The sequence below is a fragment of the Roseovarius sp. BRH_c41 genome (genome assembly GCF_000961715.1).
In the GTDB taxonomy this organism is placed as follows: domain Bacteria; phylum Pseudomonadota; class Alphaproteobacteria; order Rhodobacterales; family Rhodobacteraceae; genus Roseovarius.
Window position 1 is genome coordinate 1 of sequence record NZ_LADY01000006.1, and the last position, 41,342, is coordinate 41,342.

43 protein-coding genes are annotated in these 41,342 nt (G+C 61.0%); 16 read left to right on the forward strand and 27 right to left on the reverse strand.

Features of this window, described 5'->3' with window-relative positions; genetic code table 11:
- The 4 genes from VR71_RS01730 to rpsL all read right to left on the reverse strand — a co-directional run.
- On the reverse strand, positions 1-596 hold a 596-nt coding region (locus VR71_RS01730), incomplete at its 3' end, for a GTP-binding protein (RefSeq protein WP_045680669.1).
- Between the two features lie 85 nt (positions 597-681).
- Positions 682-2,805, reverse strand: coding sequence for an elongation factor G (gene fusA, locus VR71_RS01735; RefSeq protein ID WP_009817499.1), 2,124 nt, complete (start codon positions 2,803-2,805; stop codon positions 682-684).
- A 20-nt stretch (positions 2,806-2,825) separates the two neighbouring features.
- Entirely contained in the window at positions 2,826-3,296 is a 471-nt protein-coding gene (gene rpsG, locus VR71_RS01740) for a 30S ribosomal protein S7 (protein ID WP_009817498.1), read from the reverse strand.
- 12 nt (positions 3,297-3,308) lie between these two features.
- Positions 3,309-3,680 (reverse strand): 30S ribosomal protein S12, encoded by a 372-nt coding sequence (rpsL, locus tag VR71_RS01745; protein WP_008281863.1) that lies wholly within the window; start codon positions 3,678-3,680, stop codon positions 3,309-3,311.
- A 352-nt stretch (positions 3,681-4,032) separates the two neighbouring features.
- Between rpsL and VR71_RS01750 the strand changes: the two genes are divergently transcribed.
- The gene (locus VR71_RS01750) at positions 4,033-4,851 is read left to right on the forward strand and encodes a glycosyltransferase (RefSeq protein ID WP_040650493.1); all 819 of its coding nucleotides are present in this window, start codon (positions 4,033-4,035) and stop codon (positions 4,849-4,851) included.
- Here the strand turns inward: VR71_RS01750 and VR71_RS01755 are convergent.
- From VR71_RS01755 to VR71_RS01770, 4 genes are all read right to left on the reverse strand, one after another.
- Positions 4,790-5,710 carry a DMT family transporter gene (locus tag VR71_RS01755; RefSeq protein WP_009817495.1) on the reverse strand — a complete coding sequence of 307 codons (921 nt, stop codon included), beginning with the start codon at positions 5,708-5,710 and terminating at the stop codon, positions 4,790-4,792. The genes VR71_RS01750 and VR71_RS01755 overlap by 62 nt on opposite strands.
- Positions 5,711-5,778: 68 nt before the next feature.
- Positions 5,779-6,558, reverse strand: coding sequence for a 3'(2'),5'-bisphosphate nucleotidase CysQ (locus tag VR71_RS01760; RefSeq protein WP_009817494.1), 780 nt, complete (start codon positions 6,556-6,558; stop codon positions 5,779-5,781).
- Positions 6,545-7,891 (reverse strand): TldD/PmbA family protein, encoded by a 1,347-nt coding sequence (locus VR71_RS01765; RefSeq protein WP_045680714.1) that lies wholly within the window; start codon positions 7,889-7,891, stop codon positions 6,545-6,547. Before VR71_RS01765 ends, VR71_RS01760 begins: the two co-directional genes overlap by 14 nt.
- Positions 7,892-8,007: 116 nt before the next feature.
- Positions 8,008-9,528 carry a DUF2125 domain-containing protein gene (locus tag VR71_RS01770; protein ID WP_045680671.1) on the reverse strand — a complete coding sequence of 507 codons (1,521 nt, stop codon included), beginning with the start codon at positions 9,526-9,528 and terminating at the stop codon, positions 8,008-8,010.
- 130 nt (positions 9,529-9,658) lie between these two features.
- Here VR71_RS01770 and VR71_RS01775 point away from each other — a divergent pair, with 130 nt between their 5' ends.
- Positions 9,659-10,408, forward strand: a complete 750-nt coding sequence (locus VR71_RS01775) for an SDR family oxidoreductase (protein ID WP_009817491.1) — start codon at positions 9,659-9,661, stop codon at positions 10,406-10,408.
- Entirely contained in the window at positions 10,405-11,037 is a 633-nt protein-coding gene (locus VR71_RS01780) for an enoyl-CoA hydratase/isomerase family protein (RefSeq protein ID WP_009817490.1), read from the forward strand. The genes VR71_RS01775 and VR71_RS01780 overlap by 4 nt, the downstream gene beginning before the upstream one ends.
- A 68-nt stretch (positions 11,038-11,105) precedes the next feature.
- Here the strand turns inward: VR71_RS01780 and VR71_RS01785 are convergent, their stop codons facing one another.
- The 4 genes from VR71_RS01785 to rbfA are packed head-to-tail and all read right to left on the reverse strand — an operon-like array spanning position 11,106 to position 13,754.
- Positions 11,106-11,675: a DUF1643 domain-containing protein gene (locus VR71_RS01785; RefSeq protein WP_045680674.1), complete on the reverse strand. Its 570-nt coding sequence runs from the start codon at positions 11,673-11,675 to the stop codon at positions 11,106-11,108.
- A complete protein-coding gene (truB, locus tag VR71_RS01790; RefSeq protein ID WP_009817487.1) occupies positions 11,672-12,577 on the reverse strand; it encodes a tRNA pseudouridine(55) synthase TruB in 906 nt (301 codons plus the stop codon). The genes VR71_RS01785 and truB overlap by 4 nt, the downstream gene beginning before the upstream one ends.
- A 36-nt stretch (positions 12,578-12,613) precedes the next feature.
- Positions 12,614-13,372, reverse strand: coding sequence for a phosphodiester glycosidase family protein (locus tag VR71_RS01795; protein ID WP_045680676.1), 759 nt, complete (start codon positions 13,370-13,372; stop codon positions 12,614-12,616).
- Complete coding sequence (rbfA, locus tag VR71_RS01800; RefSeq protein ID WP_009817485.1) at positions 13,359-13,754, reverse strand: 30S ribosome-binding factor RbfA; 396 nt, start codon at positions 13,752-13,754, stop codon at positions 13,359-13,361. The genes VR71_RS01795 and rbfA overlap by 14 nt, the downstream gene beginning before the upstream one ends.
- 163 nt (positions 13,755-13,917) lie before the next feature.
- Here rbfA and dapB point away from each other — a divergent pair, with 163 nt between their 5' ends.
- On the forward strand, positions 13,918-14,736 hold the full coding sequence (dapB, locus tag VR71_RS01805; RefSeq protein ID WP_045680678.1) for a 4-hydroxy-tetrahydrodipicolinate reductase: 819 nt from the start codon (positions 13,918-13,920) through the stop codon (positions 14,734-14,736).
- Between the two features lie 59 nt (positions 14,737-14,795).
- On the forward strand, positions 14,796-15,149 hold the full coding sequence (locus VR71_RS01810; RefSeq protein ID WP_045680680.1) for a hypothetical protein: 354 nt from the start codon (positions 14,796-14,798) through the stop codon (positions 15,147-15,149).
- Between the two features lie 19 nt (positions 15,150-15,168).
- On the opposite strand, the gene VR71_RS01815 is transcribed toward VR71_RS01810, so the two are convergent.
- A complete protein-coding gene (locus VR71_RS01815) occupies positions 15,169-15,360 on the reverse strand; it encodes a DUF1674 domain-containing protein (RefSeq protein ID WP_009817482.1) in 192 nt (63 codons plus the stop codon).
- A gap of 68 nt (positions 15,361-15,428) precedes the next feature.
- Here VR71_RS01815 and VR71_RS01820 point away from each other — a divergent pair, with 68 nt between their 5' ends.
- The 7 genes from VR71_RS01820 (at position 15,429) to VR71_RS01850 (ending at position 23,935) form a co-directional block, all read left to right on the forward strand.
- On the forward strand, positions 15,429-16,697 hold the full coding sequence (locus tag VR71_RS01820; RefSeq protein ID WP_045680682.1) for an RsmB/NOP family class I SAM-dependent RNA methyltransferase: 1,269 nt from the start codon (positions 15,429-15,431) through the stop codon (positions 16,695-16,697).
- A 97-nt stretch (positions 16,698-16,794) separates the two neighbouring features.
- Positions 16,795-18,549, forward strand: a complete 1,755-nt coding sequence (locus VR71_RS01825) for a heparinase II/III family protein (RefSeq protein WP_009817480.1) — start codon at positions 16,795-16,797, stop codon at positions 18,547-18,549.
- Between the two features lie 24 nt (positions 18,550-18,573).
- A complete protein-coding gene (gene purH, locus VR71_RS01830) occupies positions 18,574-20,163 on the forward strand; it encodes a bifunctional phosphoribosylaminoimidazolecarboxamide formyltransferase/IMP cyclohydrolase (protein ID WP_045680684.1) in 1,590 nt (529 codons plus the stop codon).
- A 7-nt stretch (positions 20,164-20,170) separates the two neighbouring features.
- On the forward strand, positions 20,171-20,641 hold the full coding sequence (lspA, locus tag VR71_RS01835; RefSeq protein WP_045680687.1) for a signal peptidase II: 471 nt from the start codon (positions 20,171-20,173) through the stop codon (positions 20,639-20,641).
- A 51-nt stretch (positions 20,642-20,692) separates the two neighbouring features.
- A complete protein-coding gene (locus VR71_RS01840; RefSeq protein WP_009817477.1) occupies positions 20,693-21,205 on the forward strand; it encodes a DUF3035 domain-containing protein in 513 nt (170 codons plus the stop codon).
- A gap of 76 nt (positions 21,206-21,281) precedes the next feature.
- A complete protein-coding gene (locus tag VR71_RS01845; protein WP_296429688.1) occupies positions 21,282-22,625 on the forward strand; it encodes a pitrilysin family protein in 1,344 nt (447 codons plus the stop codon).
- Positions 22,622-23,935 carry a pitrilysin family protein gene (locus VR71_RS01850; RefSeq protein WP_045680689.1) on the forward strand — a complete coding sequence of 438 codons (1,314 nt, stop codon included), beginning with the start codon at positions 22,622-22,624 and terminating at the stop codon, positions 23,933-23,935. Before VR71_RS01845 ends, VR71_RS01850 begins: the two co-directional genes overlap by 4 nt.
- 22 nt (positions 23,936-23,957) lie before the next feature.
- Here VR71_RS01850 and lpxK read toward each other — a convergent pair whose 3' ends face one another.
- From lpxK to VR71_RS01875, 4 genes are all read right to left on the reverse strand, one after another.
- Positions 23,958-24,977, reverse strand: a complete 1,020-nt coding sequence (gene lpxK / locus VR71_RS01855) for a tetraacyldisaccharide 4'-kinase (protein WP_045680691.1) — start codon at positions 24,975-24,977, stop codon at positions 23,958-23,960.
- Entirely contained in the window at positions 24,974-26,194 is a 1,221-nt protein-coding gene (locus tag VR71_RS01860) for a glycosyltransferase N-terminal domain-containing protein (protein WP_045680693.1), read from the reverse strand. Before VR71_RS01860 ends, lpxK begins: the two co-directional genes overlap by 4 nt.
- Positions 26,195-26,468: 274 nt before the next feature.
- Positions 26,469-27,209 (reverse strand): 2-dehydro-3-deoxygalactonokinase, encoded by a 741-nt coding sequence (locus tag VR71_RS01870; RefSeq protein ID WP_009817472.1) that lies wholly within the window; start codon positions 27,207-27,209, stop codon positions 26,469-26,471.
- Entirely contained in the window at positions 27,206-27,625 is a 420-nt protein-coding gene (locus VR71_RS01875) for a TIGR01244 family sulfur transferase (RefSeq protein ID WP_009817471.1), read from the reverse strand. Before VR71_RS01875 ends, VR71_RS01870 begins: the two co-directional genes overlap by 4 nt.
- A 276-nt stretch (positions 27,626-27,901) precedes the next feature.
- Here VR71_RS01875 and VR71_RS01880 point away from each other — a divergent pair, with 276 nt between their 5' ends.
- The gene (locus VR71_RS01880) at positions 27,902-28,336 is read left to right on the forward strand and encodes a universal stress protein (RefSeq protein ID WP_009817470.1); all 435 of its coding nucleotides are present in this window, start codon (positions 27,902-27,904) and stop codon (positions 28,334-28,336) included.
- Positions 28,337-28,363: 27 nt separating this feature from the next.
- The gene (locus tag VR71_RS01885; RefSeq protein WP_045680696.1) at positions 28,364-29,905 is read left to right on the forward strand and encodes a sodium:alanine symporter family protein; all 1,542 of its coding nucleotides are present in this window, start codon (positions 28,364-28,366) and stop codon (positions 29,903-29,905) included.
- Between the two features lie 82 nt (positions 29,906-29,987).
- Here the strand turns inward: VR71_RS01885 and VR71_RS01890 are convergent, their stop codons facing one another.
- The 3 genes from VR71_RS01890 to VR71_RS01900 form a co-directional block, all read right to left on the reverse strand.
- Positions 29,988-31,337 (reverse strand): aminotransferase class III-fold pyridoxal phosphate-dependent enzyme, encoded by a 1,350-nt coding sequence (locus tag VR71_RS01890; protein WP_045680698.1) that lies wholly within the window; start codon positions 31,335-31,337, stop codon positions 29,988-29,990.
- A 112-nt stretch (positions 31,338-31,449) separates the two neighbouring features.
- Positions 31,450-32,058: a DsbA family protein gene (locus VR71_RS01895; RefSeq protein ID WP_045680700.1), complete on the reverse strand. Its 609-nt coding sequence runs from the start codon at positions 32,056-32,058 to the stop codon at positions 31,450-31,452.
- 28 nt (positions 32,059-32,086) lie between these two features.
- Positions 32,087-32,596: a DUF721 domain-containing protein gene (locus tag VR71_RS01900; RefSeq protein ID WP_009817466.1), complete on the reverse strand. Its 510-nt coding sequence runs from the start codon at positions 32,594-32,596 to the stop codon at positions 32,087-32,089.
- Between the two features lie 82 nt (positions 32,597-32,678).
- Here VR71_RS01900 and mutY point away from each other — a divergent pair, with 82 nt between their 5' ends.
- Both mutY and VR71_RS01910 read left to right on the forward strand, forming a co-directional pair.
- Complete coding sequence (gene mutY, locus VR71_RS01905) at positions 32,679-33,740, forward strand: A/G-specific adenine glycosylase (protein WP_045680703.1); 1,062 nt, start codon at positions 32,679-32,681, stop codon at positions 33,738-33,740.
- Between the two features lie 30 nt (positions 33,741-33,770).
- Positions 33,771-34,910, forward strand: coding sequence for an alkane 1-monooxygenase (locus VR71_RS01910; protein WP_045680705.1), 1,140 nt, complete (start codon positions 33,771-33,773; stop codon positions 34,908-34,910).
- A 63-nt stretch (positions 34,911-34,973) separates the two neighbouring features.
- Here the strand turns inward: VR71_RS01910 and VR71_RS01915 are convergent, their stop codons facing one another.
- The 7 genes from VR71_RS01915 to VR71_RS01945 form a co-directional block, all read right to left on the reverse strand.
- The gene (locus tag VR71_RS01915; RefSeq protein ID WP_045680707.1) at positions 34,974-35,642 is read right to left on the reverse strand and encodes a cupin domain-containing protein; all 669 of its coding nucleotides are present in this window, start codon (positions 35,640-35,642) and stop codon (positions 34,974-34,976) included.
- A gap of 139 nt (positions 35,643-35,781) precedes the next feature.
- Positions 35,782-36,633 (reverse strand): cytochrome c1, encoded by an 852-nt coding sequence (locus VR71_RS01920; RefSeq protein WP_009817462.1) that lies wholly within the window; start codon positions 36,631-36,633, stop codon positions 35,782-35,784.
- 10 nt (positions 36,634-36,643) lie between these two features.
- Positions 36,644-37,966, reverse strand: a complete 1,323-nt coding sequence (petB, locus tag VR71_RS01925) for a cytochrome b (protein ID WP_009817461.1) — start codon at positions 37,964-37,966, stop codon at positions 36,644-36,646.
- Positions 37,967-37,978: 12 nt separating this feature from the next.
- Positions 37,979-38,539, reverse strand: a complete 561-nt coding sequence (gene petA, locus VR71_RS01930; RefSeq protein WP_045680709.1) for a ubiquinol-cytochrome c reductase iron-sulfur subunit — start codon at positions 38,537-38,539, stop codon at positions 37,979-37,981.
- Positions 38,540-38,867: 328 nt separating this feature from the next.
- Complete coding sequence (locus VR71_RS01935; protein ID WP_009817459.1) at positions 38,868-39,470, reverse strand: glutathione S-transferase; 603 nt, start codon at positions 39,468-39,470, stop codon at positions 38,868-38,870.
- Positions 39,471-39,531: 61 nt separating this feature from the next.
- Positions 39,532-40,155, reverse strand: a complete 624-nt coding sequence (locus VR71_RS01940) for an FMN-binding negative transcriptional regulator (RefSeq protein ID WP_045680711.1) — start codon at positions 40,153-40,155, stop codon at positions 39,532-39,534.
- Between the two features lie 4 nt (positions 40,156-40,159).
- A partial coding sequence (locus tag VR71_RS01945) for an amidase (RefSeq protein WP_045680712.1) occupies positions 40,160-41,342 on the reverse strand: 1,183 nt, incomplete at its 5' end.

A 41,342-nucleotide genomic window follows, 5' to 3' on the forward strand; every position in this document is an offset into this window, starting at 1 on the left:
GTCGGGATATACTCATCCACAGCCGCCATCAGCGCGCGGATCGAATTCTCGCCGATTTCCGGCTGGGTGCCGTTCATCGCATGCAGCGCCGAGCCGCGCACGATCGGAATATCGTCGCCCGGATAGTCGTAAGAGGTCAGAAGCTCGCGGATCTCCATTTCCACCAGTTCCAGCAGCTCTTCGTCATCGACCTGATCGACCTTGTTCATGTAGACGACCATGAAGGGGATGCCGACCTGACGACCGAGCAGGATGTGCTCGCGGGTCTGCGGCATCGGGCCGTCAGCGGCGTTCACAACCAGGATCGCGCCGTCCATCTGCGCGGCACCGGTGATCATGTTCTTCACATAGTCGGCGTGGCCGGGGCAGTCGACATGGGCGTAGTGACGCGCCTCGGTCTCGTATTCCACATGCGCGGTCGAGATCGTGATCCCGCGCGCCTTTTCTTCAGGCGCACCGTCAATCTGGTCATAGGCCCGGAATTCGCCAAAATACTTGGTGATCGCCGCCGTCAACGTCGTCTTGCCGTGGTCAACGTGACCAATCGTGCCGATGTTCACATGCGGCTTGTTACGTGCAAACTTTTCCTTTGCCATGATACTGGCTCCTTCTTTTGTTCATGTGCGGTGCGCGTCGGCGCACCCTACGGGGATGGTAGGGTGGGCAGATTGCCCACCGCCGTTATGCGTATTTCTTCTGGATTTCTTCAGAGATGTTGTGCGGCACCGGCTCGTAATGCGAGAATTGCATCGTGAACTGGGCGCGTCCCGAAGACATCGAGCGCAGCGTGTTGATATAGCCGAACATATTGGCCAGCGGGACGTTTGCGTTGATCGCAATCGCATTGCCGCGCTGTTCCTGACCCGACACCTGACCGCGCCGCGACGTAAGATCGCCGATGACGTTGCCGGTATATTCCTCGGGCGTGACCACCTCGACCTTCATGATCGGCTCGAGCAGCTTGGCACCGGCCTTCTTGAGACCTTCGCGCATGCCCATACGACCGGCGATTTCAAACGCCATGACCGAAGAGTCCACATCGTGATACTTGCCGTCGATCAGCGAGACCTTGAAGTCGATCACAGGGAAGCCCGCGAGCGGACCGCTGTCCATGACAGAGCGGATACCTTTTTCGACGCCCGGAATATATTCCTTGGGCACGGCACCACCAACGATCTTGCTCTCAAAGCTGAAGCCTTCGCCCGGCTCTGTCGGCGTGATGACCAGCTTGATCTCGGCGAACTGACCCGAACCACCCGACTGTTTCTTGTGGGTGTAGGTGTGCTCGACCATGTGGCTGATGGTCTCACGATACGCCACCTGCGGCGCACCGATATTGGCCTCAACCTTGAACTCGCGACGCAGACGGTCGACCAGGATGTCGAGATGCAATTCGCCCATTCCCTTCATGATGGTCTGACCGGATTCAAGATCGGTCTCGACGCGGAAGGACGGGTCCTCTGCTGCCAGACGGGCCAGACCCGCCGACATTTTCTCTTGGTCGCCCTTGGTCTTGGGCTCTACCGCGATCTCGATCACCGGATCGGGAAAGGTCATGGTTTCCAGAACAACCGGCTTGGCCGGATCACAGAGCGTATCCCCGGTGGTGGTCTCTTTCAGACCGGCCAGCGCGATGATGTCGCCTGCAAAGGCCTCTTCGATCTCTTCGCGGTTTATGGCGTGCATCATCATCATCCGGCCGACGCGCTCTTTTTTGCCTTTGGTGGCATTGAGCATCGCATCGCCCTTCTTCATCACGCCGGAATAGATGCGTGTAAAGGTCAGCGAACCGACGAACGGGTCGTTCATGATCTTGAAGGCCAGCGCCGAGAACGGCTCGGAATCATCGGCATGACGCGCGATGTTACGGGTCTCGGTCTCGTCATCCGGGCTAAAGCCCATGTAGGGCGGCACGTCGAGCGGCGACGGCAGAAAGTCGATGACCGCGTTCAACAGAGGCTGCACGCCCTTGTTCTTGAACGCAGACCCGACGAGGATCGGCACAAAGCTCAGCGACAGCGTGCCCTTGCGGATCAGCGCGCGCAGGGTATCTTCGTCGGGCTCTTTGCCCTCGAGATAGCCTTCCATCGCATCGTCATCCATCTCAACGGCGACTTCGATCAGGTTGGCACGCCATTCGTCAGCGAGATCCTTGAGATCATCACGGATCGGCTGACGGACCCAGGACGCGCCCAGATCTTCACCCTTCCAGACCCATTCTTCCATCTTGATGAGGTCGATGATGCCTTCGAGTTGATCCTCGGCACCGATCGGCAGAGCCACAGGCGCGGGGATAGCCCCGGTGCGGTCCTTGATCATCTTGACGCAGTTAAAGAAATCGGCACCGATCTTGTCCATCTTGTTGACGAACACCAGACGCGGCACCTTGTAACGATCAGCCTGACGCCACACGGTTTCGGTCTGCGGCTCGACACCGGCGTTTCCGTCCAACAGACAGATCGCGCCATCGAGAACCGCCAGCGAACGCTCGACTTCAATGGTAAAGTCGACGTGGCCGGGGGTGTCGATGATGTTGAAACGGTACTTGGTATCCGAAACGCTCTCGAGGCTCGGATCTTCCTGACGCTGCCAAAAGGTCGTGGTCGCAGCCGAGGTGATGGTGATACCGCGTTCCTGCTCCTGCTCCATCCAATCCATCGTCGCGGCGCCGTCATGGACTTCGCCGATCTTGTGGGACTTGCCGGTGTAGAACAGGATGCGCTCGGTCGTCGTGGTCTTGCCCGCATCGATATGGGCCATGATCCCGAAGTTCCGGTAACGCTGGAGGGGATAGTCGCGTGCCATGATTCAAATGCCTCTGAGGTTTACCAGCGGTAGTGGCTGAACGCTTTGTTCGCGTCTGCCATCTTGTGGGTGTCTTCGCGCTTCTTCACGGCCGAGCCGCGGCTCTGAACGGCATCGACCAGCTCACCGGCCAGACGCTCTTCCATGGTGTTCTCGTTGCGCGAACGCGACGCATTGATCAGCCAACGGATTGCCAGAGCCTCACGACGCTCGGGACGCACTTCGACGGGCACCTGATAGGTGGCACCACCGACGCGACGCGACCGCACTTCGACGGAGGGTTTGATATTGTCCAGCGCTTCGTGGAACACTTCGACGGGCGCGCGTTTGATCTTGGCCTCGACGCGCTCCAGCGCATTGTAGACGATCGTTTCGGCGACGGACTTTTTGCCGTCGATCATCAGGTTGTTCATGAACTTGGTCAGAACCCGATCACCATACTTGGCATCAGGCAGGACTTCGCGTTTTTCTGCGGCGTGACGACGAGACATCTATAATTCCTCTTACTTCGGACGCTTCGCGCCGTATTTCGAACGGCGCTGCTTACGGTCTTTGACGCCTTGCGTATCGAGCACGCCGCGCAGGATGTGGTAACGCACACCGGGAAGGTCTTTCACACGGCCGCCACGGATCAGAACCACAGAGTGCTCCTGAAGATTGTGGCTCTCACCGGGAATATAGCTGATGACCTCAAAGCCATTCGTCAGGCGCACTTTGGCGACCTTCCGCATGGCCGAGTTCGGCTTCTTCGGCGTCGTGGTATAGACGCGCGTGCAAACGCCACGCTTCTGAGGGCAACCCTGCAGGTGCTGTGACTTGGTGGTTCTGACTTTCGGCTGCCGCGGCTTGCGGATCAGCTGTTGGATCGTTGGCATTCCGGTTATTTCCCCGTCTCTCAACACATGTGTCTGCACAAGGACCAGCCCCATGCGGTTAATCAAAAGCGAATCGCGCGTCCGCAATACGCAAAGACCGCAATCGCACCCTGTATTTCGGGTCCGACGCGGTGGGTTTCCAGAGGATCGGGGCGCGCTCGCCCGGATCTTGACCACTACAGTTCTGATACAGGCGACGGGGCGACCCCCTCAGCCATGGATGGGGCGCGTATAGGGGGAGTCGCGGGGGTTGTCAACAGCCCTGCCCGCCCTTGCACAGATGCCCGACGGGTGCGATGTATCAGGGACAAAAGCGGGCGTAAACCCGCGCGCCAACAGAGGGTTCAGAGCCATGCGCGTGATCGGGATTTGCCGATTCTCCTACCCGGCTGTCGGCGGCTTCAAGCGGATGCACGACACCGTGGCGGACCGCGAAGCCTATCTCTATGCCCCGGCCCGGATGGACCTGCGCTTTCGCCATTTTGAATGCCTCACCCTGCCCTCCATCGCCGCGCAACAGCATCCCGACTTCACCTTTCTGGTGATGATCGGTGACAGCCTGCCCAAACGCTACCGCGACCGCCTGCACGACCTGACCGCCCATGTGCCGCAGATCAAGATCATCGAGAGCGAACCGATGAAACACCGCCTCGCGATGCAGATCGCTATCAAGACGGAACTCGGAGAGGACACGGTGCCCTCCATGCAATTCCGCCTTGATGACGACGATGCCGTCGCCCTCAGCTTCGTCCGCAGCCTGCGCTGGTTCGAAAAGCATACCCGCACCATGCGCAAGAACTGGCCTCACATGGCCATCGACTATAATCGCGGCTACTCGGTCACGCTGTCGGATGAGGGGATCAAGGCCGAAGAAGTGCAGCCGCCCTTTTGGGCCTGCGGTCTGGCCGTGCTCTTTCGTCCCGGCGATGACCTGACCGTGATGAATTTCAGCCATCACAAGCTGCATTACGACATGCCGACCCTTATTCAGCCCGGCCCGCATATGTATCTGCGCGCCAAACATGACGACAATGATTCCGCCGCAAAATACGTCTGCGGCCCGATGCACCCGCTGGACAGCCGCGAGGCGGCCTTCTTCAAGTCTCAGTTCAACGTGGACGAGGACCAAGTGAAAGCTGTCTTTTCAGATCCGCCTTCGCCCGTCGACTGATCTGCGCCTCGCGGTAGAGCGTGAAAAGACCGCTCGCCACCACAATCGCCGCCCCGATCAGGGTCAGGGTCTGCGGCCAGTCGCCAAACACCAGCCAGCCCAGCAACAGCGCCCAAATCAGGCTGGTATAGCGAAAGGGCGCCACGAAACTGATCTCGCCCACCCGCATCACCATGATGGAAAAGAGATAACCGCCGATGATCATCACCGCCGCACCACAGATGATCAGGGCGGCCCGTGCATCTATCGGCTCCCACTCCCCGGTCAGGCTTCCCAGACCGAAAAACGCCATGATGAAAAACGAATTGAACAGCGTCACCAGCATCGAGGGCACATCCCGCGACAGTTTGCGCGTCGCCAGATCGCGCAGCGTGACAAAGGCCACCGCTGCCAATCCGTAGACCGAATAGACGTTGAACCCTTCGGTGCCCGGCCGCACGATCAGCATCACGCCGATGAACCCGGCCAGAATGGCCGACATCCGCTTCCACCCCACCGGCTCGCGGAAAAACAGCGCAGCGGCCAGCGTCAGGGTCAACGGCAAGGCCTGCATGATCGCGCTGATATTGGCCAAAGGCATATTATAGAGCGCGGAGACAAAGAAATACGCGGACCCGATCTCGCCCACCATGCGCCAGAACACCGGCCCCCAATCCTCGCGCGGCAAATGCCGCTTCAGCGCCCCCATCTTCCACGCAATCAGCGCCACGAGGATCGTCGTCACCAGCCCGCGCAGGAACATCACCTGAAACAGCGGCACCTGTCCCGCCAGCGCCTTGATCATGGCATCGTTCAGCGTGAACGCGGCCATCGACCCCATCATCAAGAGAGCGCCGGTCAGATTGTCAGAGCGGGGCATGATGTGCCTGTTTTTTGATCCTGTTGCCTCGGCATTAGACAGGGATCAACGACAGGTGCAACCCGATATCACCCCGCCAACGCCGCGTGCAGCGCGCTGTGCAGCACCGGGTTGGCCGCCAACACCCCGTTGACCATCGGCACCGGATTGTTGAACCTGAGCGGCCCCGCGTGGCGGTCCGACGTCACCGCCCCCGCCTCGCGCAGAATGAGATCCCCCGCCGCGATGTCCCATTCCCAGGATGGGCGCAGGGTCATCATCGCGTCATAGCGCCCCTCTGCGACAAGACCGAGGCGATAGGCAAGGGACGGTCGAAACGCCCGCGTCACATCGGGCACGCGCCCCCCCAGCCAATGCTCCGGCGCATAATTGGGCTTGGAGGCCAATATCGACGCGCCCACCAGATCGGCCCGTCCGGTGGCCCGGATCGGCACCCCGTTCAGCGTGGCCCCCTGACCCACAGCGGCAGCATAGAGCTTGTCCCGCATCGGCAGATAAATCGCGGCGGCAATCACCACGCCACCCTCGGACACCGCCAGAGAATGCGCCCAACTGTCATTGCCCTCGATGAAACTGCGGGTGCCGTCGATGGGATCGACAATGAACACCCGATCCGACTGCAACCGCGCTGCTGTGTCTTCGGTCTCTTCCGACAACCAGCCATACTCGGGCCTTGCGCTGCGCAATTGCTCCACCAGCATCGCATTGACCGCCAGATCCGCCGCCGTCACCGGACCAGCCCCCCCGGCCTTGTCCTGCACCTCCAGCGGCCCACCCACATAGGCGGTGGCAATCCGACCCGCCTCATGCGCAGCCTCGATCAAGAGCAGCAGATCACTCCCCGGCAAGCGTCATCCCCTCGATCAAGAGCGACGGCACCACCCGCCCCAGATGCAGCCGCGCGTCATTGGCCGGGATCATCCGGCGCAGCATCTCGGGCAAACTGCCAGCGATGGTGCATTCGTTGACCGGCCATTTGATCTCGCCATTCTCCACCCAGAACCCGGCGGCACCTCGCGAATAATCGCCGGTGTTGGGATTGATCGTCGAGCCGATCATCGACGTCACCAACAGGCCGGTTCCCATGTCGCGGATCAGATCGTCACGGCTCTGCCTGCCCTGCGTAAGCGCGATGTTCCATGTCCCCGGCGAGGGCGGCGCAGAGGTGCCGCGCGTCGCATTCGCCGTGCTCTGCATCCCCAGCTTGCGGGCATTGGCGAGATCGAGCGTCCATCCCATCAGCACGCCATCTTGAACAATCGCACGTTTGGCGGTGGGCAGCCCCTCGGCATCAAACGGCCGCGATCCGCTCACGCGCGGACGGTGCGGGTCTTCCAGCACCGACAGCGCCTCTGGCAGCACCTGCTCTCCCAACCGCTCGCGCAGCCACGACGATCCCCGCGCCACTGACGCGCCACTCGCCGCTGCCAGCAAATGCCCGATCAGCGTGCCCGACACGCGCTCGTCAAACACCACCGGATAGGCCCCGGTGTGCGGGCGACGCGCGCCCAGACGCTCGACAGCACGCTCCCCCGCACGGCGACCAATCTCGGATGCCTCCCGCAGATCGCTGGCAAAGATCCGGCTGTCGCCATCGTGGTCGCGCTCCATCCCGGTGCCCGTCCCGGCAATCGCCACGCACGACAGCCCCGTATCACTGCGCGCATAGCCGCCGGAAAATCCGTTACTGGCGGCAATATGCACCGCGCGCTGACTATACCCCGCCGTCGCCGACTGCACCTGCGTGACACCGGCCACGCCAAGCGCCGCCGCCTCCGCCTCCTGCGCCATCCGCGCCAGGGCATCGGGCGCCGGTTCGGGGCTCGGATCACAGAGCTCCAGCGCCGCCACATCCCAGTCACGCGCCAATTGCCCCGGCTCCGCCAGCCCCGCATAGGGATCGACCGGCGCTTCCCGCGCCATCGCCACCGCCCGCTCGGCCAGCGCGGCAATTGTCGCCTCCCCGGTATCCGAGGCCGACACATTCGCCTGCCGCCCGCCAATCAGCACCCGCAATCCGATGTCCACACCCTCGGCGCGCTCGGCCTGCTCCAGCGTGCCACCGCGCATGTCGATCGTTACCGACTGCCCGCGCAACGCCATTGCATCCGCCGCCTCGGCCCCCCCCTTGAGCGCCGCGTCAATCAGCGCATGGGTCAGTTCATCAAGCGCTTTCGCCATGGCCATCTCCTTGTTGCCGCCCTGAGGTAGACCGACACCCCCCCACGCGCAAGCCCGCGCCCATGCAAAAGGCCACGCGCCTGCGCACGTGGCCCCCTCTGCCGATCATTTCCGCGTTATTTCAGACGCTGCCCATTGGCCAGCACCTGACCCTCCTCGGTCACTTCAATACGCGAGGTCAACTCATCCTCGCCCGACCCCGTGCGCGCGAACATGCCCGCCATCATCCGCACCATCACCGCCTGATCCTCGGCCACAAAGCCCATGCCAATCAGCTTGTCCAAGAGACCGTTGCCCCCCACCAGCCGCAAATCAATCGCGCCCTCGGGCGCAGGCACCCCGTCAAAGCTGGTCAGATCCGTCTGATCAAAGGTAAACGCCCCCGCCCCGGTCAGCTTGGCCCCGGCCAGATCGACCGTCAGATCATTGAGCACAAGGCTCTCCACTTCACCGGGGGCCGCTTCACTCTCTTCCAGCTTGGTCATCTGCTCGGGGTCGAGCAGATCAAAGAACAGCCGCCCCTTGCCCGACAGATCGACGCTGATCGTCGCCGGATCACGCGGCAACTGCTCGCCCGGATCGAACATCGCCCAGATCATGTCCGACATGGTAAAGCCGCCAAAATTCAGCGCCAGCGCATAATCCTGCATCTCGTCGCTCTTGCCCACCGGCATCACAAGGTTGAACCCGGCGCGCTCCATCTCAGCCGTCACCGGAAACGGCAGATCGTCCCCGGTCATCGTGAGGCTCACACCGCGCCCGTCACCGCCATAGCGCAACCCCTCAGGGCTGATCGCCGCCCGCAACGTGCCACTGTCAGAGCTTTGCGTGCCCTCGACGACCTTACCCTCATTGGTGAACTTATAGGCGGTGGTGCCGCCCTCATATTCCACCAGACTGTTGACCCTCAGCCCCTCGCGCAGCGCAGCGGCCATGTCGCTTGCATCAATACCATCGACCAGATCCCCATCGCCGGTCATGCTGATCCGCGCCAACGTGCCCTTGATCTCGGCACGCCCCCCCGCTTCGGGATCGGTGAAATCAATGTCATACCCCACCGGGCCAGCGGTCAACTCCTGCGTGAACCCGCGCGTGTCCCCGGTCTCTTTGCTCTGATACTGCCCCGCCAGATCCGCCATTCGGATCTGCGCCGCGCCAATCTCGGGCGTCTGCTCTCCGGCCACCAGATCGGTCAAGGTCATCGTCATCTCTTGCGCGGTATAGTCATAGCTCATCGCCGCCGGATCGCCGGTGACGCGCATGTCCATGCCCCGCTGCGCGATCTCGATCGTCAGCGCGACCTGCTCGCCCGCCTCATCCTTGAGGTCCATCGCCATCGGAATGGTCTCGGGCAGGATCACCACAACCGATCCGTCGCTCTGCTCCACCAGTTGCATCTGATCCATGCGCAGCTCGACCATGCCGCCCTCTTCTGGCACCTGCATCCGCATCGCCATATCCCGAATCGTCAGCGTATCGCCCGACTGCGCGGTGTCACCCTGCACGTCATAGCCATAGCTTTCGAGATAGCTCTGCCAATCCTCCCAGACCTGCACGGCGGTCAGATCGGCAAATCCGGCCGACGCCGACAGACAGAGCACAGAGGTCGAAGTGGTAAGCGTGCGAATAAAAGACATGAAGAGCACCTTTTCAAAATCGGGGTTGCAAACAGCTTGGGTCGTCGCAGCGAAAGGGTCAAGGGATGATCTGACTGGAACTTGACCCGTCCCGGCGTTAGTACAAGGGCAGCCACTAGAGGGGAATACCATGGATATGCAGGGTAAATGCGTTCTCATCACCGGAGCCAGCAAAGGCATCGGCGCCGCCGCTGCGCGGGTTTTTGCCGCAGCCGGGGCGAATGTCGCCCTTGCCGCGCGCAATGGCGACGCGATTGCGGAACTGGCGGGCGACATCGGCCCCTCGGCCATCGCCATCCCCTGCGATGTCAGCCGCTACTGGGAAATCGAGGCCGCCATCGCCGCCTGCCACACCGCCTTTGGGCAATTGGACGTGCTGATCAACAACGCCGGCGTGATCGAGCCCATCGCCCCGCTGTCCGACGCTGATCCCGAGGCATGGGCGCGCGCCATCGACGTCAACCTCAAGGGCGTGTTCAACGGCATGCGCGCCGCCCTGCCCGGCATGATGGCACGCGGCGCGGGCACCATCCTCACCGTCAGCTCTGGCGCGGCTCACCATGCCCTCGAAGGCTGGAGCGCCTATTGCACCTCCAAGGCCGGGGCCGCGATGCTCACCCGCTGCGCTGCTCTTGAGGCATCGCCTGTAGGCGTCCGGGTGATGGGCCTCTCGCCCGGCACCGTCGCCACCGACATGCAGCGCGAAATCAAGGCCAGCGGCGTCAACCCCGTCAGCCAGTTGGACTGGTCCGATCATATCCCCGCCGATTGGCCCGCCCGCGCCCTGCTGTGGATGTGCGGCCCCGATGCCGCCGACTTCGCCGGACAGGAAATCTCGCTGCGCGACGAGGCCATCCGCCGCCGGGTGGGCCTGATATGACCCCGGCCGCCCTTGTCACGCTGGAGCGTGACGGCGGGCTCTGGATCGCGACCCTCAATCGCCCGGACAAGGCCAATGCCCTGACCGAGCCGATGCTGACCGAACTGGCCGACATCGCCGAGGCCGCTCAAGAGGCGCGCGTGTTCGTGCTGACCGGCGCGGGCAAGGTGTTCTCTGCCGGGGCTGACCTAGAGGCCGCGCGCACCGGTCTGGCCACCAGCCCGGTCTGGGAGCGCCTCTCCGGGGCCATCGCCGCCCTGCCCGGCCTCAGCATCGCCGCCCTCAACGGAACGGTCGCAGGCGGAGCCACCGGCATGGTGCTGGCCTGCGACATCCGCATCGCCGCCGAGGGGGCCGGGGCGTTCTATCCGGTGATGAAACTGGGCTTCCTGCCGCAACCCAGCGACCCCGCCCGCCTTGCCGCCCTGATCGGCCCCGCACGGGCAAAAATGATCCTTCTGGCCGGCGCGCGCCTCAACACCCAAGAGGCGCTCGATTGGGGTCTCTTTGACCGCGTGGTTCCCGGCGCGAGCCTGATGCAGACCACCCACGATCTCGCAGCCAACGCCCTCGCCGCGTCCCCCGACCACGCAACGGCGCTCAAGGCGATGTGCCCTGCTGCGGGCTGAATGGACAAGAGCGCGGATTGGACCGCGCGGCCGTACGGTTTGACCGCACAAACGTACAGTCCCCCTGTTCAGACCGGCATTGGAAACGGCCTGAGCACAGTATCTTTGCGCAGGTAAAGCGGATGCTTGGCCGACCCGTCCTTGTTCAGCCCCAGACACATCAGCGGCTTGCCAGTCGCAGCAATATCACGCAGTGTTTGCCGCACAACCTCTTGATAACGCTGATGAAGTTTTCCGTAGGCTAGCACGACAAACTCGGATTGCTCCGCCATCGCCACCAACGCCGGGATATTCGCCGGGCTGCACGCCTCCGCCGGATCGCGCGGCAGATCCTTCGGCGATGTCGCCCGCCAATCCAGCATATTCCCCTTGAAATAAAAAGAAAAATCCCAATCCTTGGCAAACATCACCTCACGGTGACAGGTCGGATCAGACACTTCAGCACTCGCCACAGAGGGGTTCATCCCTATGAACAGCACCCTGCGCGGCACGACACCCTCAGGCGTCCAATCGCGGCTCAGAACCTGCCGGTAGCGACCACATATAGAATATTCCGCGCCACCAACCACACCATCCGGTAGGCGCAGCCGCACCTTGCCACCCGGATCGTGCAGATGATCGGGGGCTGCTCCGCTCATTGGTTGAACACCCGCGACGGATGCAATTCCCCCGCCTTGTAACGGCCCACGGCAACCGCCTTACCCTCGACCGCAGCCCAACATTCTTCTCCATATTCAATGCCTTGCGCGATCACCATGCCGGGATTTCCGTTCCGCAACCGGGCTGCTCCCTCGGGCGTCGCTGTCACCATAGGGAGGTCCGCCAACCCTTCTTCGAGCGGGCGAATGTGCTCCTCCAACTCCGGGCCATGCGCCATCCGGTCAATCTCTTCGATACTCAGCCCATCCTTGGCCTCGAACGGCCCCGACCACACCCGGCGCAACCACGCCACATGCCCGTAACACCCTAGAATCTCACCCAAATCTCGCGCGACGGACCGAACATAGCCACCCTTGCCGCAGGTCATTTCCAGCACCACATGATCCGCATCCGGGCGGTCCACCAGCAGCAATTCCTCAACCCAAAGCGGCCGCGCTGCGACCTCGAACTCTTCCCCGTCCCGCGCCAGCTTATAGGCGCGCTGCCCGTCGATTTTGACGGCAGAATATTTCGGCGGGACCTGCATCACATCACCGACAAACCCGCCAAGGACATCCTTAATCTCTTGATCTGATGGGCGTTTTTGGCTTTCAGCGATCACCTCGCCCTCGGTGTCGTCGGTGTTGGTTGCCTGTCCCAACCGCACGCAAAACGTATACGCCTTGAGCGCATCGGTGATATAGGGAACCGTCTTGGTCGCTTCTCCCAGCGCAACGGCCAGCACACCCGTCGCCTCAGGGTCCAGCGTGCCCGCATGCCCCGCCTTCTGCGCCTGAAGCGCCCATTTCACCTTGTTGACAACGCTGGTCGAGGTCATGCCAGCGGGCTTGTCCACCACCAGCCACCCCGAAATCTCGCGCCCCTTGCGTTTGCGTGCCATCCCCGGCCCTTTGCCTGTTGTCTAAGGCAGCAGCGCCTAATCCACCGCAGCCTCCGCGTCAATCACCGCCCCCACCATCGGTCCCAACGGAAATCCGATATCAGAGCGATTCACCCCCGGCGCATGCAAACGCGAGACCTTGCCATCGAAATAGAGCGCCTGCGCCACCTTCAGATGATCGCGAAAGAAGCGGCCAAAGGTGTGAAAATTCAATGCGTTGTCAGAAATTACAAACCAAGCCTTTCGCCCATTCGCGGACGTGCCCACGCCATTGCGAACGTAGTGGCTATCGCTATCCACCAGAAAGCGCGGATGCACTGCGCCATCAATCACTAACATCGGTCCGGATTGAGTGGCATAGCGACATGCGGGACGTTCGCGCGCATATCGCAGGGTCTCGATGACATGGGCGCGACCGTCACCGATACAGAATACCCCGTTGGGCAAAAGCCCGAAATTGCCCGGACCGTCACGCGTGATGAGTCCCTTAACCTCTTGGCCTGCCTCGATATATAGCCCCACAGGGCTGCGATCCGCATGGTACATGCCCGCGTTCATCGCGAATGCAAGTGCCTTACCCTCGGCCTTCAACTTGTTTTCGATAGCGCCAAAACTGCCCAAGGGGGCCCCGCTCTCAGCATCGTTGAGGAAAAGCCGCAGATCGTCGCGCCCGATGTCCACGGCGCAGACAGTATAGCTCTCGTCCTCAAATCGCTCGGTTCGGCACTCAGCAGCCTGAACAGCGCCAGAGCCAAGCACCACAGCAAGCAAAAGCGCGAGCCTAACCTTCCACATCCCGGCGCACCGTGTCTTGGTCAAAGAGACGTCGTGTCTCATCGATCTGATCAAAGGTCTCATCCAGCCGAAACCGCAGGTCGGGGGCGTATTTAAGCCCCACTTTCTTGCCGATCATGCGCCGCAACTCATGTTTGTTGCGCGCCAGAAGGGCGATCAAGTCGTCTTGGCCTTCGCCGCCCAGTGGCATCACATAAGCGGTGGCGATCTTGAGATCCGACGAGGTGCGCACCTCACCCACCGTCACCGAAATGCGGTTGAGGTCAGGGTCATGGATATCACCCCGCATCAGAACTTCGGACAAGGTACGTCGGATCAACTCGCCCACGCGAAGCTGCCGTTGCGAGGGGCCGGGCCCGTCATGAAACTTGTTCTTTGCCATGCCTCGCATCTAATCGCTCGGGCAGGCATTTCCAAGCAGAGAAATCCGCCCGGCTTTTTCTTGGCGTAAATACTCCTGCCCCGTTCGCGCCACGACCCGCGCCCTTGCCGCTTCAAACACAGCACGCTATGCAGGCTCGCAACCACGATTAGGAGTGCCACTAATGACCGACCTGCCGGGCATCGTGATCACCGGGGCCTCGGGCCGTATGGGCCAGATGCTGATCCGCACGCTGGCCGAGAGCCCGCGCGCCCGTCTGATCGGCGCGCTCGAGCGGCCCGGACATGCGTGGATCGGACAGGACGTGGGCCGCGCCATGGGCGGGGCCGAGGTGGGTGTCACGGTGACTGACGACCCGCTCGAGGTGATCGTGCGCGCTCATGCGCTCATCGACTTTACAGCCCCCGCCGCCACGCTGGAATTCGCCGTTCTGGCCGCTCAGGCGCGGGTGGTGCATGTGATCGGCACCACCGGTTTTGAGGCAGATGACCTCAGACACCTCGACGCCGCCGCGCGCCATGCGGTCATCGTGCGTGCAGGGAACATGAGCCTTGGAGTCAACCTCCTCACGCAACTGACCAAGCGCGTGGCCGCAGCCCTCGACGAGGATTTCGACATCGAGATCATTGAAGCGCATCACAATCAAAAGGTCGATGCCCCCTCTGGCACGGCGCTCATGCTGGGCGAAGCGGCGGCAGAGGGGCGCGGGGTCACGCTCGACCACGTCAGCGACCGCGCCCGTGATGGGATTACCGGCAAACGCATGCGCGGGCACATCGGATTTTCCGCCATTCGCGGCGGCGACATCGTGGGCGAGCATGATGTGATTTTTGCAGCCGCAGGCGAGCGGATTGTTCTGCGCCATATCGCGACCGACCGCGGGATCTTTGCACGCGGCGCGCTCAAGGCGGCGCTCTGGGGACTGGGGCGCAAGCCGGGCAGCTATGACATGATTGACGTTCTGGGCCTGTCCGACAACTGATCCAATGGCTGCCCTCGTGCGTACCCCTGTCACATCACTCAATGTGACAGGTGAATATCATGCGTTCGATCTTCGTTGTTTTACTGAGCTTTGGCCTCTCAACGGCTGCAGTGGCAGAGGGATTTGCACCTGTCACCGAGCGGGAACGCTTTGTGTCTTTGATCGAAGGCAGAGACCTGACGCGCTTCGGAATTACGCTCAACGTAACCAAGGACGGTCAGATCAAAGGCCGCGCCTTCGGACGCGACGTGACGGGGGCCTGGAAGTGGAATGGCGACTATTTCTGTCGCGATCTCTACTGGGGCAACATGGACCTCGGTCCCAACTGTCAGGCCGTGCGCGTCCAAGGCAACACGGTCCGCTTCATATCAGACCAAGGCGCTGGACAGTTCGCCGATCTCAGCTTGGAATGATCGCACGCTCTCAGGTCGATCAAAAGTCGATGGCGAGACCCTTCTTCTCCCAATCTCCATAGCGCACTGGCTCCAAGCCTTCTTGGCGCCCCCCAAGTTCTTTGGGCAAGGCCAACGTCTCTGCTAACTTCCGTCGTTCCTCGGCTTCAGCAAGAGCGCGCTGTGCGGCGGGCGGCAAATCGCGGGGCTTAGCGCTGTCATCGCATGTCATGGTCGGGCTTTCCTTGTCATCTCCCCCCTGATATATCGCGCAGCCAACCCTTCGCCAAGGACAAGGCCATGAAAAAGCCCACCCTCACCGCCCGCTCTGCAGCGGTTCATCTGCTCGACCGGGTGTTGGGAGAGGGACGGCTCATGTCCGAATTGATCGCGGGTGGGGCGCTTGATGCGCTCTCACCGCCCGACCGCGCGCGCGCTCAGCGGCTTGCAACAGACACGCTCCGTGGGTTGGACCGCGCCGACCGGCTCTTGTCACGACACCTGCGCAAGGCACCGCCCTTGCCCGTGCAGAACGTCCTGCGTCTGGCGACCGTGGAACTTGCACAGGGCGGCGAGTCGCATGGCGTGGTCAATGAGGCGGTTGAGACAATAGGTCAAAGCCCGCGACACGCGAAACTCAAGGGGTTGGTCAATGCCGTGCTGCGCAAGATGACCGAAGAGGCCCCCCGCAGTTGGAACGACCTGCGCCTGCCAAGCCTTCCGACATGGCTACGCGCGCCACTGGTCGACGCATGGGGCAAGGGCCCGGTCGCCGCGATGGAGCGCGCGCATTTCGCGGGTGTGCCCCTTGATATCACGGTGAAATCTGACCCCGAGGCATGGGCCGAAAGGCTCGGAGCTACGCTGTTGCCGACCGGATCTCTACGGCGCACAGATCCGGGGCAGGTCTCTGCTCTTCCTGGCTATGCCGAAGGGGAGTGGTGGGTGCAGGACGTCGCCGCTGCCCTACCCGTTGCAGTGCTGGCCCCAAAGCCCGGAGAACAGATCCTGGATCTTTGCGCTGCTCCGGGAGGCAAGACGCTGCAAATGGCTGCGGCAGGCGCAAAGGTGACCGCCCTCGACCTGTCAGAGCGTCGGATGGCGCGCGTGACAGAGAACCTCGACCGCACCGGGCTGACCGCCACCTGCATCGTGGGCGACGCCCTCGATCATCACGGCGGGCCCTACGATGCAATCCTGCTTGATGCACCTTGTTCGGCCACTGGCACCATTCGACGTCATCCAGACCTGCCTCACGCCAAGGATGGCTCGGATTTTGGCGCGCTCATCGCGTTGCAGGCGGCGATGTTGGATCATGCCCTGACGCTTTTGAAACCTGAAGGGCGGCTGGTCTTTTGCACCTGTTCACTTTTGCCAGACGAGGGCGAATGCCAAGTGGAAGAAGCGCTTGGTCGCCATCCAGACCTGACTGTTGACCGCACCACTCTCCTCCGCCCCGGAATCGAGCCCGGTTGGGTCACCGAAGAAGGCGGATTGCGACTGCGTCCCGACTACTGGGCCGATCTGGGCGGCATGGACGGCTTCTTCATCGCCTGCTTGCGGCGGTGAAGACCGGCTTTCCGCCGTAAAGAAACGGTGACTTGAGCCATGCCCGTGGCTATAGTGGAGCCATCAACGCCGACAGAAGCGTCCAGAGGCACGGCACATGTCCACATCCGATCTCATTTCAGAGCGCTGGCCAGAGCGCTGGTCGCGCCTGCTGAACCGACTCGCTGCGCGGCGCGCAGCGCTCAGCCGCCCCGCAACGGCATTTCTGTCACAACCCGAACCCCGCAGCATCGGCTATCTCGCCCGAGGGCGACAGCTTTGCGCCGGTAATTTCGTCTTTGCCGGCCATCTCGTCGAGGCTCCGAACACCAGTATCTGGGATATCGACCCGCCGGACGCCGGATTTGCGGCGGAAATGCATGGCTTTGGCTGGCTCGATGATCTGGCCGCCGCTGGAGATGCGGCAGCGCGCAGCCATGCTCAGTCTTGGCTCTGGGCGTGGATTTCCCGCTACGGCAATGGCTCGGGACCGGGATGGACGCCAGACCTGACCGGACGCCGCCTCATCCGCTGGATCAGTCAGGCGCTCTTTGTCCTGAGAGGTCTGCCGTCCGAGGCCTCATCGCCGTTCTATCGCTCGATGGCGCAGCAAACTGCGTTTCTTGCCCGTCGCTGGCCGGCGACACGCCCCGGACTTCCACGGTTCGAGGCGCTGACAGGTCTCATCTATGCAGGCTTGTCTCTGGAGGGGATGCAGTCCCAGTTGGAGCCGGCACTGGCGGCACTTGCGCGCGAATGTGAGTGCCAGATCGACTCTATGGGCGGATTGCCCACACGCAATCCCGAAGAGTTGCTGGAGGTGTTTACTCTGCTCACTTGGGTCGCAATGGCCCTTAGCGAATCTGGCAGAACCGCAGGTGAGGCGCACTGGCGCGCCATTGAGAGGATCGCCCCAACGCTGCGCAGCTTGCGTCACGCTGATGGCGGTCTGGCGCGGTTTCATGGTGGCGGGCGGGGGTTGGAGGGGCGGCTCGACAGTGCATTGGCCACCAGTGGCGTAAAAACCCGACTTGCCGACAAATTGGCGATGGGATTTGCCCGACTGAGCTCTGGCCGAACCAGCGTCATCATCGACGCGGCCCCGCCCCCGATCGGTGCGGCCTCTGCGGGCGCGCATGCGTCGACGTTAGCGTTCGAGCTGACTTCGGGGCGTCGACCGCTGATCGTGAACTGCGGCTCGGGACATAGCTTTGGTCCCGAATGGCGACGCGCCGGTCGCGCCACTCCATCCCATTCCGCCCTCGTGCTGGCCGCAGGGTCGAGCGCGCGATTGAGCAATGACAAACGGCACCCTGATTGGCTGAGCGAGGCGCCACGTTCTGTTCAGGTGAATCAGTCCAAGGCTCCGGACGGCGTTCGGTTTGAGGGGGCGCATGACGGCTATGTCCGCGGGCACGGCCTGACGCATGTCCGTCAACTGGACCTGACCGCCGACGGGCGCGGGTTGGCTGGCGAAGATATGCTGTTGGCCATCGAAGAACCGGAAAAGCGGCAATTTGACCGTGCCCTCGATGAAACGCGCATGCATGGGATTCCATATGACGTTCGGTTCCATTTGCACCCGGATGTGGACGCGTCGGTCGATATGGGCGGGGCTGCGGTGTCTTTGGCATTGCGCAGTGGTGAGATTTGGGTATTCCGCAGCGACGGGCACGCCGCTTTGTCCTTGCAACCGAGTGTGTATCTTGAAAAAACGCGCCTCAAACCGCGTGCGACCAAACAGATCGTTTTATCCGGTCGCGCGATGGACTATGCGACCCATCTGAGATGGTCACTGGCCAAGGCGCAAGATACCCCGGTTGGCATCCGCGATGTCAATGAGGACGCGCTGGATCCCGTGGCCGACGAGTGAACCGACAAGGCAGGACCGCCCGACATGACCGACCACGCGCCCATCACCCGCGCCCTTCTCTCCGTTTCCGACAAGACCGGGCTTCTTGAGCTTGGCCGTGCGCTGGCTGCGCGCGGGGTTGAACTGCTGTCCACAGGTGGCACCGCCAAGGCACTGCGCGAGGCCGGGCTTGCGGTGCGCGACGTGGCCGAGGTCACGGGCTTTCCCGAGATGATGGACGGGCGCGTGAAAACGCTGCACCCGATGGTGCATGGCGGCCTTCTGGCGCTGCGCGACAATCCCGACCATCAAGCGGCGATGCAGGCGCATGGCATCGGGCCTATCGACCTCTTGGTGGTCAATCTCTACCCGTTCGAGGAAACCGTGGCACGCGGCGGCGACTATGACGACTGCGTCGAGAATATCGACATCGGCGGCCCGGCCATGATCCGTGCGGCGGCCAAGAACCACGCCCATGTCGCCGTGGTGGTGGATGTCGAGGATTACGACACGCTGATCGGTGACATGGACCGGCACGGTGGCGGCACCTGCCCGAATTTCCGCCGCAAACTGGCACAGATCGCCTATGCCCGCACCGCCGCCTATGACGCGGCGGTCAGCACATGGCTCGCGGGTGCCATTGGCGATGCGGCCCCGCGCCGCCGCGCCTTTGCCGGAACGCTGGCGCAAACCCTGCGCTATGGCGAGAACCCGCATCAGGCGGCGGCCTTTTACACCGATGGCTCGGATCGGCCCGGCGTGGCCACCGCCCGGCAGGTGCAAGGCAAGGACCTGAGCTACAACAACATCAACGACACCGACGCGGCCTTTGAACTGGTCAGCGAATTCGCCCCCGCCGATGGCCCCGCCTGCGCCATCATAAAACACGCCAACCCCTGCGGTGTGGCCCGTGGCGCGACCCTGATTGAGGCCTATAAACACGCCTTCGACTGCGACCGTACCTCCGCCTTTGGCGGCATCATCGCGCTCAACCAGCCGCTCGATGCCGTCACCGCCGAGGAGATTGCAGAGATTTTCACCGAAGTGGTCATCGCCCCCGGCGCGGATGCTGGTGCCATGAGTATTTTCGCCAAGAAAAAGAACCTGCGCCTGCTCTTGACCGAGGGGCTGGCCGATCCCGCCACGGCAGGTCGGATGATCAAACAGGTGTCGGGCGGCTACCTGGTACAGGACAAGGACAGCGGCCACATCAACGCGGCCGATCTCAAGGTCGTGACCAAACGCGCGCCCACAACGCGCGAACTGGCCGATCTGCTCTTTGCCTGGAAGGTGGCAAAACACGTCAAATCCAACGCCATCGTCTACGTCAAGGACGGCGCGACCGTGGGTGTCGGCGCCGGCCAGATGAGCCGGGTGGACAGCTGCCGCATCGCTGCGCGCAAGTCGGTGGACATGGCCGAGACCCTTGGGCTGGCCGCGCCGCTGACCCAAGGCAGCGTCGTGGCCTCGGATGCGTTCTTTCCCTTTGCAGATGGCCTGATGGCCGCCGCCGAAGCGGGTGCCACCGCCGTCATTCAGCCGGGCGGCTCGATGCGCGACGACGAAGTGATCGCGGCGGCGGATGCGGCGGGGTTGGCCATGGTCTTCACCGGCATGCGCCATTTCCGGCACTGACGCGCCGATGCGGATCGTTTTCTGGACGGCGTTCTGGGTGTTCCTGCTGGATCAGGCCAGCAAATACTTGGTGGTGCATGTCATGGACCTGCGCACTTTGGGCGCGATTGACGTCTTGCCGCCCTTCATCAACCTGCGCATGGCATGGAACTACGGAATCAATTTCGGAATTCTAGCGGGCGACGGTCCTCTTACGCGTTGGGTTCTGATTGTTGTGGCGGTCGTCATCTCAGGGGCCGTGCTCTGGTGGGTGCACACCGATCCCGCTGGTCGCTGGCACCGTTTCGCCGCAGGCTTGCTGGTGGGGGGGGCGCTCGGCAATGTGATCGACCGGCTGATTTACGGCGCCGTTGCGGACTTTCTCAACATGTCCTGCTGTGGCATCAACAATCCCTTTGCCTTCAATGTCGCAGATATTGCGGTGTTTGTCGGAGCATTCGGTATGGTTCTGCTGCCATCACGCAAAAAGCCCTCGTGACCTTGGGCTTTGAATGCGATAAGGCTCTAGGGATTTTGCAGGAGAGTGGCGATGACGATGCCGCATAAGACAGTTCTGAGCCTTTTGGTGGTGACCGTGTTGGCCGGATGCGGCGGCCGCGATGACGTCACACTGAGCCGCATCCGCCATACCGGAAACGGACCTGATGAGTTTTCGATCATTCCCAGCAAACCTTTGCAAACACCTGAGAGTTATGCCAGCCTACCCGCTCCAAATCCGGGTGGTGCCAACCTGACGGACCAGAATCCACTCGCGGATGGGGTGGTTGCGTTGGGTGGAAATCCTGCGGGCGGCGCAACAAACAACGGCGCACTTGTCAATCACGCCAACCGATATGGTGCAGCGCCAGCCATTCGCCAGACACTTGCTGCTGAAGACAAGGAGTTGCGTCGTCAACACGGGCGCGTAGACGTTCTGCGGTTCTTGCCCGGTGATGATTACGTACAGGCCTATCGCCGCGATTGGTTGGACGCCTATGCCGAAGAAGAGCGCTTGCGTAATCGCGGCGTGCTGACCCCAGCCAGTCCTCCAGCACCCGAGTGATTGGGGCGGCGCTTGAAACGGCGCAGCCAAGGCGTATCTACTAGATCAGATGCCCAACATCGACCGGAGACCGTTTATGCGATACATTCTCGCCTGCCTGACATTGGCTATAACCACTCTGGCTGCCCCCGTTTCACTGGCCTCGACCGACGATAAGGTGACGACATTCACGCTCGACAATGGGCTTGAGGTCGTGGTGATTGAAGATCACCGCGCGCCAGTTGTGACCCAGATGGTGTGGTATCGTGCAGGATCGGCCGATGAAAGTCCGGGCGTATCCGGTGTGGCCCATTTTCTTGAGCACCTGCTTTTCAAAGGCACCAAGACCATGGAGCCCGGTGAATTTTCGTCAACCGTGGCGCGCAACGGCGGTTCGGACAACGCCTTTACCAGCTATGATTACACGGCCTATTTTCAGCGCATCGCCTCCGATCGACTGGAATTGGTGATGCGTATGGAAGCCGACCGCATGACCAATCTGCAACTGGACGAGGGAGATATCGCAACCGAGCGCGATGTTATCATCGAAGAGCGCAATCAGCGGGTGGAAAACAGCCCCGGCGCGCTTTTTCGCGAACAGAAAAGTGCCATGCAATATCTTAACCACCGCTACGGCGTGCCAATCATCGGCTGGCGTCATGAGATGGAGGCGCTCGACCTTGATGCGGCCCTTGATTTTTACCGCGAGTATTACGCCCCGAACAACGCCATTCTGATCGTTGCTGGTGATGTCATGCCAGAGAACGTGCGCGAATTGGCTGAGACGTATTATGGCCCAATACCGGAAAATCCCGACCTTCCAGAACGGGCCCGCCCTCAGGAACCGCCTCAATTGGCGGAACGTCGGATGACATTTCGTGATGCCCGCGTGTCCCAGCCCTATGTAACGCGGTCCTATCTCGCACCAGAGCGTGACAGCGGCGCGCAGGAAAAGGCCGCCGCACTGACCTTGCTGGCTGATGTTCTCGGGGGTGGCCAAACATCCATTCTGGCTGAAGAACTCCAATTCCAGACTAAGACAGCGGTTCAGGTCGGGGCGTCCTATTCCGGGTCATCTCTGGATGACACGACTTTTGATCTCTACGTCGTGCCCGCCGCAGGGGTCACTTTGGAGCAAGCCGAGGCGGCGATGGACGAGGTGTTGACCGAGTTTCTCGAAACCGGGGTGAACGCAGAGCAACTCGACCGCATAAAGATGCAGTTCCGAGCCTCTGAAACCTATGCACGGGACGATGCCGGCGGCCTTGCCAATCGCTATGGTCAGGCACTGACCCAAGGACTGACAGTCGCCGATGTTCAATCCTGGCCTGACGTATTGCAAGCCACTACGGCAGATCAGATCATGCAGGCTGCACGCGAGGTGTTTGATCGCACCCAATCCGTGACAGGCTGGCTCATGGCCCCGGAGGTAACGCAATGATCCGTTTCGTACTGAGTTTTGTGATCCTCCTTGCCGCGCTGCCCGCGCGCGCAGAGGTTGACGTCAAGGAAATTACGTCGCCCGGTGGTTTGGACGCATGGTTGGTCGAAGATCATTCGATCCCATTTGTTGCACTGGAGTTGCGGTTTCGCGGTGGAGGATCCCTCGACCCACAAGACAAGCGCGGCGTGACGAATTTGATGGTTGGGTTGCTCGAAGAAGGTGCAGGTGATCTCGACGCGCAGGGTTTTGCCCGTGCGGCAGAGTCGCTCGCAGCAGATTTCAGGTATTCTGTGAATGACGATCAAATCAGCGTTTCGGCCCGGTTTCTGACCGAGAACCGCGATCAGGCGCTTGATCTTCTCCGCACCAGCCTTGTGCAGCCACGCTTTGATCAGGACGCAATCGAGCGGGTGCGCGGCCAGGTTGCATCAGGCATCGCATCGTCGCAAACTGACCCGCGTGATATTGTCGGCAAGGCGTTTGACAGCCTTGTTTTCGGCGAGCACCCCTATGGTTCCTCCCTTGAAGGCACACTCGAGAGTGTTGGCACACTGACACGCGAGGACATCTTGGCGTCTCATGCCGGGGCCCTTACCCGCGACCGTCTCTATATCAGTGCCGTGGGCGATATCACTGAGGGGGAACTCGCGTCCCTAATTGATGACCTTCTTGGCGCATTACCCGAGACAGGTGCCCCACTGCCTAATCCAGTTGATCCCAATCTGCCCGGCGGCGTTCAGGTCATCGACTTTGCGACGCCGCAGTCCATTGCAGCCTTTGCGCAAAAGGGTATCGACCGGGATCATCCAGATTTCTTTGCCGCCTATATCCTCAACCACATCCTTGGTGGGGGCGGGTTCGAGAGCAGGCTGATGACCGAGGTACGCGAAAAGCGCGGACTAACCTATGGAGTCTATTCCTACCTCGCCGACAAGGACGCGGCCCAACTCTGGATGGGGTCCGTGGCCTCTGCCAATGACCGTGTCGCCGAGGCAATTTCCGTGATCCGCGCTGAATGGGAGCGTATACGTACTGAGGGCGTGACGCCCGAGGAACTGGAGAATGCCAAGACCTATCTGACGGGTGCCTACCCGCTGCAATTCGAAGGTAACGGCCCGATTGCCGATATTGCGGTCGGCATGCAGATGGAGGGATTGCCCACTGACTACATCACCACGCGCAACGACAAGGTCAACGCCGTAACCCTTGAGGACGTGAATCGCGTTGCGCGCGATCTGCTCACGCCCGAATCGCTGACCTTTGTCGTGGTAGGACAACCTGTAGGCCTTGAAAGCACCGTCAACTGACACGACCGAATGCCCCGCGCCCCTAACCCGGACCCAAACCTGCACGTGTCAGGGCATATTCCAGCGGTGAGAGATCGGAAACGTGCAGGCGCACTGGCAGGGTCAGTACCTTGCGGCGGAAGTCTTGCGGCAGGCGCACGGCATCTTTTTCCGTTGTGACCAGTTGCGCGCCGAGGTTCGTCGCCTCACGCTCGAGCCGCGCCAAGAGGGCTTGGCTATAGGGCTGTTGATCCTCGAAGGACTCGCAACGCACCAGTTCCGCCCCTAATCCGCGCAAGATCGCAAAGAACCTGCCCGGATCGCCGATACCGCTAAAGGCCAAGAGTCGTGATCCCGGCCATTCCATTCCGGTCTGGAGTGGGTGTAACTCGCCCTGCAGATGCGGCAGATTGATGTGCTCGCCCCATAGCTCAGAAAATCGGTCCTGAGCGCTTTTGGGGCCTATGGAGAGCAGGAGGTCCGCGCGAGTGAGACCTCGTTTCACCGGCTCTCGCAGCGGACCCGCGGGGAGACATCGACTGTTCCCAAATCCGCGCACCGCATCAACCACGACGATGGAAATGTCCTTGGCCAAGGATGGGTTCTGAAACCCGTCATCCATTACGATACAATCGAATGGGGCCCCGCCTTTTCGATCAGCCGACAGGATCGCCCGCGCCCCTTCTACCCAATCTCGCGCAGACCAAGTCGGTGCGAAATCTGCGGCGAGCAACGGGCCGTCCCCGACGTCTGCCGCGGTATGGTGGCGCGGGGCCACTTGCACCGGTCCTCGGAGTAATCCCGTCTTACCCCACGACAAGATTGCCGGCTCATGGCCCATGCGATGAAGATGCGCCACCACAGCCAGAACTGCAGGCATCGTGCCTGTGCCGCAAAAATTGAGATTTCCGATACAGATTACCGGCACCGGCGCGCGCCAATCGTGGCCCGTAGCCAACCGTCTCGCCGTTGACCGCGCATAGAGCATTCCCAAAGGTGCGAGCAACCGCGCTCGCAAGCCGGGGCGACCAGGCGGATTGTACCAATAGGCGGGGGGTCTCATTTCTCGGCCTCTAACCGATCCAGGCGGTCCAACAGCATATCCTGAATGCGGTCGGTCACAGCGGCTCCTTTGGACGCCACATCCCACGCGGCATGCGCCATTACCGCCGCCTGATCGGGAGCAATCAGGCGCTGAACCGCAGCAGTCAGGGTTTGGCTGTCTCGGATAATCCGCGCTGCCCCGGCTTCGGCATATCTGGAATAGCGATTCAAATATCGACCCACATTTGGTCCATAGAGGATCGCCGACCCATGCGCCGCAGGTTCGTTGGGATCGCGGCCATGTTGACCAGAGACAAGCGATGATCCCATGAAGGTCACGGGCGCCAAGCGATACCAAAGCCCCATCTCGCCCGGTGTGTCCGCGAGAATCACCTGCGTCGTTTCACTTGGCAACTCACCCTCAGACCAGACCGACGTCCGCCAGCCTTGTAGATTGAGGATGGCACGGATCTCGTTGCGATCATCATTCAAATCCGGAACGATGATCAAAAGGCTCCGATGCGCGAGGCGACTCACTTCTCGGTGGGCCTCAAGGACGGTTTCCAACTCTGCTCTTTGGATTTGCGAGGCAAGCCAGATCGGTCGGCTACGCAGTAGTCCTGCCATCTCTTCACGTTCCGAAGAGTTGTAGGGCAAGATCATGGCCCCCTCTTGAAACGGCCCGGTCACAGACACAATCCGCTCTGGCGCCCCAAAACGGCGTACCAACCTTGCCGCAGTTTCGGTGCGGGTCAGTATCTCTGTAAAGAGCCCCAGCACAGCACGAGGCATGTCCGGGAACCAGCGCCAACTCGCACGCTCAAGATAGGTTTCATCGGCGTCCACCAGATAAAGCGGAATCCTCTGCCTTGACGCGCAAATCAAAAGGGCTGGTCTCAAATCTCCACCGGTCCAAACGCAAATGTCAGGGCGCCAATGCGCCAAGAATGCTTCTGCAGCGGGGAGGTTATCCTCTGGTACGGGTTGCCAAAGGACGGGGCCACTGGTGCTCACCCGAGCCGGAGCCGCGCCCGAGGTCGTCAACAAAAGTCGCAACCCTCGACGCTGACTTGCCAGCCGTTCCGCCAGGTGCACCAGCGTATCTGCTCGGGCCGCATCAACCGCATGCGCCCATATCAACGGGCCTTGAGGACGAGGCTGGTCTGGAACATCGCCGGGACGCCCGGCGCGCCGGGCATATGCGAGATAAGCCGCAAGGCTGAGCGAGCGGCTCATCAGGATTATTCCGATACTAGGCCGCGCGAGACGTCGGCCCCGTGAGTGCAATGCATGGCGTGAGGAGCAACACACAGATGTCCGCAAAGCAAATAAAGGCTGTCAATCATGGCCATTCCTCAAGATGTCGCAGGTTGCGCGCACCGTATTCCTTTGCACCCGCTCGTCAAGCATTGCCCACGAGTTCAGACCAACCGCCTTGAAAATACGCTGGTTGACGCAAGTTCTGGAAACCTTCGGAAAACCGAGGTCGTCAAATCCCAACTTTAGATCACTAACGCGCCGGAAGATCCCCATAGCCAAGAGCGGTTGCAAGGGCCGCTAGAGCTGGCGCAATCAACGCCTCAGGGTCAAAGATGGTCACTGGTACGCCAAGCTCTGATAGAGCGTGCGAATACTGCATTGCACATGCGCTATCCGCAATCAAACTAACGCTCTGTCCCAACCAATAGGGCCTTGCCGCGGCAAGTTCTGCGCCCAATAGATGGCCGCTCACGGCTGATGTACTATTGGTCACCTGGGCCGAGCGCAGCTGCGCGGCAAGACGCTCAGGCCGGGTTAAGGTATCTGAGATGGCTGTTTCACAAAAGCTAGAGGCGCCACCAAGGGTAGCGATCAAGCGAGGTGTGAGAAAGCTCTGAGAACTGACAGCCTCACCGGCGCTCAGATGCAGCCAGTGGTGTAGATCGCGCAAAACCACCCAGGCAACCCCATCCCAAGCGCTGCGCACACTTAACAGTCCGATCAACAGAAAACGCACCCAACCGTCGATCACATCCGGCGGGCTATCTTGTACGAAACCTGCTAACCCGTGGCCTCCTTGCGGCAAAACTCCGGTGGGAATACTGCCGGATTGCCCCTCTCCGATACGGTACAGTATCCGAACCGCCGGATTGATCTGCGCAAGTAAGGTTGCGGACTCAGGAGCGGTTAGAGAATGGGTCACCCGCGACCCGCGCAACACAAAGGCACGGGCGGCATGACCGTCATGGCCGATAACGGCCCAATCGGTCATTGGTTGCGTTCAAGCTGCGCAATCAGGCCAGACATGTCGTAGCCTGCTTTGGACGTGGCGCGCAGAACTTCGTCGCCTCCCAACTCAGTGAATTTGGTCATGCTCCAGAGCATCGTGCAACGCGTTCCTGTTCGGCAATAGGCCAAGATCGGCTTGGGGAGGTCCTCAATGGCAGCACGAAAGGCATTGAGATCAGCGTCGGTCATCTGTCCCGATACGATTGGCACTGCGCGAACCTCGAGTCCGGCAGCCTTGGCCGTTGCGGCAACCTCATCATAACAGGTCTGGCCAAAGTCCTCGCCATCAGGACGATTGCAAAGGATCGAACGAAACCCAGCTTCGACGATTGCAGGTACATCCGCACAGTCAATTTGCGGTGAGACAGTAAAATCTTGGGTGATCGGGCGCAGGTCCATCAGGCTCTCCTAGAGGGTTCGCGCCATCATATGCGCAAATCCACAGTTGAGTTCAATGGCGCGCGCAAGGACCGTGGCAGAGAGGCGCGCGGCAATAGGTCTCGCCAGTTTGCGAAAGAATCTTGCAGGACGGGTCGAATTTGGTGGAAATTTGGCGCGTTCGGCTCGTGAATCCCGTGAATCCGGGAAAACTGTAAATAAAACCTTTGGTAGAGTGACGTACCGGGTAGCAGTCTTGACACCCGGAAATACAAAAACAGCGAGGGAGATCTTGTTATGTCTGGAAAATTCGTCGTCGGCTACGACGGCAGCGTTTCATCAAGGCGTGCGCTTGAATTCGCGGTCGATCGCGCACGCGCTCAGGGAGGTACGATAATTCTGGCACATGTGCTGGAATGGTCACCTTATTCCTTTCTCACCCCGAGCGAGTTGGAAGAACGGCACAAGCGTCGTCGCGAAGAGATGGAACGCGCCGAAAAGGCAATCACCTCGACGGTCGTCGCCGAGTTGCAGGACGCGGGCATGCCGGTCGAAGCAGTGATCCGTTATGGCAACACAGCAGATCTCCTTTGCCGGATCGCCAAGGAGCACAATGCGGTTCAGATCGTGATTGGAAGGGACGGTCAATCGGCGATTGGCGCACGGGTTTTCGGCTCTGTCGCCGGTGCACTCGTTCAAACCGCGCCGGTGCCCTGCACCATCGTTCCGTAACAAAAAGAAACAACAGGGATGACAAAGATGTATCGACATGCATTTCCTGCGGCGTTTGCCGCAGTTGGGGCAGCGTTCTACTCCGCACCTGCCTACGCGCAATCCATTGATGAGAAGGTCAATCAGATTTTCGCCAACTCGACAGGCTGGTTTGTAAATCTGATTTTTTCCAACTTTCCAGGGACCACATTTCCGTGGATCGTGGCGTGGCTGGTGATCGGCGCGACCGTATTCACGCTCTATTTCGGCTTTATTCAGTTCCGGGCGATCGGCCATTCCATTGCGCTCGTAAAAGGTGACTACTCCGACCCCAACGATGCCGGTGAGGTCAGCCATTTTCAGGCGCTCGCGACCGCCCTCTCGGGCACTGTCGGCCTTGGCAATATCGCAGGCGTCGCCGTCGCGGTCAGCATCGGCGGCCCCGGAGCCACCTTCTGGATGATCCTTGCGGGCCTTATGGGTATGGCGTCTAAATTCACCGAATGCACCTTGGGCGTAAAATACCGCAACGAATACGCGGATGGGCGCGTTTCGGGCGGCCCGATGTATTACCTGACCAAGGGCTTTGCCGAACGCGGTGTGCCGGGCGGCAGGATCCTCGCGGTGCTCTTCTCGATCTTCTGCATCCTCGGTGCCCTTGGCGGCGGCAATATGTTTCAGGCCAATCAGGCACATCAGCAGATCGCAGGCATCGTCGGGGCCTATCCGGGCTGGATCACTGGCGTGATCTTTGCCGGTGTGGTCTTTGCGGTGATCGTCGGCGGCCTAAAATCCATTGCCAGCGTGACCGAAAAGGTCGTGCCCTTCATGGGCATCCTTTATGTCGGCACGGCGCTCATTATCATCGCGATGAACGCGGATAAAATCGGCTGGGCCTTTGGGCAGATTTTCGACGGGGCCTTTACCGGGCTCGGCGTCGCCGGCGGCATGGTCGGCGCGCTGATCCAAGGCTTCAAGCGGGCGGCCTTTTCCAACGAGGCAGGCGTCGGTTCCGCCGCAATCGCCCACTCGGCGGTGCGTACCAAGGAACCGATCACCGAAGGCTTCGTGTCGCTGCTTGAGCCCTTTATCGACACGGTGGTGATCTGCACCATGACGGCCCTCGTGATCATCATCACCGGACAGCTTGTGGCGGGGCCGGATGGCAACTACCTGCTCAACGAGGCAGGCACCGCGATCCAGACCGTTGGCGGCACCTCGGGCGTTGGCCTCACCTCAGCGGCCTTTGGCAGCGCGATCAGCTGGTTTCCCTACATTCTGGCCGTGGCGGTCGTACTTTTCGCCTTCTCGACCATGATCAGCTGGTCCTACTACGGTCTCAAGGCCTGGACCTACCTCTTCGGCGAAGGCGAGACCAAGGAACTGGTGTTCAAGGTGATCTTCTGCATCTTTGTCGTGATCGGGGCTGCCGCAAATCTCGGTCCGGTGATCGACTTCTCGGATGCCGCGATCTTTGCCATGGCGGTGGTCAATATCATCGGGCTCTATATCCTGATGCCCATCGTCAAGCGCGAGCTTGACAGCTACCTCAGCCGCCTGAAATCCGGCGAGATCAAGAAGTTCGAGTGACTTGGCCGCAAAGGTAAAAATGACGAAGGGCCGGGAAATTCCCGGCCCTTCGATCTTTTGACGCGTACCGATCCCTGCCCGCTCAGGCCGCTGCGAACCCGGCATCAAGCGACGACAGGATCACATCGATCTCAGCCTCGGAAATCACCAGAGGCGGCGACATCAGGATATTATGCGCCCCCAGACGCACCATCGCCCCCGCCTCATAAGTCGCCTGATGCACCCGCTTCATCGTCGCGGCATCCATGGGCGTCTTCTTGGCGCGGTCGCTGACCAGTTCGATCCCCATCATCAGCCCATGACCGCCCCGCACATCACCGATGATGTCGTATTTCGCGGCCAGTTTCTTGACCCCCTCATAGAGCTGCGCGCCGCGCACGGCAGCATTGCTCTTGGTATCCAACCGCAGCGTCTCTGACAGACAGGCCACCACTGCCGCCGCCCCCACGGGATGCGCCGAATAGGTGTAGCCGGTCCAGATGTTGCCCTCTGGACCCGCCTTCTCGAACACATCCGCCACCTTGTCGCCCAAGACCACGCCACCTACCGGAAAGTAACCGCTGGTGATGCCCTTGGCGATGGTCATCATGTCGGGCTGCACGCCCCAATGCCGCGCCCCGGTCCAATCGCCGGTGCGCCCGAATCCGGTGATCACCTCGTCAGAAATCATCAGGATGCCGTAGCGGTCGCAGACCTCGCGCATATGCTTCATGAATGATGCATCCGGCACGATCACGCCGCCTGCCCCCTGAATGGGCTCCATGATAAAGGCGGCAATGGTGCTCGGATCCTGAAACTCGATCTCGTCCACCATTGCAGCGGCAATCTTTTCCGCCAGCTTGGCGCCATCGGCCTCATCGAACGGGTTGCGATAGGTATAGGGGCTGGGCAGGTGGAAACAGCCCGGCAAGAGCGGCTCATAGGTGATCCGGAACCGGTTGTTGCCATTGACCGAGGCACCGCCCCAATGTGTGCCGTGATAGCCTTTCTTCAGGCTCAGAAACTTGGTCCGTGTGGGTTCGCCGCGCAGGCGGTGATACTGCCGCGCCATTCGCAGCGCCGTATCCACGCTATCCGACCCGCCCGAGGTGAAGAATACCCGGGTCATTCCATCCTCGGCAAAGAATGCCTGCACCGCATAGGACGCTTCGATCGCCGCCGGGTTGGTAGTACCGGCAAAGGCTGAATAATATGGGAGTTGCCAAAGCTGATCGGAAATCGCCTGTTTCACCACATCGTTGGAATAGCCAAGATTGACACACCACAACCCACCCACAGCATCCACGGGGTCATGCCCGTCTATGTCTGTGATCCGCACACCTGCCGCACTCTTGATGATCTTGGGCGCGTTGGCCTGCATCTCTCCCGGATGCCCCATTGGGTGCCACAGGTGGCGGGCGTTCATTTCACGCAAGAAATTATCGTCTTTCATGGGGGTGCTCCGGCAGGTGTAATTTGATCAAATCCTGCCACTGGCGCGAAAGACTGTCCAGAGGGATAAATGGCCGGGACAATCAATCCCGACCCATCCTGCCCCAAGCGCATTATTCTGCCAGTTTTTCGTCGATGATGGCCCGGAGCTCGTCATAGGCCATATTCGCATACTTCTGTTCGTTGATCACCAGCGTGGGTGTTGAAGTCACCTCATGCGCTTCGGCATTTTCCTGATACCACGCGACCAACGTCTTGGCCTTTTCGTTGTCATTGAGACAGGCGTCGAGAGCATCAGGCTCTAACCCTGCAACTTTGCCGATGCGACGCAAGTTGTCAGCGATCTCCGCTGGTTCACCTTTGGTCCATTCGGCCTGCTGCTCATAGATCATGTCCGAAATACCAAAAAACTTCTCGGCTCCACCACAGCGGGCCACCATTGAGGCCCAAAGACCGAAACGGTCAAAATAGACATCCCGATAGACGAAATGAACCTTATCGGTGTCGATGTAATCGGCTTTGAGTTGCTTCAGCGGCCCTTTGTGGAAATTCGCACAATGCGGACAGGTAAAGGACGCATATTCAATGATCGTCACCTTCGCATCTTCGGGGCCCATCGTCATTTCGACGATCTGAGATGTATCGGGGGCTGCCTCCTGCGCCATGGCAGCGCCGGTCAGCATGGCAAGGGCAACTGCCCCAGTAGCGATCAATTGTTTCATCACGTTTTCCTTGGTCCGATAGGGAATTTCAGCGTTGCGATTTAACTAGCACGTTGCGCGCCAGAGTTTCCAGCGCTGCCCGCAATCCTTCATCCGCAACAGGCGCGGCCAGGCTTGTGGCGGCCTCAAGCGTTTCGGCGGGCACTGAGGGTTGAGCTTTGACCTTTGCCCGGTGGTTGAAATCCACTTGCCCTTCGGCAAACCCGACAGGGGCCGTCTGAGTGATCCGAATACGAGCGATTGCGTTGTAGCCATAGACGGCATTGACCCGTTCCCGCAGCTTTTCCTTCTGCATGTCCAGCATCGGGGCTTGCGCGCCCGTGGTCAGGAGGGTCAGCGTCGCCCCCATTCCTTGCCGCGCATAGGATACCTCGACCGGGCGCGCCACGGCGGCGATCTCATCACCCACCACTTCGGCCCAATGGGTCAAAAGCCGCGATTGCGCAAAGCCACGCGTTTCAGAGGCGCGGCGGATGCTGGTTTGCAACAGCGCCGAGGTGCGTTTGAAACCGTATGTTGTTGCCTTGCGGCTGGTCATGGTTGGCACTCTCCTCACTGGCGCTAACTTATGCCATGTGTCAGGGGATGCCAGACCTGATTGTGATGCTGGGGGATAAACTATGCGTTATGACGCCGACGCACAGACGTTGCTGGCTTGGTATGACACACATGCCAGAGATCTGCCGTGGCGTGTCAGTCCGACCGCGCGCAGCGCTGGCATCTGCCCCGATCCCTATCGCATCTGGCTGAGCGAAGTAATGCTGCAGCAGACCACTGTGGCGGCAGTCCGGGAGTATTTCATCCGCTTCATCACTCTCTGGCCCACAGTGGCCGATCTGGCGGCCGCACAAGATGGGCAGGTCATGGGGGAATGGGCAGGTCTCGGTTACTACGCTCGAGCCCGCAACCTCTTGAAATGCGCGCGCGCGGTTGTCACCGATCACCAAGGGCACTTTCCTGCCACCGTAGAGGAACTGCGTGCCCTACCGGGGATCGGACCGTATACTGCGGCGGCGATTGCTGCGATTGCCTATGACCGGCCAGCGGTGGTGGTCGATGGGAATGTCGAGAGGGTGATGGCACGGCTGTATGACATCCACACCCCCCTGCCCACAGCCAAGCGAGAACTGACAGAGGCCGCAGCACGCCTCACGCCGCAGACCCGGCCCGGCGATTATGCGCAGGCAGTAATGGATCTCGGCGCCACCGTTTGCACGCCCAAGTCTCCTGCCTGTGGGATATGTCCTTGGGTGACGGCCTGCGCTGCGCGCAAAGCAGGGACAGCGCCGGACCTACCTAAAAAGCTGCCCAAGGAGGCCAAACCGGTGCGGCTCGGATATGCCTATGTGGCGCAGCGCCAAGATGGCGCTTGGCTTCTGGAACGCCGCCCCGAAAAAGGGCTGCTCGGCGGCATGCTCGGATGGCCCAGTAGCGACTGGAACGACGCGCCGCCCCCTGCTCCGCCCATAGAAGCAGATTGGATCCAGGTCGACGCCGAGGCACGTCATACGTTTACCCACTTTCATCTTCGACTGACTGTGCTCGTCGCTCGCCTGCCCCACGATGCGCAGCCGAATCGAGGCGATTTTCTGGCCGCAACAGCCTTTCGCCCCACAGAGTTACCCACCGTCATGCGAAAGGTATTTGACCTCGCGCACGCGGCATTGAAAGATATGGCATGATACACGTCCGAAACGTCTAAGGAATGGTCTATGGTCCCCGCGACTGAGGTTGCCCAACTGCATCGCGCATTGCCCTTTTGGATGTCGCTCTTTCTACTGCCCGTGGCGGTGCTGGGGGCGCTCCATGGCGGTTGGACTGTGATTTTGCTGCCGCTGACCACTTGGTATTTCTTTTCGATCCTCGATGCCTTTCTCGGGCTCTATACCGAGAATGCCGATCTTGAGACGCGCGAGGAGCAACTGACCTCGTATCGCGCCGTCACCCTGATCTGGGCACCGTTGCAATTCGGCCTGCTCTTTTGGCTGATCTGGTATGTCACCGGCCCCGGAGACGCGCATCTCAATCCGCTGGAAACCATCCTGCTCTTCTTTGGCGTCGGGGTGATCACCGGCACAGTGGGCATCAACTATAGCCACGAACTCATGCACCAGAAAAACCGGGGCGAGCGGTTTCTGGGCGATATCCTCTTGGCCATGGTCCTCTACTCGCATTTCCGCTCCGAGCATCTTTTGGTGCATCACCGCTACGTGGGCACCCCCCGCGATCCAGTCACGGCGCGCTATAATGAAGGGTTTCACCGCTTTTTCCCGCGCGTGCTGCGGCAAAGCTGGCATTCGGCCTTCAAGGCCGAATCCGACATGCAGGCCCGCCGCGACCGCCCATGGCATGATCTCAAAAACCCCTTCTTCAAATATTGGGCGCTGCAAGGGTTCATGGCGCTTTTGGCGCTGCTGATCGGCGGCTGGATTGGCCTCGCTCTCTTTGTCTGGCAGGCGTTTATTGCGATCTGGCAGCTAGAGCTTGTAAATTACATCGAACATTACGGGCTCACGCGCAAACATCTGGGGGGCGGCAAGTATGAGCATGTCCAGCCGCGCCATAGCTGGAACGCGGCGCACAGGGCGTCGAACTGGCTGCTGATCAACCTGCAACGCCATTCGGATCATCATTACAAACCCGATCGCCGCTTTCCGCTCTTGCAGAACTACACCGAGGCGGACGCGCCGCAATTGCCCTATGGCTATCCGGTGATGACCATGGCCGCCATGGTCCCACCAATCTGGCGGCGGGTGATGAACCCCCGCGTGCGCCGCTGGCGCGAGATGTATTACCCCGAGATCACCAATTGGCGGCCCTATAATCGGGCCAGCAATCCGATGCCGAAATAGGGCGCGCGCCATCACCAGAGAATTCGCGCGGGCACACCCAAAAGCTCTAGAAAATCGCCGCCATCACGCCGCAACCGGCTCCAGCAAATGCCCTGTCTTCACATAAATCAGACAGCCCTCATCGGAATAGGGTTTATGCTCTGACAGATGCGGGCTGCGGACCCAGCTTCCCGCCGGATAGCGACCATGCTCATCCGCAAAGGTGCCTTCGATCACGAAAATCTCTTCGCCGCCCCAATGCCGATGCGGCGTGAACCGCGTGCCGGGGGCCCAACGCACCAAGGCCACGTTCTCATTCACCGTCGTATGAAGCGGCAGCACACTCAGCCCCTCGACCAGACCGGGCCGAAAATCGGCGCTCTTTGTGTCGATATGGAATTGCTCGGTATCCGACCGATCAAACTGGTAGAGCTTGACGAGGATCGTGCAGCCCTCCTTGGTATGCGGCTTATGACTGGTGCCAATCGGATTGCGCACATAAGATCCCGCCGGATAATCGCCGCTCTCGTCGGAAAACACACCCTCCAGCACCAAAAATTCCTCGCCGCCGCCGTGGGTATGGGCGTCAAAATACGACTCGGGCGCGAAACGCACGAGGGTGGTCGCGCGCGCCACCTCATCACCGATCCGGTCCAGCATCATCCGCTCGACCCCCGTGGCCGGCGACTGCACCCAATCATAATCCTCTGGCCTGACCACGACACGTTGGGAAAAATCTGCATTGATGCGCATTGCGTCTCTCCTGATCTTTGGAAGATTTAGACATAAACCTGCCGGATCAAAGATCAATCTATCTGATGTGCCCGTGCGTCCAATAGAAAACCCCCGCGAGCCTGAGGCTGCGGGGGTTTATCACCCTCATATCCGGCGATTAGCTGGTCTTTTTGCCCTTGATCGGTGCCCAGATCCGCTTGTTGGTCAGATAGAGCAACACCGAGAGGATGGTCAAAAAGATCACGCCGCTCAGGCCCGCATGCTTGCGCGCCATCATCTTGGGCTCTGCGGTCCACATCAGGAACGCCGCGACATCCTCGGCCTGTTGCTCCAGCGAAGCTGCGGTGCCGTCGTCATATTCCACATCGTCGCCCCAGAGCGGCTGCCCCATGGCGATCCAGCTACCGGGGACCGTGTGATGCCCATGCTCGTCCTTGCACTCTGCGGGATAGCCACCCGCGGTAAAGGCCGCGTTATACGAGCCGGTGAAACCCTCCGGCGCACATTCCGGTGCCTCGTGATAGCCGGTCATCAGCGAGTAGATGTATTCCGCCCCGCCCATCCCGTTGAAGAGCTGGCTCAGACCGGTGCCATAGGGACCATGAAATCCGGCCCGCTTCTTGGCCATCAGGCTCAGGTCCGGGGCCCCGGCCGAGGTCACAGCCGGGAAATGGTCGGTCGGCGTGGCCGGACGAAAATCGTCAAGCTCCGGATCGAACACCTCGAACTGCTCGGAATAGGCGAAGACCTGATCCTCGGGCAGGTGCGGCCCGCCCTCATCGCCCAGGGTCCGCAGCGGAACATATTGCAGGCCGTGGCAGGCCGCGCAGACCTGCGTATAGACCTTCAGACCGCGCTGAAGCTGGTTCTGGTCGAACTTGCCGAACGGACCTTCAAACGAAAAGGCGACGTCCTCGATATGCCCCTCGCCCCCGGCGGCCAACGCGCCGCCGGTCGAGAGGGACAGGGCCACAAGGGCCGCAATGCCTGTTGTCTTGAACATTGTCATCCGTCCTTTCTTATTCGGCGGGCGTGTGGGCCTTGCCATAATGCGCATCGAAATCTTCCTCGATGGTGGCAGGCTGGGCCTCAGGTTTCTCAATCACGCCCAAGAGCGGCAGGATCACCAGGAAATAGGCGAACCAATAGGCCGATGCGATCAGCGAGATCGTCGAATAGGGCGGCTCTGCGGGCATTGCCCCCACCCACATCAGAACGACAAAGTCGATCACCAAAAGCCAGAACCACCACTTGAACATCGGGCGATAGCGGCCCGACCGCACCGAAGAGGTATCAAGCCAGGGCGCGAGCGCCATCACCGCAATGGCACCGAACATCGCCAGCACGCCAAAGAATTTGGCATCCACGATACCACCGGTGATCCAGTTGGCGAACATCACCACCCAGACATCGGCAGTAAAGGCGCGCAGGATCGCGTAGAATGGCAGGAAATACCATTCCGGCACGATATGAGCGGGCGTGACCAGCGGATTTGCTTCGATGTAGTTGTCGGGGTGGCCAAGGTAGTTGGGCATAAAGCCGACAACCGCAAAGAACACCACCATGATCACCGCAAGAGCAAAGAGGTCCTTGATCACGAAATACGGCCAGAACGACACCGTATCGCGCTCGGCATCGGCCTTGGAGGTGCGGCGAACGTCTACACCGGTGGGGTTGTTGTTGCCCGTGGTGTGGAACGCCCAGATATGCAGCGCCACCAGCGCCGCGATCACGAACGGCAAGAGGTAATGCAGCGAGAAAAAGCGGTTGAGCGTGGCATTGTCCACCGCCGGCCCACCCAAGAGCCAAGTCTGGATCGAGTCGCCAATGAACGGGATCGCGCCAAAGAGTCCGGTGATCACCGTAGCCCCCCAGAACGACATCTGGCCCCAAGGCAGCACATAGCCCATGAACGCCGTGCCCATCATCGCCAGATAGATCAACATGCCGATGATCCACGTCACCTCACGCGGGGCTTTGTAAGAGCCATAATAGAGACCGCGGAAAATGTGCAGATAAACCGCGACAAAGAACAGCGACGCGCCGTTCATATGCAGGTAGCGGATGAAATGGCCGCCGTTCACGTTGCGCATGATGTGCTCGATGCTGGCAAAGGCCAGATCGACATGCGGTGTGTAATGCATCACCAGAATGATGCCGGTGACGATTTGCAGCACCAGACAGAACGTCAGAACGATCCCCCAGATCCACATCCAGTTCAGGTTCTTGGGCGTGGGGATCATGATGGTGTCATAGAGCAAGCCGACGATGGGAAGGCGCGAATGAAGCCATTTCTCGCCGCCCGTCTTGGGCTCGTAGTGATCGTGCGGAATTCCGGACATTTGCGCGTTTCCTTATCCCAGTTGGATCGTGGTTTCGTCGATGAAAGAAGCGACGGGAATCCACAGGTTCTCAGGCGCCGGACCCTTGCGGATACGGCCAGCCGTGTCGTAATGCGATCCGTGGCAGGGGCAGAACCAGCCGCCAAAATCGCCCGAACCGTCGCCGATGGGCACACAGCCCAGATGGGTGCAAACTCCGATCATCACCAGCCATTCGCCCGCCTTGTCCAGCGTGCGGTTCTGGTCCGATGCATCAAGCGCCATGTCGTTGCGGTTCTGTGCATTCTGGTCCGGCAGTTCCGTCAACTCAACGGCACGGGCGGCTTCGATCTCTTTTTCCGTGCGGCGACGGATAAACACCGGCTTGCCCAGAAACTTGACGCTGATCTGCGTGCCGGGCTCAACACCCGAAACATCCACGCGGATCGAGGACAGGGCCTGAACATCCGCCGAGGGGTTCATCTGGTTGACGAGCGGCCAGATGGCCGCGCCTGCGGTCACGGCGCCCGCGCCTGCGGTCGCATAATAGAGGAAATCCCTCCGGGTGCCTTCGTGATCTTCTGCGTGGGACACGAGAATTACTCCCTATATATCAGAGCCGCAAGCGGCCTCATACGATGTTTGGCCACGGGATTCCCGCAGTCAGTCTGTGCGGCTATTTAGCGGGGCTTTGGGGGGCCGTCCAGCCTGCAATACCTCAAGAAGTGATCGGAGCGCGCATCTGTCGCGCTTGTGATGCTCGGATCACAGACCCGAAGCAACTTATAACCTCCATCTTAGGTGCACTTTGGTCACCATCATGGCGATCTCCACGAAAATGAAACAAAAACCCACATATACGAAAGGGGCCAGTTTCACCTTTTCACGTCACGGATCAGTCTCGCAGCACCTACGCTATGGATCAGGCTGGTGCCGTTTTTACCATGCTGTCACGTGCAGTGAACCCGGCATACCACTCCGCAAGCGCGGGGTTTCCCGTTCGCCAATTGCGCGTGTCATGGCGGAAATCGAGATAGGCCAGCGCACAGCCCATGGCGATGTGGCTCATGTCGAGCGGTCCCGCCAGATGGCTCATCCAGCGCGCCTCCACGGCATCAAGCGCCCGCGCCACCTTGGCCCATTGCCCCTCGACCCAAGGGGCATAGCGCATCTCTTCGGGCCGAAACCGCGCCTCATATGTCATCGACAGCGCCGCCTCCATGATACCCTCGGCTATCGCCTCCAGCGTCAGCACCTCCCAGAGCCGCGCCTCGGGATAGAACCTGCCACCCGCGCGAGCATCCAAATACCGCGTGATCACCCGGCTGTCGTGAATCGCCGGACCATCGAGCCGCACCAGCGCGGGGATCTTGCCCAGCGGGTTGGCCGCCGCAGCCTGCGGATCGGTCTCCAGCGGCGTGGTGGTCACATCGACCACCTCGACCTGATCCGTCAACCCGCTCTCCAGCAAGAGCACACGGACCTTGCGAACAAAGGGGGACAAAGGCGAGGAAATGAGTTTCATGGCGCGCTCCGAATACTGTTCGGCGCGACCCTAGGCCCAGCCCCCGGCGCTGTAAAGCCGCTCACGCAGGCGGCGCGCGCATCCAATCCGCCAAGAGGTCGGTCTCTTGCCCCTGCCCCGCCGGGCCCAGATGATCGGCGGCGCGCAGGCGCACATCCTCGGGCTTGTTCTGCCCCAATTTCCACGTGCCCGCGATCTCATCCACCCGCATCGCACAGGGCACGATCTGCCGCATCATCCGTTCGAGCACCTCGGGGGTCATCTTGTCCGCCCTCCATTCCGGCTTTGGCAAGAGCCGCGCCTCGAATTCCGCAGATTGCCGGTCCAGCAGGTCGCGCATCCCCTCTTGCGGCTGCAATGTGACCTCACCCACCAGATGCACAGCCACGTAATTCCACGTGGGCACCTGATCCTCGACCCCATACCAGTCAGGCGAAACGTAAGAATGTGGCCCCTCAATCGCCAAACGCGCGCGGACTGCCCCCCCGGACATCAGCCGCGCAATCGGGTTGGACCGCACCAGATGAAACTCGACCAACGTACCCTCGGCGTTCAACAGAAACGGAATATGGCTCATCAGCGGCCCCTCGGGACTGCAAACGGCTAAAATTCCAAAGCCACGGGCGCGGGCGAACTCCAGATTGCGCGCGCTCGGCGTCTGGCGAAAGGCGGGGTTGGGATGCATGGCCCTAACCCTCGCACCGGGGGCAGAGAATATCCCCCACCGCCTGCGCCACCCGCAACAGCCGCTCCTCCGCATAGGGCTGACCGCAGAGCGTGAGACCGCAACTCGGCACCCCCGTCGGCAGCGTAACGGCACAGAGCCCCAAGAGATTGGCCACCCGCGTGTTGCGCAAGGTGAGCAGGTTCTCAGTCACGTAATAGTCAGGGTCGGCCAAAAGCCGCACCTGATCGGGCGGCAGGTTGGGGGCCGTGGGCATCAGCACCGCGTCATAGCCCGCCACCCGCGCGTTCCACACCGCGCGCAGCGCCTCGAGCTTGCGCCACCCCGCCACGTAATCCGCAGCACTTATATCCTTGCCACTGCGGAACCGCTCCAGAATCGGCGCAAACATCTTGCCCGGTGCCGCCTCGATCACCTCACGCCAGAGACCATAGGCCTCGCCCGTGAACAGCACCGGCGAGAGCGGCAGCGCCTCGGCCACCTCGGGTGCTTCGATATCCTCAATGACCGCGCCCGCATCGCGCAAAGCGGCCAGCGCCGCCTCATGCGCGCGCGCGGGCTCGGGGCGAATATCCTCCATCACCCCGGTGCGCAGCACTGCAAACCGCAGCCCCACCAGCGTCGGACCGCGCAAATCCGCCGGTTTTCGCCCCTCCAGCGCCGCCAGCATCAAGGCCGCATCCTCGACCGAGCGCGCCAGCGGACCCACCGTGTCAAACCGCAGGCAGAGCGGCACCACCCCCTGCAAGGAAACCCGCCCAGCCGTAGTCTTGAGCCCCACCAGATCATTCCAAGCCGACGGGATTCGCACCGACCCGCCTGTGTCCGACCCGATCCCGCAAGGGGCCAGATCAAAGGCCACGCTAGCCGCCGCTCCCGAGGATGACCCGCCCGGCACGGCATCGGCGTTGTTCACGCAAGGCGGCGTTGCCGTTACCGGGTTGAGCCCCAAACCGGAAAACGCCAACTCGCTCATATGCGTCTTGCCCAAACAGACCAGCCCCGCAGCCGTTGCATTGTGCAAAACTTCGGCGTCACGTGCTGGCACCCGGCCCTTGAGCAAAGCCGATCCCGCCTCGGTCGCGATACCTGCACTGTCAAAGAGATCTTTCCAACTGACCGGCACCCCGTCGAGAAGGCCCAGACGCTGCCCCGCCTTGGCGCGCGCCGCCGCCGCCGCCGCCTCG

Excerpts from the sequence above, each read along its gene's own strand:
- fusA (WP_009817499.1), bottom strand. The coding sequence starts at position 2,805 with ATGGCACGCGACTATCCCCTCCAGCGTTACCGGAACTTCGGGATCATG.
- rpsG (WP_009817498.1), bottom strand. The coding sequence starts at position 3,296 with ATGTCTCGTCGTCACGCCGCAGAAAAACGCGAAGTCCTGCCTGATGCC.
- rpsL (WP_008281863.1), bottom strand. The coding sequence starts at position 3,680 with ATGCCAACGATCCAACAGCTGATCCGCAAGCCGCGGCAGCCGAAAGTC.
- VR71_RS01750 (WP_040650493.1), top strand. The coding sequence starts at position 4,033 with ATGCGCGTGATCGGGATTTGCCGATTCTCCTACCCGGCTGTCGGCGGC.
- VR71_RS01755 (WP_009817495.1), bottom strand. The coding sequence starts at position 5,710 with ATGCCCCGCTCTGACAATCTGACCGGCGCTCTCTTGATGATGGGGTCG.
- VR71_RS01765 (WP_045680714.1), bottom strand. The coding sequence starts at position 7,891 with ATGGCGAAAGCGCTTGATGAACTGACCCATGCGCTGATTGACGCGGCG.
- VR71_RS01770 (WP_045680671.1), bottom strand. The coding sequence starts at position 9,528 with ATGTCTTTTATTCGCACGCTTACCACTTCGACCTCTGTGCTCTGTCTG.
- VR71_RS01775 (WP_009817491.1), top strand. The coding sequence starts at position 9,659 with ATGGATATGCAGGGTAAATGCGTTCTCATCACCGGAGCCAGCAAAGGC.
- VR71_RS01780 (WP_009817490.1), top strand. The coding sequence starts at position 10,405 with ATGACCCCGGCCGCCCTTGTCACGCTGGAGCGTGACGGCGGGCTCTGG.
- VR71_RS01785 (WP_045680674.1), bottom strand. The coding sequence starts at position 11,675 with ATGAGCGGAGCAGCCCCCGATCATCTGCACGATCCGGGTGGCAAGGTG.
- truB (WP_009817487.1), bottom strand. The coding sequence starts at position 12,577 with ATGGCACGCAAACGCAAGGGGCGCGAGATTTCGGGGTGGCTGGTGGTG.
- VR71_RS01795 (WP_045680676.1), bottom strand. The coding sequence starts at position 13,372 with ATGTGGAAGGTTAGGCTCGCGCTTTTGCTTGCTGTGGTGCTTGGCTCT.
- rbfA (WP_009817485.1), bottom strand. The coding sequence starts at position 13,754 with ATGGCAAAGAACAAGTTTCATGACGGGCCCGGCCCCTCGCAACGGCAG.
- dapB (WP_045680678.1), top strand. The coding sequence starts at position 13,918 with ATGACCGACCTGCCGGGCATCGTGATCACCGGGGCCTCGGGCCGTATG.
- VR71_RS01810 (WP_045680680.1), top strand. The coding sequence starts at position 14,796 with ATGCGTTCGATCTTCGTTGTTTTACTGAGCTTTGGCCTCTCAACGGCT.
- VR71_RS01815 (WP_009817482.1), bottom strand. The coding sequence starts at position 15,360 with ATGACATGCGATGACAGCGCTAAGCCCCGCGATTTGCCGCCCGCCGCA.
- VR71_RS01820 (WP_045680682.1), top strand. The coding sequence starts at position 15,429 with ATGAAAAAGCCCACCCTCACCGCCCGCTCTGCAGCGGTTCATCTGCTC.
- VR71_RS01825 (WP_009817480.1), top strand. The coding sequence starts at position 16,795 with ATGTCCACATCCGATCTCATTTCAGAGCGCTGGCCAGAGCGCTGGTCG.
- purH (WP_045680684.1), top strand. The coding sequence starts at position 18,574 with ATGACCGACCACGCGCCCATCACCCGCGCCCTTCTCTCCGTTTCCGAC.
- lspA (WP_045680687.1), top strand. The coding sequence starts at position 20,171 with ATGCGGATCGTTTTCTGGACGGCGTTCTGGGTGTTCCTGCTGGATCAG.
- VR71_RS01840 (WP_009817477.1), top strand. The coding sequence starts at position 20,693 with ATGACGATGCCGCATAAGACAGTTCTGAGCCTTTTGGTGGTGACCGTG.
- VR71_RS01845 (WP_296429688.1), top strand. The coding sequence starts at position 21,282 with ATGCGATACATTCTCGCCTGCCTGACATTGGCTATAACCACTCTGGCT.
- VR71_RS01850 (WP_045680689.1), top strand. The coding sequence starts at position 22,622 with ATGATCCGTTTCGTACTGAGTTTTGTGATCCTCCTTGCCGCGCTGCCC.
- lpxK (WP_045680691.1), bottom strand. The coding sequence starts at position 24,977 with ATGAGACCCCCCGCCTATTGGTACAATCCGCCTGGTCGCCCCGGCTTG.
- VR71_RS01860 (WP_045680693.1), bottom strand. The coding sequence starts at position 26,194 with ATGAGCCGCTCGCTCAGCCTTGCGGCTTATCTCGCATATGCCCGGCGC.
- VR71_RS01870 (WP_009817472.1), bottom strand. The coding sequence starts at position 27,209 with ATGACCGATTGGGCCGTTATCGGCCATGACGGTCATGCCGCCCGTGCC.
- VR71_RS01875 (WP_009817471.1), bottom strand. The coding sequence starts at position 27,625 with ATGGACCTGCGCCCGATCACCCAAGATTTTACTGTCTCACCGCAAATT.
- VR71_RS01880 (WP_009817470.1), top strand. The coding sequence starts at position 27,902 with ATGTCTGGAAAATTCGTCGTCGGCTACGACGGCAGCGTTTCATCAAGG.
- VR71_RS01885 (WP_045680696.1), top strand. The coding sequence starts at position 28,364 with ATGTATCGACATGCATTTCCTGCGGCGTTTGCCGCAGTTGGGGCAGCG.
- VR71_RS01890 (WP_045680698.1), bottom strand. The coding sequence starts at position 31,337 with ATGAAAGACGATAATTTCTTGCGTGAAATGAACGCCCGCCACCTGTGG.
- VR71_RS01895 (WP_045680700.1), bottom strand. The coding sequence starts at position 32,058 with ATGAAACAATTGATCGCTACTGGGGCAGTTGCCCTTGCCATGCTGACC.
- VR71_RS01900 (WP_009817466.1), bottom strand. The coding sequence starts at position 32,596 with ATGACCAGCCGCAAGGCAACAACATACGGTTTCAAACGCACCTCGGCG.
- mutY (WP_045680703.1), top strand. The coding sequence starts at position 32,679 with ATGCGTTATGACGCCGACGCACAGACGTTGCTGGCTTGGTATGACACA.
- VR71_RS01910 (WP_045680705.1), top strand. The coding sequence starts at position 33,771 with ATGGTCCCCGCGACTGAGGTTGCCCAACTGCATCGCGCATTGCCCTTT.
- VR71_RS01915 (WP_045680707.1), bottom strand. The coding sequence starts at position 35,642 with ATGCGCATCAATGCAGATTTTTCCCAACGTGTCGTGGTCAGGCCAGAG.
- VR71_RS01920 (WP_009817462.1), bottom strand. The coding sequence starts at position 36,633 with ATGACAATGTTCAAGACAACAGGCATTGCGGCCCTTGTGGCCCTGTCC.
- petB (WP_009817461.1), bottom strand. The coding sequence starts at position 37,966 with ATGTCCGGAATTCCGCACGATCACTACGAGCCCAAGACGGGCGGCGAG.
- VR71_RS01935 (WP_009817459.1), bottom strand. The coding sequence starts at position 39,470 with ATGAAACTCATTTCCTCGCCTTTGTCCCCCTTTGTTCGCAAGGTCCGT.
- VR71_RS01940 (WP_045680711.1), bottom strand. The coding sequence starts at position 40,155 with ATGCATCCCAACCCCGCCTTTCGCCAGACGCCGAGCGCGCGCAATCTG.